This window comes from Flavobacterium sp. H122 (assembly GCF_004959765.1).
Classification (GTDB): domain Bacteria; phylum Bacteroidota; class Bacteroidia; order Flavobacteriales; family Flavobacteriaceae; genus Flavobacterium.
In genome coordinates this window covers 1-56,328 of the sequence record NZ_SJZD01000007.1, presented here as the reverse complement: position 1 = coordinate 56,328, position 56,328 = coordinate 1, and the positions used below count along the sequence as shown (strand labels likewise).

Genomic DNA, 56,328 nt, shown 5'->3' with positions numbered 1-56,328 from the left:
AAGGAATTGATTATTATATTGAAGACGGGAATTACGTTTTTAAACCGTGGCATCATTTAAAAAGAGGCTATTGCTGTGATAACGGATGCAGACATTGCCCTTATAAGTAGAGGAAAGAAGAAAGAACATAGAAAAAACACTAAGGAGCTTACTGCATAATGCATACAGCTTAAAGCAATAAAAAAATGATTTATCTGATAACAGGAGGTGAGCGCTCCGGAAAAAGCAGTTACGCTCAGGATTTGGCCATGGAGCTTTCACCAAATCCAATGTATGTAGCCACGGCAAGAAAATGGGACGGTGATTTCCAGAAAAGAATTGACCGTCATCAGGCTGAGAGAGACGAACGCTGGATTAATGTAGAAAAAGAAAAGCATCTTAGTGAAATAGATTTTTCAGGTAAGGTGGCCATTATAGATTGTGTGACGCTTTGGTTAACCAATTTTTTTGTGGATACCAAAAATGATTTGGAACTTTGTTTGGAACAGGCTAAAGCCGAATTCGATGCTTTGGTTAAACAGGAAAATGCAACGGTTATCATTATTACCAATGAAATAGGGATGGGCGTACATGCCGAAACACACATTGGAAGAAAATTCACCGAATTACAGGGCTGGATGAACCAATATCTGGCAAAAAATGCCGATGAGGTCGTATTAATGGTTTCTGGAATTCCGGTAAAAATAAAAGGATAAGATGAATTTTATGACTTCCTGGAGCGGTGGAAAAGATTCCTGCTATGCTATGATGAAGGCAATTTCTTTGGGTTTACAACCAAAGGTTTTACTGAATATGATGAATGAAAACGGCCAGGTTTCACGCTCTCATGGTTTGCCGTTAGCTATTTTAAAGCAACAGGCTGAAAAACTGAATGTACCTATTGTTACTGTTCCCGCGACTTGGAATGACTACGAAACTAAATTTATTGAAACACTACAGCTGTTGAAAGCAGAATTTGGATTGGACAGCGCAGTTTTCGGTGATATTGATTTACAGCCACACAGGGATTGGGAAGAAAAAGTTTGTAAAGCAGCCGGATTGGAAGCGGTTTTACCCTTATGGCAGCAGGATAGGATAAAATTAGTCAGAGAAATGATAGAAGGAGGTATTCAAACGATGATTGTATCCTGCAACACTCAAATGGGAGAAGATTATCTGGGTAAAATCATGACACTGGAACTGGCGGAAGAATTGGAAGCCAAAGGAATCGATCCCTGCGGTGAAAACGGAGAATTCCACACCATGGTAATCAATTGTCCGTTATTTTCTGAGCCGGTAACATTGCCAAAATATACTGCCAAAACCTATAATGACTACTGTTTTGTAGTCTGGGAATCCAATTAGAATAATTTATGAGTTATTTAGATGATATAATGAAATCCCGCCGTGATACGCGTCATTTTTTAGATGATGCAGTACCAGATTCGGTTGTGGAAAAAGCCCTGCAAGCAGGACATTGGGCTCCTTCTGTGGGTTTGACTAATGCGACTAAGTATTATATCATAAAATCCGTTGAAATTAAAAAAGCGATTAAAAGCCTATTCATGGAATATGATGAAAAGGCGGCTAATCAAACGGATAATGCTACTCAAAAAGAACAATACCAATCACTAAAGCTGGAGGCCATTGAGGAAGCGCCTCTTGGAATGGTGATTTGTTATGACCGTTCTGTGCTAAATAATTTTACCATTGGCACTGTTGGTAGTAATGAAGCAATAAAATTCAGTGCTGTATGTGCAGCACAAAACATTTGGTTATCCTTAACGGAACAAGGTTATTCCATGGGTTGGGTTTCGATACTGAATTATTATCAGTTTAAAAAAATATTGAATTTACCCGAACATATTGAACCATTAGGGTATTTCTGTATAGGAAAACCAGCCACTAATTACGATAACCAACCCATGTTGCAGCAATTGCATTGGAGGCAAAAAGAGGAACATCCCTTTGTTCAGGAAATAACTGAAATATATCAAGAAACAGTCGAAAAACATCATGAATCTTCTGTAGATACTCTCGATAGTAAAAAACTTCAAACGGAATTACAATATAAGATAGATAATAAAACCAAACCCACAGGCGCTTTGGGTATTTTAGAAACCTTAGCGCTACAAATTGGGACAGTTTTTCAGTCATTAACACCTGAAATCAAACAACCAAACATTGTTGTTTTTGCGGCCGATCACGGCATTGCAGCACACGGTGTGAGTGCCTATCCACAGGATGTTACCCGTCAGATGGTGACAAATTTCCTTGAAGGCGGAGCTGCTATAAATGTTTTTTGTGAACAGAATGCTATTGATTTATCAATCGTAAATGCAGGCGTTAATTATGATTTTCCGCCTAATGCAAAACTGATTGCAGCTTCAATTGCCAAAGGAACACAATCTTTCCTGCACGGACCGGCGATGACTAAAAGTCAGATGGAATTATGTTTTGAAAAAGGAAGCGAAATTGTAACACAAATTGCCCAAAAAGGTAGTAACTGTATTGGTTTTGGTGAAATGGGAATAGGTAATACTTCCACAGCTTCTGTCTTGATGAGTATCATTACAGGGATTTTAATTGAAGAATGTGTGGGAAAAGGAACGGGGGTGAATGATGAAAAGTTGAAATTTAAAAGCGAAATATTACGTAAAGCAATAGAATCTTATCAAGGAACAGAAGTTTTAGAAGATAAACTGGCCTATTTCGGAGGATTTGAAATTTTACAGATGGCCGGCGGAATGCTGGAAGCGTATCGAAACAATATGCTGATTTTGGTGGACGGTTTCATTTGCAGTGTGGCTTTCCTTATTGCCTATACAAAGCAGCCGGAAATTATTAAAAAAGCTGTATTCAGCCATCAATCTGCTGAACAGGCACATGCAAAATTGTTGGATTATATGAATGCAAAAGCTGTTTTGCAATTGGATCTGCGATTGGGAGAAGGAACAGGTTGTGCGGTTGTAATGCCTATCCTGCATTCGGCGACTGCCTTTTTAAATAAAATGGCAAGCTTTGAAAGTGCCGGAGTCAGTAATAAAGAAAGATTATAAGATGAAAAAAGAATTGGATATTTTTTTTACTGCCTTGATGTTTTATACCCGGATTCCCTGTCCGAAAAATATCAATCATGACCCTGATTATCTTAATAAAGCTTCCCGTTATTTTCCTTTAGTAGGGTGGATTGTGGGGACAGTTGCATTTGGAACGTTTTGTCTTTTTGATTATTTGATGGGTCCCGAAATTGGAGTGCTATTTTCAATGATAGCTTCAATTTTAGTTACTGGTGCTTTTCATGAAGATGGTTTTGCAGATGTATGTGATGGTTTTGGTGGTGGCTGGACAAAAGAAAAGATATTGCTAATTATGAAAGACAGTGCTATAGGTGCCTACGGAGCTATTGGCGTGGTTTTGCTTTTGTTGCTGAAATTGATGTCAACATATCTTCTTTTAAGTAAAGTAAATGTATCTTATGTGAATTCATACTTCTTATATTTTTTAATTTTTGTAAGCGCTCATGCATTAAGCAGATTAGCTGCTGTTTCTATAGTTTTTACCCATCAATATTCTCGTGAAGATGCTACGAGTAAAAGTAAACCAATTGCAAAAAGTTTTACATGGCGTGAAGTGGTAGGAGCCTTCTTTTTTGGGTTGTTACCATTATTAGTTATTTCCTATTTTCAGTGGCAATTTATTTTCATGTTGATTCCTGTTTTTTTGATGCGAGTGTATTTGGCTCGATATTTCCAAAAATGGATTGACGGTTACACAGGAGATTGTTTAGGAGCGACACAGCAAGTATGTGAAGTGGTGTTTTATTTATCGGTAATTGCGTTATGGAAATTTATTTAGTTCGCCATACAGAAACAGTTTGTGCCAAAGGGATTTGTTATGGTCAAGCAGATGTTGAAATAGCCGAACCATTTTTGGGTCAATTTGAGGAAATAGTAAAGCAATTGCCTGAAAATGCTGTTGTTTATTCCAGTCCGTTGCAACGCTGTATGCTTTTGGCTGATTATCTGGCGCCTTCGGCGTTTAAGACAGACAAAAGGTTGATGGAAATGGATTTCGGGGATTGGGAATTAAAAAATTGGGATGAAATTCCTTCTGAAGAGATTGATCCTTGGATGAAAGATTTCGTTAATGTAAAAGTTCCCGGAGGAGAATCGTTTGTGGAGTTGTACGACAGGGTTCTTTCTTTCATCGAGGAAAAAAGAAGCGATACTGCTTTTCCTTTAGTAATAGTTACCCACGCGGGAGTGATTAGAAGTTTTTTATGCAAACAGATGAACCTTGATTTGAAAGATGCTTTCTCTAATAAAGTTGATTTCGGACAGGTGATTAAAATTATACTTTAAATTATGAATACAGATTCAAGAGAATTTATGTACGCGGTTTATACGATTGTATTGATCCATGTTGTGGTTATTTCGGTTATACTTTATAAAAGATATAAAAAGAAGAAGAAATAAACTTTTTGGTTTAACATTTTCTAAAAAAATAATTAAAATTCAGATATAATTTGCATTATTCATAATCTGAATCCTATATTTGCACCCGTATTGAGGTTGTAGTTTTGCTTTTGTAAAACACATTAAAAAGGGAATCAGGTTCAAAACCTGAGCTGTACCCGCAACTGTAAGCTATTATGCTTGTTGTTATCTACATACCACTGTCCCGTTGCGAAACAACGAGACGGGAAGGTAAACAACAAGACGCAAGCCAGGAGACCTGCCTAGTACACAGAGTATCAAACTTTCGGGAAAAAAAGTTTGGGTATGGGTAAATTCTATACTTTTCTCCCATTTTAGTATTACAAATGTTTAATTGAAAATGAACAAAAAAATTGCATTGGTTAGTGCTTTTGTATTGGCCTCACTTGGCGTATTTGCCCAGGAAAATGATTCTACACTTAATCTGAATGAAGTGGTTATTTCAGATTCAAAATTTGATTTGTCTAAAGAAAAATCCGGAAAAGTTATTGCGAAAATTACCGCAGAAGATTTAAAGAAAAAAGCCGGACAATCAGTTGCAGCGGTTTTGAGTACTGTTGCCGGTGTTGAAATCAACGGTAATCAGAGTCGTAACGGTAAAGATTTAGGGATTTATCTGAGAGGAGGAAGAAATCATCAGGTTTTGATATTGATTGACGGAATTCCGGTAACAGACGCGTCAGGAATCAGTTTGTCATATGATTTACGATTGCTTTCTGTTGACCAGATTGAAAGTATTGAAATCATGAAAGGTGCTTCCAGTACCCTATACGGTTCCGGAGCGGCAACAGGTGTAATCAATATTACTTTGAAGAAAGCATCGAGTAAAGCTATTGCCGGAAACGCATACATGAATATAGGTACTCAGAATGTTTCAAGGCAAAATGATTTCAATCCTAAGGAATATAATCAAGGATTATCTGTTAACGGTAAACTAAAAGGGTTTAATTATTTTGCTTCATTGAACAGTACTGAAAGCAGTGGGATATCTGAAGCTAAACCATCAAACGATTATACAACTTTTGAAGATGATAATTTTTCAAGAGTAAATTCAATGATTAAATTAGGATTTACGCCTGGTAAAAAATTAACATTGGACTTCTTTGCTGATTATGACCGCATGAAGAATGAATTTGACTCGGGTTCATTTGCTGATAATTTGGAAAACTTCAGTCTTTCTGAGCAATACAGAGTAGGCTTTTCGCCTAAACTGAAATATAAAAAAGGAGAATTCGTAATCAATTCCGGTGCTAATGTAATCACCAGAGACTTTTTTAACTACGGATCATTTACTTATTTTAAATCAAGGAGTGTCAATACTGATGTTTACAATAAATATCAGGTGTTAGATAATTTATTTATTGTTACAGGAGCTCAATTTCAATTTCATGAGATGTCCAACGAAAGTCAATATGCATCAATTTCGAAAGAGACAGCTAAATTTAATATGATTGATCCTTATTTTACTGCTGTTTATAATTCTGAATCAGGTTTGAATATTAATGCAGGCGCCCGTTATAACATTCATAGTAAGTATGGTAATAATTTGGTTTACAACATTAATCCTTCATTTAGTTTTAAAGAATTGCCTTTGAAATTAATTGCATCTTATAGTACTGCTTTTATTTCTCCAAGTTTATATCAATTGTACTCATCTTACGGAGATCTTAAGCTAAATCCTGAGGAAGACGCAACAATTGAAGCGGGATTTGAAGCTGAGTTGTTATCAGAAAAAGTTAAAATTAACGCTGTTGCTTTTTACAGAGAAGAAGAAAATGCAATTGGTTTTGATTTAATGACCTATAAATATTATAATGTTGAAGGTAAAAATAACATAAGAGGAGTTGAAACAAATTTTGAATATGCTGTTAATGATAAAATAAAATTTAATGCCAATTATACATTTTCAGAACTTTCTAAACAGTCAAGAGTGTTAAATCCCAAGCAAAAAGTAAATGCTTCATTGGATTATCAGGCTACTTCTAAATTAGGTGTTAATGTATCATACCAATTTGTAGGTGACAGACCTTATGAGTACACCGTTTATTTACCGCCTACATGGGATCCGGTATTAATGAAAGAAACTCTTAAAGATTATCAATTGGTTAATGCAAACGTACGTTACCAGTTAGTTAAAGACAGAATGAATGTTTTTGGCAGTGTAGACAATATTTTGGATAGAGATTTTGTTGAAGTGAGAGGGTTCAGCACCAGAGGCAGAAACTTTAAAGTAGGTTTTAATTTCATGTTTTAATATAATATAAAGCAATTTGCAGTCCCGGTTTGTTTATTCGAACCGGGATTTTTGTTTCCATAATTTTGAAAGTATTTTTCGTACATTTGTTAGAAACCACATAAAGAATGAGTAAAAAAAGAAAAGATTTTATATTGATTTTTAGTTTGTTCGGTGTATTGTTGACCTGTGCTATGATTTTCTTTTATTTGAATGAGGGTAAGTCTGAAGTGACTGGAAATGAATTGGGTACGTGTAAAACCCCGGAAGAAGCCTTCAGGGAAACTCAAAAAGCATTGAATCTGTTATCTTTAAAAATAAATTCTGGCATAAAAAATGCAGAAGAAATAAAAGAATACGAATTGACTAAAAACAAAATATTCAAAAATGAAAAATAATATGAAAAAACTGGTTTTTTTATTCGCCATAATTTTATTGCCTTTTTATTCAAATGCACAGATTCCGTTTGAAAAATATGAAAATCAGGAAAATGTAACATCTGTAATTGTAAATAAAAAGATGTTTGAACTGATGAGTAAAGTAAAAATGGAAAGTAAAGAAGATCAGGTATATTTAAACCTGATTAAGAAGCTGGAAAACTTAAAAGTTTATAAAACCGGCAGTGCTAAAGTTACAGCCGATATGCGTGGAAACGTTGATAAATACAGCTCAGGTTTGGAAGAATTGATGCGTGTTAATGAAAACGGCAAAAGTTCCAAGATTTATGTCAAATCAATAGCGGGTTCAAGTAATGTAAGCGAATTGCTGATGTTTATTGAAGGAACCGGAATAAAAGGAAGCGAAACCGTATTAATGTCATTGACCGGGGATTTTAATATCAATGATATTTCATTACTGACAAAAAGAATGAACCTTCCGGGTGGAGATGAATTGAATAAAGCTTCAAAGAAATAACAAAAGTCCTCAGTCGAGGACTTTTTCATTTTGCATTTTTAAAATATTTCCAGGGTACTATTAACATTCCAAAACATTCTCCTTCTTCTTTTCCTATATGTTTATGATGCATTTTATGAGCTCTTCGGACTGCTTTTGCATACCTGTTATCAGCATTTCTAAAAAGCTTAAAACGTTGATGTATAAAAATATCATGAACCATAAAATAAGCTAATCCATAAACGAAAATGCCAATGCCGATCGCCAGTCCTATACTGAGGATATCGTATTTCCATAAAAGGAAAAACCCGATACTCACCAGTGCATAGAAAATAAAAAAAGCATCGTTTCTTTCAAACCACGAATCATGGTCTTTTTTGTGATGATCCGCATGCAAATACCATAAAATGCCATGCATAATGTATTTGTGGCTAAACCAAGCCATGAATTCCATAAAACAGAATGTTGCAGCAAATACTATAATGTGAATTATCATCTTATAATAGATTTAATCGGTATTTTACATAACAGTTGGCAAGTAAACTTACTTTTTGATAATCCGGTACACGTATGCGTGTGTGTTTTATTTCGGTTGACGGTGTTTTTTTTAGTTTGGTTAAAAGTGTTCTGTAGTAAATATACGCAGTATAAACGCCAAATTTAGCTTCTAACGGTAAGTTTTTGATTCCTTCAAATCCTTCGGCAAAATCTTGTTCAATATCCTGAATAATATCCTGTTTGGATTTTTCGTTGAGGTTGTTCAAATCGGCATTTGGAAAATAAGTTCTGTCCAAATCTTCAAAATCAGCTTTCAAATCCCTTAAAAAATTGACTTTTTGAAATGCTGAGCCCAGCTTCATTGCTGCATGTTTGAGTTTTTCGTACACCTCATTATTTCCTTTGACAAAGACTTTTAAACACATTAAACCCACAACATCCGCACTGCCGTAAATGTATTGGTGATAATCTTCTTTAGTTGTGTATACTTTTTTAAATAAATCCAGCCGCATACTATTCATGAAGGCGTCAATAAGTTCGTCAGGGATATTGTATTTGTTAGCCGTATGCTGGAAAGCATTTAATATAGGGTTTAAACTGATTTTATTCTTTAAGGCATTTTTCAAATCGGTTTCAAACATCGTAAAAAGTGCTTCTTTATCGTAATCATGAAAAGAATCCACTATTTCATCAGCAAACCTCACAAACCCATATATGTTGTAAATATCCTGACGGATACCCGGAGCCAGCATTTTTACTGCCGTGGAAAATGAAGTACTGTAAGTTTGGGTAACAATCTTACTGCAGTCATTTGAGATTTTGTCGAATAGTGCTTTCATAATTTCCTTTTAAGAATATTTTTCGATTAGTTGCGCTGCCAGTTTTCCTGAAATTAATGCAGGCGGGACACCCGGACCAGGAACTGTTAGTTGTCCTGTGAAGTATAAATCCTTTACTTTTTTACTTCTTAATTTAGGGCGGAGAAAAGCTGTTTGTAAAAGGGTATTTGCCATTCCGTAGGCATTGCCTTTGTACGAGTTGTATTCTTTTATGAAATCATTCACACAGAATGATTCTTTAAATAGTATACTGGATTTTAATTCTTGCTGCGTCAGTTTTTCCAGTCTTGTCATGATTTTATCGAAATAAACTTTTCTTAAAGCGGGCGTATCTTCCAGTCCGGGAGCAAGTGGAATTAAGAAAATACCTGCTTCTTTTCCTTCCGGTGCCGAATTGCTGTCGGTTTTTGATGGAAAACTTGCATAAAACAAAGGTTCTTCAGGCCATTTTGGATTATCATATATGTCTTGAGCATGAATATCAAAATCGGTGTCAAAAAACAGCGAATGATGTTCTACGTTGTTTATTTTTTTGTCAAAACCAACATAAAAAAGTAGCGATGACGGTGCAAATGTTTTCTGATTCCAATACTTTTCAGAATATGCTCTGTGTTTTGTTTCCAATAAAGTTTCCGAGTGATGATAATCGGCGCCTGATAAAACAATGTCAGTTTCAACGATGTTTCCATTTACTATTATTGCTGCTGCTTTTCCGTTTTCAACTTCAATTTTTTCAACATTGGCTTTTGTCTTTATTTTTACACCGAGTTCTTTTGCTAAGGTTTCCATAGCCAGAATAACACTGTACATACCGTTTTTTGGATGGAAAGTGCCAAGACCAAAATCGGCATAATTCATAAAACTGTAAAAGGAGGGGGTGTTTGATGGTTTTGCTCCTAAAAAAAGCACAGGGAATTCTAAAATCTGAATCAGTCGTTTGTTTTTAAATTTCTTTCTGACATCTTTTGAAATAGTACTGAAAAACTGAGTTGCTTTTTTGGCCGTTTCAAAGGTTATTAATTCCAGAGGAGATTCTCCGGGACGATAAACTAATTCTTTGATGGCGATGTCGTAATTGCTTTTAGCTTCTTTAATGAAATTTTCCAGTTTTTCACCGCTTCCGGTCTCTATTGTTTCAAAAGTTTGTTTAATGCCGTCTAGATTGTCTCCAATAGTTATGTAGTCGTTTATGTCAAAATAAACCTGATAGGCAGGAGAAAGTTTTATCAGTTCGTAATAGTCAGATGGGTTTTTGTCAAAGTCATTAAAAAAGCGTTCAAAAACATCAGGCATCCAGTACCAGGTGGGACCAATGTCAAAGGTAAATCCGTCTTTTTTTAATTGTCTGGCTCTGCCTCCTATGGTATCATTTTTTTCATAAACGGTTACTTCATTGCCCGCCTTTGCTAAATAACAAGCGGCAGCCAATGAAGAAAATCCTGATCCTATTATTGAAATGTTTTTTTTCATATTTTGTTCAACAAATTTACTCAAAAGTTAAACAAAATGAATTTGAACAATTCTTAAATTTCTGTTAACACCTCAAAAAGGGAATTGAATACTTTAATGGATGAATTCAATAACGGCTCTTCAATATAGTTTGTCAGTCTGCCGCATATCCATAATTTGCTGTTGGTTGCTGATAATATGTCTTGATCGAATTCTTTTATGTAATCGTTTATTTTGTCCTTATCGGGTTCAACTGTCATGTAGGTTAGAAAACATATTGAATCAAAATAATTCGTCATGTCTTTTAAATTGTCCATAGGGATACTTTCAGATAGATATATTGTTTTATAACCTTGTCTGATTATTACGTAGTTTAAATAGAGTAGTCCTAATTCGTGAATTTCGTTTGACGGCAGGAAAAGAACAAAAACTGTATCTTCATGAATAGGTGTTGTGCTTTGAATGGCTTCTGTATTGACAAGAATTTTTTGTTTAACCAGATGGCTTATAAAATGTTCGTGTGCGGGCGTAATTGTTTCTGTTTGCCATAACAGGCCTATTTCCTCCATTAAGGGAATAAATACTTCCGAAAAAACGTCTTTAAAAGTTTTTTTAGACAGAAGCTCATTGTAAGTCGTTGTGAAAAGTGTCTGGTCAAAATTCATCATTGCCATTTTAAAAGCGCTTACAGCATGATTTTTTGCACTTTTTTCGTTGATAATCTCTTTGGCTAATTCTGAAATTTTAGAAGCGTTATAATTCGATATCTTGGAAATTTTATACCCGTGATTGTGGAGTAAGGTAATGTTTAAAAGTTTTTGAAGACTCAAAGAATCATACATTCTTATATTCGTGCCGGTACGCATAGGTTCGAGAATGTTATATCTTTTTTCCCAGATACGGATTGTGTGTGCTTTAATCCCTGAAAGATTTTCTAAGTCTTTGATGCTGAAAACTGATTTTATATTGTTCATCGTTCTGATAAATAAGTTAAACAAAATTAAAAAATAAATGGTCAGGAATGTTTATTTTTGTTAAAAATCATTTCTAATGAAGTATGATTATGTTTTTTCGGGCTTGGGACTGGCTGCTATGATGGCATTGCTTAAAATGGCAGAAAATGGTTTGCTGTTAAATAAGTCTGTGCTTCTTTTAGAGCCGGATGAAAAAGATAAAAATGACAGAACCTGGTGTTTTTGGGAAGCTGAAAATGGTAAATGGGATGATTTGACAACCCGCAAGTGGCAAAAAGCACTTTTTATTTGTAAAGAAATTAAAAAAGATGTTTTAAATGGTTTTTTCTATAAAATGATAGAATCCGAAAAATTCTATAACTATTATAAAAAACAGATGGGAGTCCATAATGTAAAATGTATAAAAGAGAAGGTTGTTTCGTATAATGAGACTGCAGATGGAGTTGTGGTAAAAACAAATGAAGGTCAGTATTCATGCGATTTTTTGTTCAACTCTGTTTTAAACTTTGATGATTTACAAAGGCAAAAAAAATATCCGGTTTTAAAGCAGCATTTCTTAGGATGGTTTATAGAAGTGGAAAATGATGCTTTTGATGAGAATACGGCCTTATTTATGGATTTTTCAGTCCCTCAAAAGGGAAATACCCGATTTATGTATGTTTTGCCTTTAAATCAAAGAAAAGCTTTGGTTGAATATACTCTGTTTTCGGCTGAATTGTTAAAATTGCAGGAATATGAAGAAGAGATTCAGAACTACCTTATAAATTCTGGTGTTAAAAATTTTAAGATTACAGCAAAAGAGCAGGGGAGTATCCCTATGACGGCTTTTCCTTTTTGGAAAAAAAATACAAAAAGAGTTTTGAATATTGGAACGGCCGGAGGCTGGACAAAGGCAAGTACAGGTTTTACATTTAAAAATGCAGATAAGGAAACTGATAGATTGATTGAGCTTTTAAAAAAGAAAGAGTTGGATTTCGGCCAATTTAAAAAAGCAAACCGGTTTACCTTTTACGATGATTTGTTTGTTGATGTGCTTTACCGAAATAACGAATTAGGAGAAGAGGTTTTTTCTGCTATGTTTGCCAGATGTAATCCGGGTGTAATTTTGAAGTTTTTAGATGAAGAAACAACGTTTCTTGAAGATCTAAAAGTTATATGGAGTTGTCCTAAGCTTCCTTTCCTGAAATCTTTTTTCAGAAGGATTTTAAAATAGAAAAATCCGCATGAGCGGATTTCGTGACCACGATCAGATTCGAACTGACACGTCTTGCGACACCACCCCCTCAAGATGGCGAGTCTACCAATTTCTCCACGTGGCCTTAAACAAAAAAAGTCAAACTTTCGTTTGACTTTTGTGACCCCGCTGGGGCTCGAACCCAGGACCCCATCATTAAAAGTGATGTGCTCTACCAACTGAGCTACGGAGTCAATGCTTTCGTGAAAATGTTTTGAGTCTTACTTTGTGACCCCGCTGGGGCTCGAACCCAGGACCCCATCATTAAAAGTGATGTGCTCTACCAACTGAGCTACGGAGTCAATGCTTTCGTGAAAATGTTTTGAGTCTTACTTTGTGACCCCGCTGGGGCTCGAACCCAGGACCCCATCATTAAAAGTGATGTGCTCTACCAACTGAGCTACGGAGTCAATGCTTTCGTGAAAATGTTTTGAGTCTTACTTTGTGACCCCGCTGGGGCTCGAACCCAGGACCCCATCATTAAAAGTGATGTGCTCTACCAACTGAGCTACGGAGTCAATGCTTTCGTGAAAATGTTTTGAGTCTTACTTTGTGACCCCGCTGGGGCTCGAACCCAGGACCCCATCATTAAAAGTGATGTGCTCTACCAACTGAGCTACGGAGTCAAAATCATTTCCTGATTGCGGGTGCAAATATAATACCTTATTTTTAACATTTCAAAGTAAAATGATAATAAATTTGTCTTTTTTTTTAAATGATTTTCAAAGTCTTTATTTATAGGTATTTATGAATGTAAAAAAAATTGTGTTAGTGGGCTACATGGGCTCAGGGAAAACAAAAATTGGCCAGCTTCTGGCGGAAAAACTGAATTTATCCTTCCTGGATTTGGATTTTTTAATCGAAAATGAGCTGAAAAAATCGGTAAAAGATATATTTTCTGAAAAAGGTGAGGTCTTTTTTAGGAAAAAAGAGCATGAAATTTTTAAAAAAATGATTCAAAGTGACTCGTCTTACGTATTAAGTACTGGCGGAGGTACTCCCTGTTATGCAGATAATCATGTTTTTCTTCAAAATGAAGACGTTTTTTCAGTGTACTTGAAAGCAAGTATTCCGGTTTTAGTAAGCAGGCTTAAAAACGAAACGGCAAACCGTCCTTTATTGCATAATTTAAATGAAGAGGAAACCGAAGAGTATATAGCCAAACATCTTTTTGACAGAAGCTATTATTATAATCAGTGTAAATATATTGTTTTGGTTGATGATAAGTCTCCTGAAGAAATTGTAGAAGAAATTACACGCCTATTCTAAATAGGCGTGGTTGTTGTTTTCTTCAAAAACTACCTGAACATGCTCAAGAATAGATGTTGATAAGGAAAGTCCTTTAAAATCGGCTTTAATAGGGTATTTTTTGTGGTTCCTGTCGACTAGTACCGCAGTTTTAAATTTGCTTAGCGGAACATCTAAAAAATGTCTAACACCATAGATCAGAGTTGTGCCTGTGCTTAAAACGTCGTCTATTAGAATAAGTCCTTTGTTGTGGTACTCTTCTTTTGGAAGTGAAACCTCAATTGAAGCTTCTGGGTTTTTCTTGTCTATTTTAACTTCGCAGAAATGAATTTTAAGAGGAGATATCTTTTGTAATTCATTGATTATCTTCTCAGCAAAAATACTTCCGTTACCTATAATTCCTGCAATTACAATTTCATTTTCGTCTATGAACGTTTCGTAAATCTGATACGCAATCCGTTTAATTTTGAATTCAATTTCCTGATGGGTTAAAATTATATTTTTAGTCATTGTGTTGTTGTTTTTTGGTAAAGATAAAAAAGAGTTCGTTTTCTTGTCTTGGTTTTATGGAGTTATATGCTGTTTCTAATGTCTGAATATTGAAATAGTCAGTAAATAAATTTGAGTATTCCTCTTTTGAACCACCAAAAGGTGGGCCGACTTCAGTTAGAGGGAATTGAAATAGTAAACCAACAAGTTTTCCATTCTCTTTTAATAAAGAATGTGTTTTTTCGACATATTTCTTTCTTAATTCTGGATTTAAGGCGCAAAAGAAAGTCTGTTCAATGATTAGGTCGTATTTTTGATTGTGTTCAAAAAAATCCTGATGAATTATATTTTTATGAAATTCAGCAGGGACTTTCTTTTTTAAATTTTCAATCGGACTTTCAGCGTAATCCAAAACATAAGCATTTGTAAATCCTTTTTGAATTAAGTATTCAAATTCATAAGAATTTCCACAGCCTGGAATTAAGATTTTAATTGATCTGTCGGTAATTTGATCAATGTATTCTTTAATAGGTTTTGTTATTGTGCCAACATCCCAGCCGGTTTCATTGTTTAGGTATCTGTTCTCCCAATATTCGCTATTCAGTTTCATCTTCCTGTTCTTCATTAGTGTCAAACTCAAAATCGTCTAAATCCCTGCGGTCTTTTTTTGTTGGTCGTCCTTCGCCAAATTTTCTGTAATGTGCTTTAGAAAGTTTTAACATCTCAAGATGAGCAAAAGATTCTTCAGGAGTTTCGTCTCTTCTGTAAATGTCTGCCAGCTTTGCGCCCACCCGGTTGGGGGGGATGTCCAGTACAGTAATTATATAGGTAATCTGGTCTTTACGAAAAGTGACTTTGTCGCCGGGAAAGACTTCTTTAGAAGGTTTGGCGGTTATTCCGTTGACAGTAACGTGGTTTTTTTTACAGACTTCGGTAACCATATTTCTTGTCTTATAATAGCGTACACACCATAAGTATTTGTCAATTCGCATAGATAAATGAAAAAACTACGTTAAAATATAAAACAAAAATAAATCAAAATTGTATCTTGCGCACTCAAAAAATAAAATAAAATGCAAATTTTAAGAAGTCTATTAGTATTATTTTTAAGTGTAATTGTTTTGTCTTGTAATAAGGATGATGAAGCAAAATCAACTCCTAAAAAACCTTATGCGGAGCAAGCGCCTATTGATGATTTAGCAATTAACAAATTTCTGGATGAGTACAACATGGAAGTGAGTACTGATCTTGATAATGTATCTTTTACTAAAATTACAACTGAAAATAATTTACCGTCTATCAGAAGTGAATTTAATATACAAACAAAAATTGTTAAAGTAGATGATTACGATCATAAGATGTACTACATAAAATTTGCTGATGGTAATGGTTTACAGCCTACGGCAGTAGATTCAATTTTTGCAAACTATAAAGGAGAGTATATTTATACTAAAAAAGAAGAAGTGACACCTTCGACTGATCCTAAAACATATATTGAATATATTGCGAGTAGTAAATTTGAAGCTGTTACGCAGCCTGCTTGGATGAGTCAGGCTGGTTATATTAAAGGCTGGACAGAATTTGTGTCGTTGCTTAAAACAGGGGATTCCAGTGTGGATTCAAATGGAAGTGCTGTGTTTGAAAATTTTGGAGCCGGAGTGGTTTTTATGCCGTCTGCATTAGGTTATTATAATAGTGGGACTGGCAATATTCCTAAATATGCTCCGTTGATTTTTAATATTTCGTTAAAGAAAATGAATTATATAGATCATGACAGGGATGGTTTGGATTCTGTAATTGAAGAGTTTGTCTATGATACGGCACAGGGAATGTATGTTGCTAAGAAAAACGATACTGATGCTAATGGGGTTTTGGATATGTATGATACTGATGATGACGCTGATTATTATCTGACCAAGACGGAAATAGCAAATTCAAAAAAACATTTTCCTTCAAATGGTCTTGATTCTGATTTAGACGGCAAGAAAGATTACTTAGATACAGATGATGATAATGACGGTATTTTATCAAAAAATGAAAAACTAAAAGATTGTGATAATGATGGTATTCCAAGTTACCTTGATTATGATGATGGATGTGATTAATACTATAAAAAAATAACCGGGCATTGCCCGGTTATTTTTTTATAGTGATGAATATAAAAGAATGTTATTTTCTCTTCATTACTTTTTCAACAGCGTCGATAATAGCTGGTGCGTTTAATTTGTATTTTTCCATTAACTGCTCAGGAGTTCCTGATTCACCAAAACTGTCATTAACAGCTACAAATTCCTGAGGAGTAGGGTTGTTTAATGCTAGTAATCTTGAAACACTTTCTCCTAGTCCTCCTAGAATATTGTGTTCTTCTGCGGTAACTACACATCCTGTTTTGGCAGCCGATTTTAAAATTGCCTCGTCATCAAGAGGTTTGATGGTGTGAATATTGATTACTTCGGCAGAGATACCTTTTGCTTCCAGTGCTTCGGCAGCAACTAAAGCTTCCCATACTAAGTGTCCTGTAGCGACGATAGTCACATCAGTTCCTTCATTTAACATAACTGCTTTTCCAATAACAAAAGGCTCGTCAGCAGAGGTGAAATTAGGCACTACGGGACGGCCAAAACGTAAATAAGCAGGACCGTGATGGTCAGCCAGTGCAATTGTTGCGGCTTTAGTCTGATTGTAATCACATGTGTTGATTACAGTCATTCCCGGCAGCATTTTCATTAAACCGATATCTTCCAGGATTTGGTGAGTTGCGCCGTCTTCCCCTAAAGTTAAACCTGCGTGCGAAGCACAGATTTTAACGTTTTTATCTGAATAAGCTACAGATTGACGTATTTGGTCATAAACACGACCAGTTGAAAAGTTGGCAAATGTTCCTGTGAAAGGAATTTTACCGCCTATTGTTAAACCAGCTGCAATACCAATCATGTTTGCTTCAGCGATTCCAATTTGAAAGAAACGCTCAGGATGGTTTTTTTTGAATTCGTCAAATTTTAATGAACCAATTAAGTCAGCACAAAGTGCCACTACATTTTCATTCTTCTGACCAAGTTCGGTCATTCCGGCTCCAAAACCAGAACGAGTGTCTTTACTTCCTTGATTTGTATATTTTTTCATTGTTTTTATAAGCTGTTGCTATAGGCTTAAGGCATATTGCTTAAAGCATAAAGCTTTTTTAATAATCGATTTCGTCTTCTAAATGGTTTTGCACCAATGCTTTTTCCAATTGCTCGTCATTAGGTGCTTTCCCGTGCCAGGCATGTGTGTACATCATGAAATCCACACCGTGTCCCATTTCTGTGTGCAATAAAACGCAAACCGGTTTTCCTTTTCCTGATAACGATTTTGCATGAGTCATACCTGCAATAATAGCTTCTATATCGTTTCCTTCTTTGATTTCAACAACATCCCAGTCAAAAGCTTCAAATTTTGCTTTTACATTACCCATTGACAAAACTTCATCAGTAGTTCCGTCGATTTGTTTACCATTTAAATCAATAGTAGCAATTAGATTGTCCACTCCTTTAGCAGAAGCATACATGATTGCTTCCCAGTTCTGGCCTTCCTGTAATTCGCCGTCACCGCATAAAGCATATACTAAATGTTTGTCTTTGTTCAATTTCTTCGCTTGTGCTGCGCCAATAGCGACAGATAATCCCTGACCTAAAGATCCGGATGCCATTCTTACCCCGGGTAAACCTTCATGGGTAGTTGGGTGACCTTGCAATCTTGAATTTAACTTACGGAATGTAGCCAGTTCTTTCACAGGGAAATAACCGCTGCGTGCTAAAACTGAATAAAATACCGGCGATATGTGACCGTTTGATAAGAAGAAGATGTCTTCTCCAATACCGTCCATATCAAATCCAGGCTTTCTGTCCATTAAGTGTTGGTAAAGTACAGTGAAAAATTCGGCGCAACCCAAAGAGCCTCCCGGGTGACCAGAATTTACAGCATGCACCATTCGAAGAATGTCTCTTCTTACTTGTGTTGTAAATTTTGTTAGTTGTTGAATGTCAGACATTTTTAATAGCTTTTTATTAACGAGGCCAAAATTACTTCTTATTTTACCGACTGCCAAATCAAAATGCCAATTCGTTAAAGAAATTAAAAATCTAATTTCTAATTTCAAATTTCTGAATTCAATAGGCTATCTTTGCCGTTCGAAATATTTGGAAGAAAAGTCATTATGAAGTTTGAATTATTACACACAGACCCTCAGTCACAGGCCAGAGCAGGGAAAATAACTACAGATCACGGCGTAATTGAAACGCCAATTTTTATGCCTGTAGGGACAGTTGCTTCTGTTAAGGGGGTGCACCAGCGTGAATTGAAAAACGATATAAACCCTGATATCATTTTAGGGAACACCTATCATTTATATTTAAGGCCACAGACAAAAATTCTTGAGCAGGCTGGGGGATTGCATAAATTCATGAATTGGGACCGTAATATTTTAACAGATTCAGGCGGGTACCAGGTATATTCTCTTTCTTCAAACAGAAAAATTAAAGAAGAAGGAGTTAAATTTAAATCTCACATTGATGGCTCATATCATTTCTTTTCTCCGGAAAGTGTGATGGAAATTCAGAGAACTATCGGAGCTGATATTATTATGGCGTTTGATGAGTGTACTCCATATCCTTGTGATTACCGTTATGCCAAGCGCTCAATGCATATGACACACCGTTGGTTGGATCGTTGTATTGCGCATTTGGATAAAACACCACTTAAATACGATTACAATCAGGCTTTCTTTCCAATTGTTCAGGGAAGCACTTATAAAGATTTACGTCAGCAGTCAGCTGAATATATTGCGAATGCAGGTGCAGTAGGAAACGCGATAGGCGGACTTTCTGTTGGTGAGCCGGCAGAGGAAATGTATGCAATGACTGAAGTTGTGACGGCAATTCTTCCTAAAGAAAAACCCAGATATCTTATGGGAGTCGGGACTCCGGTTAATATTTTGGAAAACATAGCGTTAGGTATTGATATGTTTGATTGTGTGATGCCTACACGTAATGCCCGTAACGGAATGCTGTTTACTGCAAACGGGGTAATTAATATTAAGAATAAAAAATGGGCAGATGATTTTTCGCCTATTGATGAAATGGGACACACCTTTGTAGATATTGAATATACTAAGGCTTATTTGCGTCATTTATTTGCTGCAGATGAATATTTAGGGAAACAAATTGCAACAATTCATAACTTAGGTTTTTATATGTGGTTGGTTCGTGAAGCAAGAAAACATATCTTAGCGGGAGATTTCCGTGAGTGGAAAGATAAAATGGTAAAACAAATGAGCCAGCGATTATAATGTTAAAACAACTGTTTTCGAAGTTAACTCTGATTGATAGATACATACTGAAAAGGTATTTGATGACTTTTTCTGCTATGTTGCTGTTGTTTATTCCTATAGGAATAACAGTGGATGTTTCTGAAAAAATTAATAAAATACTGGAAAATAATGTTCCTTTTGGTAAGGTGGCAGCTTATTATCTGGATTTCATTGTCTATTTTGCAAACTTATTGTTTCCAATTTTTCTTTTCCTGTCAATTATCTGGTTTACTTCAAAATTAGCCAATAATACCGAAATTGTTGCGATACTTAGTTCCGGAATTTCGTTCCAGCGTTTTTTAAGACCTTATATTATAGGAGCAACAATGGTCTCTTTGTTTGCTTTGTTGATGGGTTTTTTTTTAGTTCCTAAAGCCAGCGAGGGGTTTAAAACTTTCCGTTACATGTACTTGAAAGGAGGAGGGCGTCAGGAAATGAGGCAGACTAATGATGTTTTCAGGCAAATCAGTGAAAATGAATACGTTTATGCCAGTAATTTGAATGTAGAATCAAAAACGGCATATAATTTTGTTCTGGAAAAGTTTGATAAAAATAAACTGCTTTACAAAATAACGGCTTCCTCAATTATGTATAATCCTAAAACAAAGGATTATTCTTTGATGAGTTATACAAAAAGAACGGTAGGTGAGCTGGATGATAAAATTGAATCTGAATCTAATAAAAAGATGAAATTCAATTTTGAAATTGAGGATCTGACACCGGTAGTGTATATTGCGGAAACGTTGATGCCTAACGAATTAAATGAATTTATTGAAAAAGAAAAAAAGAGAGGTTCATCCAATATCAATACCTATCTGGTTGTGAAATACAGAAAGTACAGTATACCGGTTTCTGCGTTTATTTTAACGATAATTGCTGTTGCGGTTTCTTCTATGAAAAGAAGAGGTGGGATGGGAGTAAATCTTGCGATAGGTATTGCGGTGGCTTTTACTTATGTATTTTTGGATAAGATTTTCGGAACCATGGCAGAGCAGTCTTCTTTTCCGCCGCTTGTGGCTGTCTGGATACCTAATATTGTTTTTGGTGTTTTAGCTTATTATCTATTAAAAAATGCAAAACGATAAAACTTTAAAAAGTTATCTTCATCTCCATCTGATAGTTTTTATCTGGGGATTTACCGCTGTTTTAGGAGCGCTTATTTCTATAGGTGCATTGCCTTTAGTATGGTACAGAATGCTTTTTGCATCTGTTTTTATTTTGGGATTTATTCAATTCAGAAAAATCGATTTAAAGATTTCAACTCCGTTGCTGCTGCGGTTTCTGGGGGCAGGCTTTGTAATAGCGATGCATTGGTACACTTTTTTTGAAGCCATCAAAGTTTCGAATATTTCGGTTACTTTGGCCTGTTTGTCCACCGGAGCTTTTTTTACATCACTTTTAGAGCCCATTTTCTTTAAAAGAAAAGTCATTCCCTATGAAGTAATTCTGGGTTTAATTGTTATCGCAGGACTTTATTTGATTTTTAAAGTTGAATCAAGATATGTTTACGGAATTATTCTGGCTTTAACTTCTGCATTTTTATCAGCTTCCTTTTCTATAATCAATGGAAAATTCGCAAAAGAATACAATCCTACCGTAATTTCATTTTACGAGCTTTTAGGGGGTGTTTTTTTCTTTTCGCTTTTTATATTGTATAAAGGAGAGTTTTCGGCAGATTTCTTTCATTTAACATGGGAAGACTTCATGTGGCTGTTGGTTTTGAGTTCTGTTTGTACAGCCTATGCTTTTATTGCTTCAGTGGGAGTGATGAAATACTTAAGTCCTTATACCGTAATGCTTACCATAAATCTGGAGCCTATTTACGGAATTATTTTAGCCTTATTGGTTTTTGGTGACAAGGAAAAGATGGATAGCCAGTTTTACATTGGTGCTTTGGTGATATTGTCGACTGTTATTTTGAATGCAATTTTGAAGAACCGTCAAAAAAACAGCTAGTTAAGTTTTTGATTTTTAGAAAAATAGAGCCGAAAGGCAACTTTAGATTAAATATTACTTTAAAACTCCATTGAAAATTTTATCTTTGTTGACACAATCCTAATAGAAAAATAAAAATCTTATGGAATATTTAGATTTTGAATTGCCTATCAAAGAACTTGAAGAACAATTGGAAAAATGCCAGCAGATTGGCGAAGATTCTCAAGTTGATGTTACTTCAACCTGCGAAAACATTACTCAGAAATTAGAAGAAACCAAAAAAAATATATACGCTAATTTAACTGCGTGGCAACGTGTACAAATGTCACGTCATCCTAACCGTCCTTATACTTTAGAGCATATTGCGAGTCTTACCGACAATACTTTCCTTGAATTGTTTGGTGACAGAGGAGTAAAAGACGATAAAGCCATGGTAGGTGGATTAGGTAAAATCGATGGCCAGTCTTTCATGATTATAGGGCAGCAAAAAGGGATCAATACAAAAATGCGTCAGTTGCGTAATTTTGGTATGGCAAACCCTGAAGGTTACCGTAAAGCATTACGCTTAATGAAAATGGCTGAAAAATTCAATATCCCTGTATTGACTCTTATTGATACTCCGGGTGCTTATCCGGGACTTGAAGCAGAAGAAAGAGGTCAAGGTGAGGCTATTGCAAGAAATATTTTAGAAATGTGCCGACTTAAAGTGCCTATTATTTGTGCTATCATAGGTGAAGGTGCTTCGGGTGGTGCTTTAGGAATTGGTGTAGGGGATAGAGTATATATGATGGAAAATTCATGGTATTCTGTTATATCGCCAGAAAACTGTTCTTCAATTTTATGGAGAAGCTGGGCTCACAAAGAACAAGCTGCTGAAGCATTAAAACTGACTTCCAAAGACATGTCTGAGCACAAATTGGTTGATGGTGTAATTCCTGAACCATTAGGAGGAATTCATAGAGACAAAGAAACCGGCTTTAAAGCTGTTAAAGAATATATCTTAAAAGGATTCAACGAGATAAAAGACTTATCAACAGAAGATTTAGTAGCGCAACGTATGGACAAATACAGTAAAATGGGGCACTACCAAGAATAATATCTTATAATCAAGATTTGGAATCCGAAGCCCTGTGGTTTCGGATTTTTTTTGTGTTCTTAACAAAAAAAAAGACTTATTAACATAAGTTTTCAACAGAGTAAGGATTGTTTTTTCTTCTCTTTTTGCTGATTTAAAACTAGTTTTGCAATATGGAAAACCTAAAAAACATTAACCCTCATAAAGTAGATAAAACCACTATCATAAACCTTGAGAAAGGGAAATTGCCTCCACAGGCGCTTGATTTGGAAGAAGCGGTTTTAGGAGCAATGATGATTGATAAAAAGGGGGTAGATGAGGTTATTGATATCTTACAGCCTGATGCCTTTTATAAAGAGGCGCACAAGTATATTTTTGAAGCGATTGTTACTCTTTTTAACGATTCGCAGCCAATAGACTTATTAACGGTTTCTTCGCAGTTGAAAAAGATGGGGAAACTGGATTTAGCGGGTGGAGACTTTTATTTAATCCAGCTGACGCAAAAAATATCGTCATCTGCGCATATTGAATTTCACTCCAGAATTATTCTTCAAAAGTTTATTCAACGAAGTCTGATAAAAATTTCTTCAGAAATTATTGAAGAATCTTATGATGAAAGTACAGACGTTTTTGATTTGCTTGATAAAGCCGAATCAAAGCTTTACGAAGTAACGCAGGGAAATATTAAAAGAAGTTCAGAAACGGCTCAGAGTTTGGTAATTCAGGCAAAAAAGCGTATTGAACAGATTGCAGGTAAAGAAGGACTTAGTGGAACTCCTACCGGTTTCCATGCACTTGATAAAGTTACCTCAGGATGGCAACCTTCCGATTTGATTATTATTGCAGCCCGTCCCGGTATGGGTAAAACGGCATTTGTCTTGTCTATGGCGCGTAATATGGCAATTCAGTTTAATAATGGTGTAGCGCTTTTTTCGTTAGAGATGTCATCAGTACAGTTAATTACACGTTTAATTTCTTCTGAAACTGGTTTGTCTTCAGAAAAATTAAGAACGGGTAAACTTGAAAAACACGAATGGGAGCAGCTTTCTGTTAAAGTCCGTGACTTGGAAAAAGCACCTTTGTATATTGATGATACACCATCGCTTTCTATTTTTGATTTACGTGCAAAAGCACGCCGTTTAAAATCGCAATACGATATTAAAATTATTGTAGTCGATTATTTACAGTTGATGACAGCCGGAGGAAATTCTAAAGGCGGAGGAAACCGTGAACAGGAAATTTCGACTATTTCCCGAAACTTAAAAGCTCTGGCAAAAGAATTGGATATTCCTGTAATTGCGCTTTCACAGTTATCGCGTGCGGTGGAAACACGTGGTTCCAGCAAGCGTCCGTTACTTTCTGACCTTCGTGAATCCGGTGCTATTGAGCAGGATGCCGATATCGTGTCGTTTATCTACCGTCCGGAATATTATAAAATTGATGAATGGGATGATGATGAGCGTTCACCAACTCAAGGTCAGGGAGAATTTATTATTGCAAAACACCGTAACGGTAGTTTGGAAAACATCCGTTTAAAATTCTTAGGACATTTAGGTAAGTTTGATAACCTGGATGAATTTGGGACTGTTTTTGACGATTTGCCGTCTAAAATGAATTTAGATGATCAGGCCAATCCGTTTATTACTCCTAATCTTCCTACACCAAATGAAGCCTTTGGCAGTAATATGAATAATTATGATGATGATAGTGACGTACCGTTTTAAAAATTAAAGATTACAAATTTACTCTGCCCCAAAATGAACTGACTTTTTGGGGCATTGTCTTATATAGCTGAAGATTTTAATATTTTGCAGAAAACTCTTTGGATACATAAAAAAATGAAAAATTTGAATAAGATAATCCCTGTTTTGCTATTTGTCTTTCAATTATCGTTTATTGTCAGACTTTGGAATGTACATCAATACGGAAGTTCAAAAATTCCTTCTGATTTCATAGAATTCGTTATTTTTTCAATAATCAATCTAGTTATATTAATTGTTGGATATTTCTATGGATATAATTCTAAAGGAAAAAAAATTCTTTGGTGGCTTCCTTTGGGTATTGCGGTCATCACAATTCTGATTTTGATAATTATGTTTGCTATCATACTCTTCAATAAATATCAATAGATTAAGAGCTGTCTAATTAATAATCTTTTCTGTTTTATTTCTTTCATCAGATGTATAGTGACTTTTCGATGAAACAGTAACGAAATGCATTTAAAATGCAAACTGACCTATAGCAGAACGGTCTGGAAAGTTTATGGAAGCATTTTTTACTGTTATAAATTGTAGAAATATTCCTATAATATTGCTTTTAGTCGTTTAAGTTGGCATCACAACTTGATTCTTTCACTTTTACAGTATTTATGATTAATTTTAATAGTGTTGAAGAAGAAATAATTATGGACACTTTTTTTAAATCAAAAGAAGATGTAATCAAAGTTGCTGATTTTTTACCATACCCATTTATCATTACCGAAATAGAAACGTTTGATTCAAGCTTCGAGAGTTTGTTTTTTAATGAGAATCTTATTCAGGAATTTGGTTATACCACAAAAGAAATTCCTGATGTAGATACTTGGTATGAATTATTGTATCCTGATGAAAATTACCGCAATGAAATAAGAGAGACATGGAATGGGAAACTGCTTGAAGCTATTTCAAAAAACGAACAGGTTATCAAGATAAAAGCCCGTTTAAAACCAAAAGACAAAGACGAAAAATGGTATGAAATCAAGACTTTCTTTTTCGATAATTTTTTTGTTTTGGCTTTTGTTGATATAAACAATGAAGTCATTCTGCAGCAGAAACTCTCGCAAATCAACTTAAACAACGAAAGAATGCTTTCTATTTTGGGGCATGATTTGAGAAACCCGATAGCCAATTTAACAGCCATATCCTCCCTGGCTGCCGAAAATGATATCAGCAATGAAGAATTTAAGGAAATGGTTAAAATAATCCATCAGGAATCCAATTTGCTTCTTGAAATGATTGAAACTATTTTGAACTGGACAAAACTGAATTTTAATACGGTTACAGTTACTCCGGTAACTATTGATTATAATAAACTTGTCAATGGAATAATTGATTTTTACAGCAGTATGATTCAAAATAAGCATATTGCAGTAAATGTTGATTTGGATAATTTTCATTCGAAGGAATGTGATCCTGAAATCATGACCGTTATTATCAGAAATTTGCTTTCCAACGCAATTAAATTTACGCCTGAATATGGCAGCATATCTTTTTACAATCAGAATAATGTCTTGATAGTCGAAGATTCAGGTGTGGGTATGTCTGCCGAAAAAATAAACAGTATTAATGCAGATGAATATGTTTCGACGTACGGTACGGAAAATGAAAAGGGAATTGGTATTGGACTGCAATTGGTGAAACGTTTTGCAGCTATGGTGGACTGTAAAATTGATTTTGAAAGTATTCCTGAAAAAGGGACTAAAGTGAAGATTTTATTCTAAAAGTAAAAACCCTTCGAAAGTAAAACTGTCAAAGGGCTTTAAGTAACCAAACATATTAACCAACTAAAAATTCGTACAGCTTTCAATTAATCTGACCAATTCAGCTTTGTAGCCTTCAACATCATTATCAATTCCTTTTCTGGCTAACGAAGCAATATCAGTTGTTCCTTTTTCTTTGATCAATTTAGAGTCTCTTAATTTTAAACCAAACCATGCCACAGCCGTCACAAATTTGAAATCGTTTGAACTGTTTTCAATAGTTTTTGAATTATTTGCAATGACTTCTGCCATTTCAATGCTTTTGTCTCCATCTGGTTTTTTGTATCTGAATTTTATTGTCGCCAATTCATCGGAATAATTATTTACATTAGTTTCCGGTTTTGAATATTTCAAGTCGGATGGAATATCAAAGAATTTACTTTTTACGCCCACAGGAACAATTTCGTACAATGCTGTTACGGTATGTCCGCTGCCCAATTCGCCTGCATCAATGGCATCATTTGTAAAATCTTCGGCTCTTAATTTTCTGTTTTCGTAGCCAATTAACCGATAAGCTTGAACATGATTAGGATTGAATTCTATCTGGATTTTAACATCTTTGGCAATTGTAAACATGGAACCTTTAAATTCTTTGCTCAAAAATCGTTTTGCTTCCTGGATATTATCGATATATGCATAATTTCCGTTGCCTTTATTGGCTAAGGTTTCCATTTTGCTGTCTTTGTAATTACCCATTCCATAACCTAAACAAGTTAGAAAAACACCTGATTTTCTTTTTTCTTCAATCAAACGCTGCATATCATTATCCGATGAAGCTCCAACGTTAAAATCACCGTCAGTAGCTAAAATCACTCTGTTGTTTCCGTTTTTGATAAAGTTTTCTTCGGCAATTTTATAAGCCAGTTTAATTCCCTCTCCACCTGCAGTGCTTCCACCTGCCTGTAATTTTTCCAGTGCGTCAATAATGGTTTCTTTTTTGTTTCCCGGAGTAGGAGGTAAAACCAGTCCCGCAGCTCCTGCATATACTACGATGGAAACCTTATCTTCAGTACGGAGTTCGTGGACTAAAATTTTCATTGACTGAATCAGTAATGGTAATTTGTTTTCTGAACTCATTGAACCCGAAACATCAATTAAAAAAACCATATTTGAATTGGGTAAATTGTCTGTTGGGATGTTTTTGCCCTGTAAAGCAATACGAACCAATTTGTTTTCAGCATTCCATGGACAATCACTGTATTCTGTATTCATTGCAAAAGGATGTTCTTCTTTAGGCTGCGAATAATTGTATTTGAAAAAATTAATCATTTCCTCTACGCGCACAGCATCAGTTGGTACTTTTTGACCGTTATTGATAAAACGGCGGACATTTGTGTATGAAGCATTGTCAACATCAATAGAAAAGGTGGAAAGTGGTGACCGTTTTGGGCTTTCAAAATCATTTTCGATTAAAACTCCGTAATCTTCATTGCCATTGGAAATTGGTTTTTTATCATTATTTTTATTTCCTTTTATAACAATTCTACTGTCTTTTTCATATTTAACGGCAAGTCCTGAGACCATTGGAGCCGGTTTTTTTTCGGCTTTGGATTTTTTTGTTCTCCTTGGAGCAGCATAATATCCATCTTCGCTTGAAACTCCATATGCTGTAACTACGACTTCAGATAATTTTTTCGAATCATCCTGCATTACTACGTTAATAATGTTTGATGTTCCAACAGTTCTGATAATTTCTTTCATTCCCATAAAACTGAAAACCAGTTTTTCTCCCTCAGAAGCTTTTATGGAATACATTCCGTCAAAACCTGTTTGTACTCCTCTAGTGGTTCCTTTTACAACGACATTCACACCCGGTATAGGTCCTGATGCATCAGAAACTACTCCTGTAATTGTTTTCTCTTGCGCTAAGCTTAAGAAACTTATAAGCAAAGCAATGGCTAATGAAATTAGTTTTACACTTTTCATAATTGTAAGTTTTAATATGTTAGTACTGTTTATTTTATTGCGTAAGAGTTTTGTTTCGGTCTTTTTTATAAGTCTCCTGAGTTTGTGTCTGCTCAATTTTGAAGTGATTATAATCAATCCGTTCCCGCCTTTGTCACCATACATTGCTTTTGCTTTTTCAGCTTTTAAAAGTTCAACAGATTTGATGTCATTTGGATTAATTTTTCCGACTAATCTATTGTCAGCGAAATATCCATCGATAACAAATATTGCTTGATTTTTATTGTTTGGAGGACATAAACGGATTTGCTTATTTATGTTTTTTATTTGTATTGAATCTTTTTTTTCCTGTCCAAAAATGAGGATAGAAAAAAGCATAGCTATGGCTGATGAAATAAGTTTTACACTTTTCATAATCGTAATTTTTAATATGTCAACGCTTGATTTTTTTGGCTATTTCTTTAAAACAGCGGGTTTTCCGTATTTGGTTTTAATTACTACGACTCCTTTGCTTCCTTTTTCTCCATAAAGCTCTATAGCTTCTTCATCCTGATAAATCAAAATCGATTCAATTTCTTGTTTGTTTAATGGGTAATAAGGTGATGTGGGATTAGGACCAAAAAGCTCCTTTTCAGTATATTCTTTCCCGTTAATGATATATAAAGGTTCTTTGAGTTCAACTATATTTTCAAAATCATCAGAATTTTTAACTTCCGAAACTTTTTTATCGGTTGCTTTGCCGTCAATCACAACTAAAGGCGGTGCTTTTCGGGCAACTGAAGCTGATTTAGCAGTTTCTTCTTTGGCTCTGTAATCGCTTTCTACTGCTCTGGATTTTTTTTCCGATGTATTTTCTAAATAGCCGGAATTAAAACCTGCCTTTTCTTCTGCGATTACCGGAGCAGCCATTGATCGTACCTGAATAGAATCTCTGGCAATAGATTCGGTTTTTGTAACCGCAACATGATTTACACTTTGTATTTGCTGGTGCAGTATTTTTTCGTTTTGCTTGTTGTCAATTACAGGTTCTTCAGTTATTGCAATAGCGGTGGAATCACTATCAATAACCGGATTTATTTCTTCTTTAGCAGATTCTACAACCGAATTCTGAATAGGTTCTTTTGCTGATTCAAATTGTTTTAACAGCTGAAAAGCAAACACGCTTCCGACAACGATTGAAGCTGCCACCGCGAATTTTTTCCAATTTGTATTGGTTTTCTTTTGTGCTTTAAAAACCTGCGTATCCAGTTTAGCATCTACACGCGACCAGACTTTTTCCATTCCAGGAAAATCCTGCGCGTCCTGATTTTCGGCAGCTTTTTTAAATTGTTCAAATATTTTATCTTGATCTTCCATTACTTATTTTGCGTTTTGATAGTAGAAATTGTTGACTAAATCTTTCAATTTGGTTTTGGCTGCATTCAATTGTGATTTTGAAGTGCCTTCTGAAATTTTAAGCATTGCCGCAATTTCTTTATGTGAGTAGCCTTCAATGACAAATAAATTAAAAACTGTTCTGCATCCTTCCGGAATATAATTCAATAGTTTTAATACATCCTGTTCTTCCAAACTGTCGTCCTGGGATGCTTGAGGCTGAATTTTCAAAGAAGTTTCTTCAAGATATAAATTGAAGTTTACATTCTTTTTTAATAAATGCAGACACTCATTAACCGCTATTCGTTTTGCCCAGCTGTAAAAAGCTGCGTTTTCTTTTAATTGGTCAATTTTTGTAAAAACGATTACAAAAGCATCGGCAAGAACTTCTTCTATTTCCTCTTCTTTTTTCAGGTAACGCTTGCATACCTGATAAAGCTTAGGTGCCATCAACTCATACATCTTACGCTGTGCGTCCCGATGCATTTTCCGGCAGGCTTGTATTAATTGTTCGTCTATCACAATAAAGGTCTTTATAGGTAAAGAGGATGTTTTTTATCAAAAGGTTGGGAAGCGTTTTAATTTTTTTTAAAAATAAAATTTCAGATTTTCCGGATATCAGGTTTTAGATTTACAAATCGTACTTCTCAGATCAAAAATCTTTAATCGGCAATCTTTAATGTAAGCTTATAAATAGTGGCGTTCAAATCTTCGGTATCGTTGTCTTCACAAAGTAAAAAAGTGAGTTGGTTTTCTTGTTTTTCAAAAAGTGTTAAACCTTCGAGTTTGTGTGTTGGCGATAATTGAATGTATTTTAGTACTTCATGTGTTTCGGGATTCATTATGCCCATTATAGTTCCTAATACTTCACCGTCTTCATAAGTTGAAATCGTATCCTCTGCCGCGGCTAAGAAATAAATTTTATCCTCAATTAAAATGGCATCAGTAAAACTGGTTTCAACATGTTCTATTTTTGGTAGTTGGAGGTGTTTGAAAGCGATGTCTTTATTAGTAATAGTAAAGACTCCATTTTTAGCTGTAAGTCCGTTTCCTCTTTGAAAAAGATAAAGTTTTTCCGAATAGTATAAAGCGCCTTCAATATTTAGATCATCATCAGAAAACTGGAACTGACTTTTGATTTTCTGATAAATTTCCGAATAGTCTACTTCTGTAATTTCTTCCGTATCAATATTAAAAATCACTTTTTTATTTCTGTTGATAGTCGAACCGGAACCAAATACATGAAGTTCGTTTTCTCTTAATGTTATGGCTTCAAAATCAGGTTTGCGTTTTTTTTCAATATTGACAGAAGCATCTGCAATGAGAAGGTGTCTGTTCATTTGATTCTGAATTAAATCATATTCAAACAAATAACCCGAATTATCACTGATTAGGAATAATGCATTATTGTAATGAACAATTCCTGATGCGGCACCTATACCTTCTATTTCCAAAAAAGGCGAAAGTTTAATTTTTTCCATAAATTTACTTCTAAACAAACAAATATACTTTAAAACTATGACAGCTTTTAATTCTGAAGACTTTAAAATTACTAAGTCCTTTAAGCTATCTGATTTTCCAACAGAGATAGAGACTCCTTTAAAAGATAAGGAAAAGGAGAAGATGCTTGACGAGGTTCAAAAACCATTAAGTGAGCTGCAGGATGTAATGTATGCCCACAATCGTTACGGAGTTTTGATTTGTCTGCAGGGAATGGATACTTCAGGAAAAGACAGTTTGATTCGTGAGGTTTTTAAAGAATTTAACCCTCGCGGAGTCGTAGTGCATAGTTTTAAAACACCTAATTCAACCGAATTAGAGCACGATTATTTATGGCGTCATTATCTGGCTCTGCCCGAAAAAGGAAAGTTTGCAGTTTTTAATCGTACCCATTATGAAAATGTTTTGGTTACCAGAGTGCACCCCGAATATATTTTGAATGAGAATCTGCCCGGTATTGAAAAAGTGGAGGATATTACCCCTGAATTTTGGGAAAACCGTTTTGAGCAGATTAATAATTTTGAAAAGCATATTTCACAAAACGGTACGATTGTTTTAAAGTTCTTTTTCTATATGAGTAAAGAAGAGCAGCGCAAGCGTTTATTGAGACGTTTGGAAGAGGAGGATCACCATTGGAAATTTTCACCCGGCGATATAAAGGAGCGCGAACGCTGGGATGATTATATGAATTACTACGAGGATGCTATAAATAAAACTTCCAAACCACATGCTCCATGGTATATCATCCCTTCAGATGATAAAGAAATGGCGCGTTATATGGTTGGAAGAATTATTTGGGAAGAAATGCAAAAATATACTGATATTAAAGAGCCTGCGCTTGATGAAAAAGTAAAAGCAAATTTTGCAGATTATAAAAAACAGCTCGAATAAACGTTACAGTTTATATCCATAAGCAAGCCTTAAAGCAATTATAGAGGTGTTGAATTTATTTAGGATTTCATGGCGAAGGCTTATGTCAATATATTTTGATGCTACGCCTATGCCGGGATTCCAGACAAAGGATACACCTTCTCCGGTAGTGCTGAAGGCGGCACCGGCTTCGCCTAAAATGTAAACCTGTTCAGCCAGATGCCATTTTATACCGGCTTTCAAAGGAGCATAAGCCAGATCAGGCATCTCATTGCTGAAACAATGGGTGTAACCGGTTGTTGCAATAAGTGCCATTTTCAGACTGAAATCATATTGAAAGCGTCCGTCAACCCCTAAAGAGGTATAATAATCAGTTAAAGAAATCCCTCCGCTAGCCCCGTATCCTAACCGCATATCGCCGACTTTTTTTTGAGCGGATACAAATAAGAAACAAAACAGAAAGAATGGGACAAAATAATTTTTTTTAGAAAAATTCATAGGTATTTATTGTAGATTTGGTACTACTGTAAACTCTGATTCCATATTTATTATTGTATTTTTGTCAAAATTTTTTTGATGAAACTGTCTGTTTATACCCGGGAATTTAAAGAAAATATTAAACTGGCCTATCCTATAATTTTAGGAATGCTGGGGCATACTTTAGTGGGAATTGTTGATAATGTGATGGTTGGCAGATTGGGTGCGGCAGAACTGGCTGCAGCTTCATTAGCGAATAGTTTTGTGTTTGTAGGAATGTCTTTAGGAATAGGTTTTTCTACAGCAATTACACCACTCGTAGCTGAGGCTGATGGTGAGAACAGTCTGGTAAAAGGACGCAGTGTTTTTCATCACGGTTTGGTTTTGTGTACTATTTTAGGATTTTCTCTTTTTGGGCTGATTTATCTGGCAAAGCCTTTAATCTACTTTATGGGGCAGCCTCGTGAAGTTGTTGATTTAGCAAAGCCTTTTTTGGATTTGGTTGCTTTTTCATTGGTTCCATTAATAATTTTTCAGGGATACAAACAGTTTGCTGACGGGAAAAGCGAGACCAAATATGCGATGTGGGCTAATTTATTGTGTAATGTGGTTCATTTGTTTTTGAATATAGTTTTGATTTACGGCGTTTGGATTTTTCCTAAAATGGGAATGCTGGGAGCGGCAGTAGGGACAGTAATTTCAAGAATTGTGATGGTTGTATATATGCATTTTGCATTAAAATCAAAGGCTAAGTTTCAGCCTTATTTTGAAGGTTTCAGTCTAAAAGCTATAGGTAAAGCCATGTCTGTGAAAATTATTAATCTGGGTCTGCCGTCAGCAATGCAAATGTTTTTTGAGGTGGCTTTATTTACAGGTGCGATTTGGTTGTGCGGTACTATAGGAAAAACAAGTCAGGCTGCAAATCAGATAGCATTGAGTCTGGCTACTTTTACGTTCATGTTTGTTTCAGGTTTAAGTGTTGCAGGTATGGTGCGTATAGGTAATCAAAAGGGAATGGGGGATTTTATAAAACTACGTATTGTTGCAAGATCAATATTTTTGCTGGCTATTATCGTTCAAGGGTCATTTGCTTTAATGTTTGTTTTACTGCATACGGTTTTGCCTCATTTTTTTATTAATTCAGATAATTTGAAGGTACTGCAGGAAAACAGCGAGGTAGTAAAAATAGCATCAAATTTGATATTGATTGCGGCTGTATTTCAACTGTCTGATGGTATTCAGGTAGTTGTTTTAGGTGCGTTGAGAGGATTGCAGGATGTGAAAATACCTATGTATATCACCTTTGCCGCCTATTGGATTATCGGTTTTCCAATCTCAATATATTTAGGGTTGTTTACCTCATTAAAAGCAGTTGGTGTCTGGATAGGTCTGCTTTCGGGATTAACAGCAGCGGCTGTATTTTTGTATATTCGTTTTAACAACCTTTCAAAGAAATTAATAATTCATAATTTATAAAATTTTTAAAACATGGAATTGCCAAAATTTGTATTAGCAGATAACTCTGATTTTCCGGATGATATATTCATTATTCATTTAGAATATCCACGTTTTTTAATTAATTTAAAAGATGATTCTGTTGAATTTATCGAAGAACTTGATGATGAAGACGAACAGGAGCTGGAATCAGAAATGGAACATTTGATTACTCTTGCCGGTGAATTTTACGATCGTGAGATGGAACGTTACGAAGAATAAGCAGCATCAGCAAATAAAAATTTTATTTTTAATAGCATATATTACAAGCCCAATTCTGTTTTTAACATCCAATTTGACAAACAGGTTATCACGATAGCCGTCAATTGTTTTGGGACTTAAATTCATCTTGCCTGCTATTTCTTTATAAGTCATTTCAGTACACAGAAGTTTTAAAAATTCTATTTCAGTATCTTTTAAAACTTCTTTTGTATTGGATTTTCCGGTGACAGAATTAACTAATACATCAACAACATTATTGGAATGAAAAAAACCATTTTCTATTGTTTTCTGCAGTGCTGTTTCTAAAGTTTTTTTATCAACATCTTTTAAAAGATAACCTTTAGCTCCTGCCCGGATCATTTTCAGGATTGTATCTTCGTCTTCTTCAACAGTTAAAGCGAGTACATATATTTCAGGATGATTTTCACTGAGCCATTTAGTGGTTTCAATGCCGTTCATGATAGGCATATTAATGTCCATTAAGACTATTTTGGGATGTGTATTTGTTTTTAGTTTTTCAATTAGATCTGAGCCGTTTTTGGATAGAAATGCTACTTCAAAATCCTTGAATTTTTCTACAACCTCAGCAATGGCTTCTGATAATAAAGTATGATCTTCAACAATAGCAACCGAATGTTTTTCCATAATTATTTTTGTTGGTAAATGATAGATAGTTGTGTTCCTGCGTTTAGTTCTGATTCAATATTTACTTCTGCATCGATTAAAAGTCCTCTTTTTTTCATATTGGTTAAACCAATTCCGTTTTCATTCTGATCACTTTGGATGAATCCTTTTCCATTGTCTTTCGCCAATATGGAAATTGTTTTTTGATCATCATGATAATTAATCCGGACATCTAATTTTGAAGCCTTTGAATGTTTAATTGTGTTAGAGAAAAATTCCTGAAGAATCCTGAAAATTATTGTTTCAGATTTTGGATTGACACTGAATGAATCCCCTTGAATAGTTAATGCTGACTTGATATAGTTTAACCGGTTAAAACGGTCTGTTTCTAATTTAAGAGCATCTTCCAGACTTATTTTGTTTACATAATCAGGATTGGTTACTTTGGATATGGCTCTTACCTCGTTTAATATAAAAGTCAGATTGTCATTAAGTTCTTTTGTGTCCTGATCCTTTATTTTTTGAAGCTGCAGTTTGGCTAAAGTGAGTAACTGACCTATGTTATCGTGTAATTCCCAACTGATGTAGCGCAGTGTCTGTTCTCTGATTTCTATTTGAGACTCTACTAATTCAACTTCAAATTGTTTCTGAGTTTCAGTTTGTTTTGCAATGAGCTTGTTTTTTTTCTTTTGAAAAAAGATAAATAAAAGAATAATGACGAAACATAAACCGGCAAGACCTAAAATGGCAAATATTACTCCTTCGTTTCTGGCTTGCTCCATATAAAACCTATGATGTGGATTAAATAATAAGCTAAAAGTAAGAAATAATTCACAATAAATATGTAAGGAATAGTACTGGAATCAGCATAATATTTTCGAACTATATAAAAAGGTATGTTTGGTATAAAATAGATTAGATAGGCTGAGCTTATCCAAAAAATCAATGATTCAGTTATATAAAGAATTTTGTCAGATTTTAAAATTTCAAACATATACAGCAAAACAGAAATAGCTATGAATGTTGCGCCTATTATAAATGTGTTTAGGAAATAATTATCAAAAAAACCTTCAATAAATAAATTAATTACAACAGAGAGACAGTAAGTGAAGATGAAAAAGGTTATTACTTTTTTGTAAAATTTATGATCAACATAAATTTTATAAACATAGAGTATAACGTTAAATCGTATTATCTGATAAATATTATAAATAAAATAATTGTTTGAAACATTATTGAAATTCTGGTATAATAAGCCAATGACATCATTTATGCTGGTGTACCAAAGTAGAATTAAAAAATATTTTAAAACTGTTTTTTTAAACTTATAATAATAGAATGTACCAATAATTGCACTAATGAATTGTAATAAGATTATTAAGTACTTAAAGTCTTCTGCTGTAATGTTTTTTAAAGGCATATATTGTGTGCAGTTTTTTTATTGTTTAGGAGGAGGAAACATAGCAACTTCATTAAGCAGTAAGCTGGTTTCAGTTTCTTCGATTAAATTTTGTTTTTGTTGTCCGGTGTTTTTTTGTTCATAATTACCCAATAGACCAGTTATTACTTCAAAGTTTCCTTTAAGTTTGTTCTCTCCGGTGTTTTTGATGCTGAAAGGTACATTTTCCAGAATTGGGTATTTTTTTGTTGTTTCATCTCCTGCGATACCCATTGTAGGTGCGAAGAAAATAGTTTCCCTGCCTGGAATAAGTTTTTCAATCTGGTCTTTACTGTAATTTCCTTTTTCCGGATATTGAGAAAAATAAATACGTAACCCTGTAATTTTTTTATTGTTTACTTGTGAGACTTTATCTAATAAAGCAATGTAGTTTTTTAGAGAATCTAAATCAATCCATGCGAATTCAGTTCCCTGATAAGCTCCATTTTCTTTATTTTTTTCAATAAATTTTTGAGATCCGTTTTTGTAGTTTTCTTTCATCATTATCCCTTTTTGTACCGGTATAATGTTATGTGGCAGTTTTACTTCAGTTTCTCCCAGCAGACTTTGTGCTTTTTGTTCTTTTTGTGATTCACAGGTTGCTGATGTAAAAACCAGCAGCATCATTGCTGCTGAAAGTGTAATAATTGTTTTTGTTTTCATAGTTGTTTATAATAAAATCTTCTGCAAAATTAAAAGTGTGGTGTAATAAACATATAGGAAAAACACCCAGTTTTTTTAGGCTGTTTTCTATAAAATGACTTAGCTGTTTTTCTCCGAAAAAATCGGGCGGTTTTCTTCAGAAAAAAGGATGTATTCACTCTGGATTTTTCAAAGCCGTGCAGCAATCTTTGCTTTGTCAAACGATGCATCTTTTGTCACACAAATAAACAAACAGGGAAACCGAAAACTGTATAGAGTAGGAAAAAATAGTAAAGTTTAGAAATTATGAGTTTGTATAATCAAGTTTATCAGGGAGAATCTTTTACAGAAGCGGATTATTTTGAAGCTGTGCGTTATGTATTAGGTCCTGAGTATGGTCATTTAGGGGAGAGCGAATTAGAGGACATTTTGCTTTCAAGAGTTAACCAAATGTCAGAAAGTGAAGCTGAGAGCTTTTGGTCAAGTTTAGGCAATGTAGCCAGAAGTGTAGGTTCAGGATTATTAAAAGGAGTTTCAGCTGTAGCTCCTATTGCAGGGACAGCGGTAGGAACTTTCTTCGGCGCGCCGCAAATTGGTGGTGCAATTGGAGGATTGGTTGGAAATTTAGCAGGGTCAGCAAGTTCAGCATTGGGCAGTTCAGGTCAGGCACCAAGAGCACCGCAAAGATATGCACCGCGTCCGCAGCAGCCACGTCCGGCACAACAATATGCTCCAAGACCGCAAAATCCAGCTAACCAGCAGTTAAGACAAACCTGGAATAATACTAAAAGCTATATCGCTAATGCAGGGAGAGCTGTTTTGCCCGCAATTCAGCAATACGTTCAGGACAATCCTGTGCAGTTAAACCAACAGGCACAACAAGGGGTGAGTGCAATTCAGGGATTGTACAGCCAGCTGGGAGGTATTATTAATAATCCGCAGTTTCAAGCCGGTCAGGCACAGCAGTCTTTAGGTGTTGCCAGTCCTAACGCTCCCATCGAAAGCCATTCTTTTGCAGAATTAATCGAGTCCATCAATTTTCTGACAGAGAATATTTTGTATGAGTATTACAATAATGGGGTTATTCCAACCGAAGATTACTTCGTAAATGATTACGGACAGTTTGTAGGTGCAAATACGCCAAATCGAATCAACAGATTACAAAATGTTATAGCAACAGTTTAAAATCAAATAATATGGAAGCTTACATACAAATGTTAAAAGAACAGAACCCTGAGATGGCTAAATATTTCGAATTGATGCAGCCTATGATGCAGAAAAACGATTCGGAGGAAAGTCAGGATTCTGAGATAATGCTGGAATTAGAAGAAAAAATAAAAAAACTGAAAGGAGTTAATCAAAAATTATTCACCATTGTCGAAGGATTACAATCTCAGCTGAAATTTGAAATAAGCCAAAATGATAATCTGGCAAAAGCTATTGGAGCCTGTACTGAATGTTTTGGGGAAAATAAAAACTGCCCTGAATGTTTTGGAAACGGTAAACCAGGTTCTAATGTTCCAGATTTCATACTGTTCAACAAGTATGTAAGTCCCGCAATTCAAAAATATAACAAACATTTTTTTAACAAAAATTAATACTAACAATTTAAAATTTACAATTATGTACACATTCGAAAATTATATAGGTGAAGATTTATTAAATGAAGATTTACTAAACGAAGATTTACTAAACGAGGATTTATTAGAAAACTTTGATGAGAGTTTTGATGAATCAAGAAGACTTGGAAGAAGAACTTTTGCACCTATAAGACCGGGAGTTAGACCACGTGTTGCACAGCAATCAAATTTTGGAAAGGTATTGAGCGGTAATGCTGCTGATTACGCAACAAAAAGTGATCTTAAAAAAGCATTGGATTCGATTTCAAATGATGTTAATGAGCTTAAGAAAACAACTATTGCAACTACTAAATCGATTAAAGCTTTAGATGCAAAGCATACTGAATTAGCTAAAATTGATGCGCGCAAAAATGAAAATCATAAAGCAGTTCTTAAGAACATGCAAATGATGAACATGATGGGTTCGTTGTTAAATCAGCCAAAACTGAAAACTGAAAATTTGGAAATCTATACTGAAAATGAGACTCAAAAAATCAGACAGGTTGATGGAAAAAGCGCAATTGAAGTGGATCAAACAATGTCATTATTATTGCCTATGATGACTACAATGGGTGAATCCGGTTCAGGGAAATCTGATAATTCAAACATGATGCTGCCGTTAGTTTTAATTGCCACTCAAAATAAAGACAACAGCAATAGCAATAACATGCTGCCACTTGTTTTAATGATGACAATGATGAACAAATAATAAAAAAAGGACAGTAAATCCTTTACTGTCCTTTTTTCTAATTTTAAAACTACAGATTATGAATCCAATGAATTTAATGTTCAGCTTTTTTTTCGCAAAAAGCAGTGCTGAAAAATATAATGTGGCTGATACTCAAAAACTTCAAAATATGGCTCTTATGTCAGGGATGGTTTCATCTAATCCTGTGTTGAGTTATTTGATTATAGAGAATGAAGCTAAAAATCTTGGAACTACTGCAATTACCGGCGGAAGCACTTCAACACCTACACCGCCTGCAGGTACATTGACATGTAAATATGACGCATCTGCACTTGAAAAAAAGATTGAAGGAATTGTAGTTAAGGCTATTAAAGAAAATGTATCGGTTAATTGTCAGACTGAAAAAGATACTGAAATAATCAGATTAACAGAAGAAATCAATAATGATGTGTTTCCAATTTATATAGAGAAGCAAATTGAAAATCTTGCGAGTGTAAAAAGTGATTTTCAGATTATTTTGAATAGTAAAGTGTTGAATCAATTAAAAGAAGAAGACGTTAAAACGTTTGAATACTTGGAAAAATTGATTGAAACCGAAAAATTATTGGACAATTGTATTGATTTGTTGAATAAGTCTAAATCAATAAGCCAATTAAATACATATTTACTGGTCAATGTTGTATTAGGTATTGAATCTAAAGTTTCATATTTAAAACATGAGCTCGAAAGGATTGAAAGAGAATTAGTTTCAACAACAGAAACGCCGGCAGTAACAACGCCGGAATCTTTAATTGAAACAGATCCCAAAACTATTACCAAAACAACTCCTAAAAAATAGTTTATGGATCCCAGACTTAAAATAATATTGCAGGGAAACCCAAAGGAAGAGCTTTCATTGTTGATACGATTGACCAATGAAAAAAAATATCCCAAAAACTGTAAAGTGGTTTCACAGTTTGGAGATATTATTAGCTGTAGGGTTTTGAGGGAAAATTTAGGGTCGGTTTACGCCAGTCTTGAAGTTAAAAGTGTAAAAGCTCCCAGAGTTATTCCTGCTGATGATTTCGAACAGGAAAACCAGGCTTATTATGTGGAAACCCGGCATAGTGTATCCAATAAACAACCGTCAAATGTTGTTTTTGGATTGATTGATTTCGGATTTGATTTTACCCACCAGGATTTTATTGATAACGGTAAAACCAGATTTGAAAAAATATGGACGCAGTCAGGAAGGTTTGACGGGAATAAGTACGGTTATGGGAAAATGATATCGGGTTCTCAAATAAATGACGTATTACAGGAACAATTTCCGTTTAGAAAATTAGGATACCATCCTGGTCAGTCTGATTTATTTGGAATAGGCACTCATGGTACACATGTGCTTGGTATAGCCTGCAGCAACGGTAAAGTGTCCGAAAAAGGTTTTGCCTCAAACAGTCCTGTAATTGCTGTGGATATGGGGAGTAATTTAGTTAACGGTTCCAATTTGTCACTTGGTGATTCAGTAAAATTAGTTGAAGGACTTGATTTTATTTTAAGGGAGGCAGGTAATAGACCTGTTGTAATTAATATGAGTCTGGGCGGGCACGGAGATGCACATACCGGACAAACATTAGTTGAGCAGGCTATAGATGCAATCCTGACCCGCAGGAAAGGGACAGCAATTGTGCAAAGTACCGGGAATTATTTTCAGGCCAAGGCTCATACTTTTGGAGATATAAAACAAAATGAGACAATAGATATTCCCTGGTTTTTTAAAAAAAATGATTTCACTCCAAATGAATTGGAAATCTGGTATGACGGGAATGATATTATGAGTGTTACGGTTATTGATGAAAATAAAAATGTTTTGCTGAAATCAATTCCTTTTAAAGATGAAATGATTGTCAAGAATAATGAAGAGGTTGGAATTTGCCTTCATCGTAAAAATGAACCTAATACAGGGAAAAACCATATCAATATTCTTATAAACGGAAAACAGAATTCTAAATTCTGGATTGTGCAGCTGCACGGAGTGAAAACAGCAAACGGACGTTTTCACTGCTATATCGAAAGGGATGACAAAGGACAGTCTATTTTTCTTCCGAAAATGGTAAAAACCACACATACAACCAATTCTATTTGTAATTCAAAATACAGTATTGTTGTAGGGGCTTACAATCAAACAGAAAAAGAAAGAAGTATTTTGTCATTCAGCAGTTCAGGCCCTACAATAGACGGAAGGATGAAACCGGAGGTCATAGCGCCGGGTTATAAAATAAAATCTTCCTGTTCTTCGTCAAGTAGAGACGTCAGAGCGGCGGATAAGCTTTGTTCTAAAAGCGGCAGCAGTATGGCTGCGCCTTACGTGGCTTCATTAATTGTTAAAATCCTCGAAAAGAATCCGGATTTTAATATAAAGCAGATACGTAAAAAATTGTTTGAAACCTGCGAGCCTTTTTCTCTTAAAAACGATCATTTGGAAGTTTTCAGAGCAGGTAACGGTTATGTGAATCCGGGGAAAATTATTACATAAAAAAGTGATTAGGGAAAAACATTGCCATAAGTAAGAGAAATTATATCAATAATTTCCATTTCAGTTTTAGGAAATTATTTATTCATTTGATGAGTCTTTTTAGTATCAAAATTCAACTCTTATAACGATAAGCAGAGAATCTGGCTTAAAGAAAGTTGGATTAACGGAGCTAGCTGGTTGCTATTGATTGTCAGGTGTTTTGAAATCTGACTATTGGAGTGATGAAATACATCCTGGCACTTCCGGTGCAACCCGGTCATCTAAAGGGTTAATTTTTAGAGTTGTTTCTAATATTAAGCGGATGCAAAATTGATTTTAATTTTGATCCGCTTTTTTATTAATTATGTGTAACAAAAAAAACATAACATATACATATATCAAAAAACTTAACTATGAAAATTTTAAAAATTGTGGCAGTGGCCTTATTAGGGACATTTGCTGCTTATGCACAATCTGCAGACGAGGTAATTAATAACTACGTTAAAACAGTTGGGGGAACTGAAAAATTAAATTCACTTAAAGGGCTTAGAATGGAAATGGTTGCTAATTATGGAGGGATGGAAATTCCTGTCAATGTAGTAACTTTAAAAGGAGGGAAAATGTATGTTGTGGTTAATGTACAGGGAAAAGAAATTAAGCAGATGGCATCTGATGGAATTCAAATGTGGTCTACAAACATGATGACACAAAAAGCAGAAAAATTAGATGCAGAAGCTAATGAAAATGCAAAACTAAGCAATCAGGATTTTCCAGATGCATTATTGGATTATAAATCAAAAGGGTATAAAGTTGAGTTTCTTGGAAAAGAAACTAAAGAGGGAACAGAATGTTTTAAGATTAAATTATCAAAAAAACCTATTAAAATTGGTGGTGTTTCAACAGCTGATGAGACTTTCTACTACTTTGATACAGAAAACTTTTTACCTATCGTTACTGAAACAGAAATAAAACAAGGCCCAATGAAAGGACAGAAGTCTGTTTCTAAAATGAGTGACTATCAAGAGGTTGAGGGGTTGTATTTTCCTTTCTCAATCAATCAGTTTGGTTCTGATATGAAAGTTAAAAAAATTACGTTAAATCCTGTTGTTGAAGATAAAGAATTTGCTTTTCCAGTAAATTAACTAATTAACTAATTTTAAAATCCTCACTATATGAGGATTTTTTATATAAGGAAACTTGAAAAATGGAAACAGTAAAAAGATTTTATATAATATCAATCCTTTTTTTATCGCTAAGCATTAATGCGCAGGATAAAATTGTTTTAAAAGGAAAAGAAATGTTTGGAGACATGAAAGCCAGACATATAGGGCCTGCTCTTATGAGCGGACGTATAACTGACTTGCAGACACATCCAACAAATAATAAAGTTGTTTATACCGGTACAGCTGGAGGAGGTGTTTGGAAAAGTATGGATGGAGGGGCCACGTTTAAATCTATTTTTGATGAACATATACAGTCTATTGGTTGTGTAACTTTAGATCCAAATAACCCAGATCAGGTAATTTGGGTTGGAACAGGAGAAACATGGACGAGAAACAGTGTATCCATGGGAGACGGAATCTACAAATCTGTTGATGGAGGTCAGAATTGGAAAAATATGGGTTTGCCTAAATCTGACAGAATCAGTTCTATTGTTGTTAATCCTAAAAATAGTAATGAAGTATGGGTTGGAGTTTTAGGTGCGTTATGGGGTGATAGCGATGAGAGAGGGGTTTACAGGACAACTGATGGAGGCGTAACCTGGGAAAAGATGTTTTATATAGATGCTAAAACGGGTTGTTCGGATTTAATTTTAGATCCGAATAATGAAAACATCATGTACGCTTCTTTTTGGGAGTTCAGACGCTCTGGATGGTCTTTTAGTTCCGGAGGAACACAATCAGCTTTGTATAAATCTGCTGATAGAGGGAAAACATGGAGTAAAATTCATAATGGATTTCCGCAAGGGAAATTAGGACGAATTGCAATTGCTGTTGCCCCATCTAATTCAAATATTTTATATTCAGTTTTAGAAACAGAAAAGCCTGAGCTTAACGGATTATATCGTTCAGATGATGCGGGTAATTCTTGGAAGCATCTCAATGCGGATTTTGGTCTTGTTGTGCGTCCTTTTTATTTTTCAAGAATTGTGGTTCATCCTAAAAACCCTGATGTGGTTGTTAAAGGGGGACTGACTGGTTCTATAAGCCGTGACGGTGGTAAAACTTTTAAAAGTCTGGGATATATGCATGCTGATATTCATGACATTGTTTTTGATATCCAGGATAACGACAGAATATATTGTGGAACTGATGGAGGCGTTTACCGCAGCTGGGATTTAGGAGAAACAATGGAAATGGTCAGTAATATACCTGTCTCTCAATTTTATCATGTTAGCATTGATGAAAAGGTTCCATACAATGTATATGGCGGATTACAGGATAATGGTTCTTGGTATGGACCAGTCAGCAGTCCGGGTGGAGTGGAAGCAAGAGATTGGACAAGAATTGGGCAGGGAGATGGTTTTAGAGTTTTAAAGCACCCAACTAAAAATATAATTTACAGCGAAATGCAGGGAGCCGAAAATGTTTGGCGGTATAATGTTGATTCACAAGAGCTGATGACTATACAGCCTTTACCTGTAAAAGGAGATCCGAAATTAAGGTTTAACTGGAATGCTCCTATGGCTGTTAGTAAAAAACAACCGGACAGATTCTATATGGGAAGTCAGTTTGTTCATAAATCTGAAGATATGGGGCGAACTTGGGTTAAAATCTCACCTGACTTAACTACAAATGATAAACTAAAACAAAATCAGGAAAATTCAGGTGGACTATCCAAAGACAATTCAGGAGCAGAAAATCACTGTACTATTTTTACTATAGCTGAATCACCTTTAAATGAAAAAGTGATTTGGGCTGGTACTGATGACGGAAATGTACAAGTAACCCGCGATGGTGGTAAAACCTGGAAAAATACAGTTGCCAATATAAAAGGATTGCCTCAAAATACATGGTGCTACCATATAGAATCAAGTGTTTTTAATGAAGGTACTGCTTATGCTGTTTTTGAAGGACACGCAAAAAACGATTACACCTCATATACTTATAAAACAACTGATTTTGGACAAACATGGAAGTCTGTCATATCTAAAGATGTAGATGGGATTGTGCGAAATATTCAAGAAGATTATAAAAATGAAAATTTATTATTCTTGGGTACAGAAAAAGGTTTGTATATTACAATTGACGGAGGTGAAAATTGGTCAAAATTTACAAACAACATGCCGTCAGTTGCTGTTCATTATATGGATTTGCATCCAATAACCAATGATTTAGTAATGGGGACACATGGTCGCGGAATTATAATTTTAGATGATATTTCAGTTTTAAGGCAAATAAAACAAGAGGTATTGGAGAAAAATGTTCATTTTTTTGAAACCAAACCAGGGATAATGAAAGAAAAATCAAGCTTTGGAACAACTGCTACAGAACTTGAGTTTGTTGGTGATAATCCTTCTTCAGATGCACAGATTGTTTATTATCTGAATAAAAGACATACATTAGGTAAGATGGAGCTTGAAATTCAAGATGAACAAGGAAATAAAGTGACTTCTTTAACTCCCGGTAAACAAAAAGGAATAAATATTGTAACATGGAATTATTTGACTAAATTCCCTAAAATAGCAAAAGGAAAGACCTTTTCATTTGGAGGATTTAGTTCGCCAAGAGCTAAAGCAGGTAATTATAAAGTTGTGCTGACGAAAGGTAAAGATATTTTTACCCATTCGATAAAAATTGAAAATGATGCTTCAAGTCCAATTTCTTTAGCTGATAGAGATAAATATCAATTTACTTCGAAGGAATTATTTGATATGAACGAGAAATTGGCTTATTCAGTTTATCAGATTGACGAGAATATAAGTATCATTGAAAAAATCATTGAAAAAGATAAAACTTTTTCTAAAGAAGGATCAAAAATAAAAGATGCTTTCCAAAAATTGAAAGAAAAAATGGTTGTAACTACTGGTGATAATTATGTTGGAGCAGCTGAACCACAATTAAGAGAAAAGTTAACCGAGTTATATGCTGCCATTGCTGGTGGATTTAATGCTCCCTCTTCCTCACAATTGGAAAATTTAGAAAGTATTAAGGTGTTGTTTAAAGGAACACAAGATGATTTTTTAATGTTGCAGTCTAAATATTATCAAAATTTAAAAGCTAAAGCTGAAAAAAATCAGATTACTTTTAATGTAAAATCTTTTGATGAATTTTTAAAAGCCTGATTTTTTTAAAAATGTTATTTTAAACAGCTGTGAAGTTCTTGTACTTTGCAGCTGTTTTTTTTTGTTTTGCTTTTATACCAATTGGTATTTTTTATATATTTGCATCAAAATGAGTCAGTTACTATGTCAAAAGCAGATAGAACAAAACAATATATAATAGAAAAAACCGCCCCTTTGTTTAATGCAAAAGGGTATGCAGGTACATCTATTAACGATTTGATTGTGGCAACAGGCTTGACAAAGGGAAGTATTTATGGAAATTTTGAAAATAAAGATGAGGTAGCTTTGGCAGCTTTTGACTATAATTTCGAAAGACTTGTGTCTTATATCAGAGGCAAAATGGAAGTAAGGGAATCAGTGATTGAAAAACTCTTGGTTTATCCTGAAACCTACCGTAATTTTTTAACTAACCCTATTTTGATTTCCGGATGTCCTGTAACAAATACATCAACCGAGGCTGACGATACTCATCCTGAACTGAGAGCCAGGGTTGAAGAAGCGTATAATTTTTGGAGAGGAACTTTGGAAAATCATCTGTATAATGGAATACAAAAAGGAGAAGTAAAATCGGATATCAACATTAATGAGTTTGTGTCTGTTTTTATTTCAATAATGCAGGGAGGAATTATACAGGCAAAAGTGACCAGAAAAATGGCTTCGATGAATCTGTCAATGGATTATTTGGAACGTTTTATTTTATCAGTAAAAAATTAAAATTGTAAAAAAATTTTTACAAAAATATACCGAATGGTATATTTTGAAAATGAATATGCCCCAATTTAAAAATTAATTAAACAAAAAAGTAATGAAAAAAATGACGAAAATTTGCACAGTTTTAATCACTTTGTTAGGATTTACTGTAGTTAATGCTCAGGATTTTAAAAAAGTACAAGGGTTTAACCATATTGAAAGTGTGGTTAGTGATGGTGAATTTCTTTATGTGGCTGATATTGGATTGACATTAAAACCTTTTGATAAGGATGGTGATGGAAAAATAATACAGTTGGATAAAGATGGTAAAGTGGTGAATCCTTATTTTATCAGAGAAACGCTTAATGCTCCTAAAGGTCTGGCGATAGAGGAGAATACTTTGTTTGTTAATGATATCGATAAATTGCTGGCTTTTGATTTGAAAACAGGTAATAAGCTGTATGAAATTGATTTTAGTGCTCAGACTTATTTTTTAAATGATATTGCAATATGGGATAAAAATACATTGTATGTTTCAGCTACAGATACAAACAAAATCTATAAAGTAAATCTGACAACAAAAACGTTTGAACCCTACACGATAGACAAAGAGATTCCGGGGACTAATGGTTTGTATGTTGATAAATCTGCTTCCAGGTTATATGTAAACGGATTTGGTACAAATGGTAATTCTAACGGTTTAGTGGGATATGTTGATTTGAAGACTAATAAGTTCAATCAAATAACTCCAATAGAGGGTTATTATGATGGCATTTATGTTTATGACGGGATGCTGTATTTTACCAACTGGATGGATTTTGAGAAAAAAGGTATAGTGGCAACAATGTCATTGTCTGATAATAAATTGTCAGTTGTTAAAATTCCTGAACTTATCAGTGGTCCGGCTGATTTCACTGTATTTAGAAATAGATTGGTGATTCCAGGAATGATGGACGGTACTTTGAATTTCATCACTCTGAAAAAGGAAACTCTATATATCCACTAAATAAAATTGATTATTTAAAATAATTTTTCAGTAATATTTGAGCCGCTGCAAAAGGTGAAATTTCATTTTTTTGCACGGCTTTTTTGTTGATTTCCAATTGCTTTTGTATTTCAGGGTTGTTGTAGAAATGGTTTTTTAATTGATCATTAATGGTTTCCAGCAGCCAGTATTGGTTTTGATCAGCTCTTTTGATATCAAAATAACCATTTTCTCTAGTTAGTGAAAAATAATCCTGAATAGTATTCCACACATTGTCAATGCCATCCTTTTCAATTGCGCTGCATGTAGTTACTTTTGGATTCCATCCCGAATTTTTTTCTGGAAATAAATGTAAAGCTCTGTTGTATTCGGTTTTTGCTAATCTGGCTTTGGTGATATTATCGCCGTCTGCTTTGTTGATAACAAGTAAATCGGCCATTTCCATGATACCGCGTTTAATTCCCTGAAGTTCATCGCCCGCTCCGGCCAGATTTAATAAAAGAAAGAAGTCAACCATACTGTGAACTGCAGTTTCACTTTGACCTACACCAACAGTTTCAATCAGGATAGTATCAAAACCACATGCTTCACAAAGCATAATACTTTCGCGGGTTTTTCTGGCAACCCCGCCTAAGCTTTCTCCGGATGCACTGGGGCGGATGTAAGCATTTTCATCTTTGACGAGTTCTTCCATACGGGTTTTGTCGCCTAAAATACTTCCGTGTGAAATTGAGCTGCTTGGATCGACAGCAAGAACAGCAACTTTTTTACCCAAAGTAGTTAAGTATTTGCCAAAGGCTTCAATAAACGTGCTTTTTCCTACACCAGGGACACCTGTGATACCTATACGAACCGATTTATTCGCATAGGGTAAACAGCCCTGAATAACCTGGTTGCCTTTTTCAATATGATCAGGATTAGTGCTTTCAATTAATGTAATGGCGCGGCTTAAGGCAATTTTATCACCTTTAAGAATAGAAGCAGTTAATTCTTCGGAGGTTGGCTGTTTTCTCCTGAAAGACTGAATTTGGGATATAACTTTTGCACTGATGATTTCGGGTTGTTCGATACCATCTTTTTCTTCTAATGCTGATTTGTTCAGTTTCTTTGCCAATTTGATTGAAATGATGAAACAAATTTATAAAATTCATTTCCAATATAAATAGAAAGAGGCAGTATTTGCTGCCTCAATCACTCAAAAAATAGTACAATTAATACTTAATAAGTAAATTTCGCTCATAGGCCTTTTCTGGTTTGAGATTCTTTAATTGGGGTTTGTCTTTGGTAAAATTAACAAACCATGCTGCTAATTCATCAATTTCTGATGCAATAAGCATTTTTATTGACTGATTTAATTCTCTTTTAAATAAATCAGGATTAAGACTAGCTTTTTCTAGTCTTCTCTGGATGTAGATAGACATACTACTCATAGGTTAAAATGTTAAATTTGGTTACCTGAAAGTAATAAAACATTTTTAAATACGCAATAAAAAAGTTAAAAAAATAATTATTTATCCGAGTTTAAAAGATTTTAATGAATTAAATGCTATGATTTTTGCTTTGATGTAAATAATTGATATAAAGTTGTTTAGTGTGTAATAAGTCTTAATTTTACTTAAAAATTCAGTCATGAAAATAAATTCGGAATTATATATAAAACTTCAGAAAATAGTAGGAGAAAACTATGTTTTTATTGATGAGGCGACACTTAAAAACTATGGTCATGATGAAACAGAAGACTTGAGTTTTCCTCCATCGGTGGTTGTGAAACCCGCCAATGCAACTGAAATTTCGCAAATAATGAAGCTGGCAAATGAATATTATACTGCTGTAGTGCCTATAGGAGGGAAAACAGGATTGAGCGGCGGTGCTTTGTGTATATTGGAAGGAATAGGATTGTCTACTGAGCGTTTGAATAAAGTTATTGAGATTGATGAAAAAAACCTTCAAGTGATAACAGAACCAGGGGTTATAACCCAAGTACTTCGTGAAGCTGTCGCAGAAAAAGGTCTTTTTTATCCGGTTGATCCAAGCAGTATGGGAAGTTGTTTTATTGGTGGAAATATTGCCGAAAATGCGGGTGGAGCAAGAGCTTTAAAATATGGTGTGACAAAAGATTATGTTCTGAATTTAGAAGTAGTTTTACCAAATGGTGAAATTATCTGGACAGGTGCTAATACTTTAAAAAATTCTACGGGATACAACCTGACCCAATTGATGGTTGGCAGTGAAGGAACTTTAGGAGTTGTTACCAAGGCTGTTTTAAAATTATGGCCCAAAGTCAGTAATAATGTATTAATGCTGGTTCCTTTTTATAAAGCGGAACAAGCCTGTGAGGCTGTTTCTGCAATTTTTAGAGCAGGAGTAGTGCCAAGTGCATTGGAGTTTATGGAGCGTGATGCGATAGACTGGAGCATGAAATATGTTGATGGTATTTCGGTTGAGGTAAAACCGGAACATCAGGCGCATTTGTTAATTGAAGTAGATGGAAATTATCCTGATGTTTTGATGCTCGAAGCTGAAAAAATCATGAATGTGCTGGAACAGTTCGAAATTGATGAAATCCTTTTTGCCGATACTGAAGATCAGAAAAATGCTTTATGGAAAATGCGCAGGGGAGTAGCTGAAGCTGTGAAAGCAAATTCGGTTTACAAGGAAGAAGATACAGTGGTACCCCGTTATGAATTGCCTGCTTTATTGAAAGGAATAAAAGATATTGGTGATAAATATGGCTTTAAGTCAGTTTGTTATGGACATGCGGGAGATGGAAACCTGCACGTGAATATTGTGAAAGGTGAAATGACAGATGAGAACTGGAAAACGGAAGTGCCTAAAGGAATCAGAGAGATTTTTGAATTGACAACTTCTCTGAAAGGAACACTTTCAGGGGAACACGGAATAGGATTGGTTCAAAAAAACTATATGGATATTGCTTTTTCAAAAGCGCATTTGGAATTAATGGAACAAATCAAATATATTTTCGATCCTAATAATATTATGAATCCTGGAAAAATTTTACCGGATAAGTTTTAATTTTTCTTAGAGAAGTAATCCAATAAATTTGGATCTGCATTTTTAAAAGTTGGTGGCTGCTCAGTAATAGTAGCCACTCTTTTTTTATTCAATTTCATGGTTATGTCAGCTTCAGTGGTGAATAGTAAAACCGACATGAAGGGATTGTTGATGTAAGGGATTAATTCTGCTTCAGCTTCTTCAATAGTTATTGTTTTTTCAATTTCCTGAAGCCCTTCTTTATAAATTTTAAAAGTAACTAATAATTTCAATTCGCCGTTTTCGTTAAAAGTTCTAACGTAAATATTCTGCAATTCAGGCTTGCCTATGGTTTTGGCAAAAGTCAATTTTGCAAAAGTTTTACTTTCTATACTTTCTTTAAATGTATTGAAAAATTCCTGATAGGTAATTGTATTTAGCATCTTTAAAATTTTAGCAAATGTACATCTTATTTAGTAAACACAATCAGTCTGTTTTCTATAAGTACGTCAGTAAAACCAAAAGTTGATTTTATGTATTGCATGGTTTCTTTTTGATACATGAAAACATGAGTTGTGTCATTCTTGTAATACCAATTTTCAAAATCTATAGCCGAATCGTATAAATGCGTCATTATATACAATTTTCCATCAGGAAACAGCAGTTTTTTTAATAACTCAAACTCTTTATCGGGATGATGAAAATGCTCCACAACTTCACAGCAGGCAATATAGTTGTATTGATTTTCTAAAAGATTGGGGTGATTATGGAAATAAGGATCGTATTGACTGATTTGGTATTGATTATCGGTTAAGACTTTTGAAATTGCAGAACCGGTTCCAGCACCAAAGTCCAGTCCTTTATCTTTTGGGGTATAGTCTTTTAAAATGGAACTGGTTATGGGAGAAACAAAATTTTGATAACCTTTGTCGTTTACATCGTTATTGTGGTGTGAATAATGCTTTTTCTCATTGTCAAAACTCATGTATTGAGAGGAATCCATGAAAATTCCTTTACAATTTGGACATTCGTAATACAATCTGAATTTATAATTTTGAAAAAGAGAACTTTCGGTTTGGCAAAGAGGACAAATACTGTTTTGCATTTTTTGAGTATTTACTTCAGAACTTTTTTGGAATTGAGAGGTGGAATTATGAAATAAAAATCCGGGCTGTTGTACCCGGATTTTATAGTATTTATTTTTGATGAGCAGGAGCACCTGGCATTTTGTCTAACAATTCCAGTTCGAAAACTAAATTTGTATTAGGAGGGATAACTCCTCCGGCACCCTGAGCGCCATAACCAAGATTTGAAGGTATATATAATACGGCTTTATCTCCAATGTTCATTTTTTCCAATCCTTCTAAGAATCCAGGGATTAATCCTTCTTTTTTTCCTGCCTGGAAAGGAAAAGGTTTGTACCCATTTTGTGCGGCACGGTTGGCGTCCCATTTTCCATAAGCTTTACTTACATCCTCGTAGCTCGAATCAAATAAAGTACCATCTTCAAAGAAGCCTGCATAGTGAACATAAATTGTTGAGCCTGCAGCTGGTTTTTGTCCGGAGCCTTTAGATACTATTGTGTAAATTAAACCAGTGTCTGATTTTGTTCCTGTTGCTTTGTTTTGTGCAAAATATGCTACTTTATCAGCTTTTGCTTTAAGCATTTTGGCTTCCAATTCCTTTTGCTCTTTAACTTGATTTTCAACGCTTTGTTTGAAAACTTTCGCAGCATCAAACTTTTTAGCTTTAGCACCTTTTCTGATAATTGTAATTTTTACAATTTTATCATTCTGAGCTATTTTGTTGACAATTTCCATTCCGGTTACTACATGGCCGAAAACAGTGTGACGATTATCTAAATGTGGTTGTGCAGCATGCGTAATGAAAAATTGACTGCCGTTAGTATTTGGGCCTGCATTTGCCATAGATAAAATACCAGGGCCGGTGTGCTTTAAAGAAGGATTGAATTCATCTTTAAATTTGTAGCCGGGTCCGCCACTTCCGTTTCCGTCAGGATCCCCGCCCTGAATCATGAAATCAGCAATAACTCGGTGGAATTTTAGTCCGTTGTAAAAAGGCTTTCCAGAGTATTTTGCACTTACCATAGTGTTTTTGCCTTCTGCTAATGATACGAAGTTGGCAACAGTAATAGGTGTTTTTTCAAACTCTAATTGTACAAGGATTTTTCCTTTGTTAGTTTCTATTTCAGCAAATAAACCTTCACCAACTTTGTCAGCACTGGTTGAATTACAAGATGAAAATAATAATGAAAAAAAACTCAAAAATAAACTTAACATTCTATTCATTTTAGTTAATAATTGTTTTTAGTTACTCTTTTTTGCATCTCTGGATGCAGGGTTAATAGATTCTTTTTTTATGTCGTTTAAGGTAACAATACACATCAATGGTTTGTTGGTACCTATTTTATTGTTGTCACCATGATAGCCAAAAGCCAGATGGGAAGGAAATAAGAAAGTTACCTTTTCTCCTTTCTGCATTAATTTGATACCATCTTGAATTCCCATCATAAAATCCTGTTTGTCAACCAGATAATTCTGTGGTTTTAATTCGGCCTGGTTGTATATGATTTTTCCAGCTAGATCTTTTATTTCATAATCAAAAAAGGCAACATCACCTTTAGCAGGTTTAGGTTGTACCACTGTATTTTTCTTGTTGTAAAAATACCAATATCCTTTAGTAGAAGCAAAGTAATCGTTTGCGGTGTCTTTTTTTATTATCGCTGCAATCAGCAGTTCTTCGCTTTGATTTAATTTTTTGTTACGCTCTATAGATTCTTTCATAAACTCACCTGATTTATGAGAAATTGGTCTGCGTGCCTCTTGCTTCTGACTGCAACAAGTAACCAAATTCATGCCAAGAAGGGCAAAACTTAAAAGTTTTATAATTTTCATTTTCTGATTTCTTTTACAATTGAAACGAATTTATTTACAGTTTCGTCTAATGACTCTGTTGATTTTCCTCCGGCAGCATTGATATGACCGCCTCCGCTGAAATAATTTCTGGCAAACTTATTCACATCAAAACCATTTTGTGAACGGAACGAAATTTTGATGATTCCTTCTTCTTTATTTTCGATAAAGATAGCAGTAAAATCTATACCGTCAATAGATAAACCATAATTTACAAAACCTTCTGTGTCTCCTTTTTGATGGTTAAAAGCATTTAATTCATCCTGAGAAAGCGTAATATAAGATGTTTTGTAATCCTGCATCAGCTTCATGTTCTGCAATGCTTTTCCAAGAAGCTGCAATCTGTTGTAAGAGCTTGTGTCAAATAGATTGTTGTGAATCAAAGCATTGTTGATTCCTCTTTTTATTAAATCAGAAGCTACTTCATGAGTGGTGCTTGTGGTAGAAGAAAATCTAAAAGATCCGGTATCAGTAACCAATCCTGTATAAATACAGGTGGCAACTGTTTTGTTGATTAATTCGGGTTTGCCCAGCTTTTGAATAAAATGATATACCATTTCACAGGTTGAGCTCATCAAAGTATCTGAATACGTGTATTTTGCATACGAATCAGGCAATTGATGATGGTCTATCATTATGAAAGTTTTGTCTAAAGTAGCCAAGAAACTTCCCATTAAATCGCCTGTTCTGTGTAAAGCATTAAAATCCAGTGTAAAAATAAGTTCAGCGGCTTCAAGTTTCTGTTGGCAGATTTGAGTGTTTTTTTCGTAAATTAAAATCTGATCAGATGCCGGGAGCCAGGCTAAAAAATCAGGGAATTCATTAGGAGAAATTACCACGCAGTCATGTCCTGACTGCATTAAAAAATGATAGAGGCCCAAAGTAGAGCCCATAGCATCACCATCCGGGTTTCGATGCGGTATTATAACAATTTTTTTGGGTGAAGCCAATAAATTTTTTATTTCTCCTATTTCATTTTCATTAATCATGCTTGTTGAAAGATATTGTATGTGTTATTATATTATAAAGGATCAGCTGTAATTCTGAATTTCATGTTTGCTTTAAAATCAACTTTTTGCATTAAAGTTTCCTTTGTAGTTATTTGTGTTCTTAATTTGTAACTACTTGCTTTAATGTATTTATCCAGTTTTGCCGAAGTGCAAATTAAATACAGTGTATTTGCAGTGGTATTAATATTAGTTAGATAAGCCAATTCAATTTCATCTGTATCATCAGTTGATATATAAATATGGATTTCCTTTAAAAAACTGAATGTTTTATCAGCAGGACTGGTTATGGCTAGTTGCAGCTCTTTTAACTTTACATCTTTAACCAGATTGGCATTGGTATTGTTGTTTTCAAATTCAGCAGTCGAATTGGTCGTTACATCCGGTGTAGGAGCATCAAACGGAGAATTGACAGGCAGTCCGCTGTTGACAGAAAAAGATGCCTCATCTGAAATGTAAAAAGTAAATAAATTGTCAACTACATCACATGATGTAAATAACAGGCTCAATAATAGACTGATTGATAAGATTTTAGTTTTCATATTCATGGATAGATTTGGATTCCAAAAATATGATTTTCTATTTAATAATCTGCATATAAAATTCGGTTAAAATATAATCTTGTATTATGTTTTTAAAAGTTGCAGTGAGCCAAATAAATAAATTTCTCCAAACGAAGTGCCCTTAAAAAGAAGGGTAATATTAAATTTAAGAAAAATATTATAAAAGTATTTTATATTTGAAATAAAATTCTTACAATTGTAATGTATTTTTATTACTCGGTATATTATTTATTTAACCTTAATTTTTAGACTATGATTTTTGAATTCATTTTTTTTGAAGTGTACAGTACTTGATTTTTAATCGGTATTTCTTCTTAGCTGTACCATTGCGGATTTGTCCGTGTAAATTCCATGATTTTTTTTATTTTTTAATGCGGATGCTGAAAAGAGTGTCACGCACAAGGATAATACTGTCTCTATTTTTATTAATCTTTTAAATATTTTATTATGTCATTTAAAGCAAAATTAAACGTTGGCGGAAAAGAGTTCAATGTATTGAGTGTAAACTATGGTTTGTTTCAGGAAACTGATGCAACAGGACGTCCTTCTACCGTAACAAGAGGAGGTAAAATTGATGTAACTGTTGAAGGAACTGGTTCTACTGAATTATTTGAGTGGATGACCAACAGTTTTGAGCGCAAAGACGGAAGCGTTAAATTCTTCAAAAGAGACAGCGATGCTACGTTGAAAGAATTAAAATTCACTGAAGGCTATTTGGTTAAACACAAAGAAAACTTCGATTCTACAGGTAGAAACCCGTTGACAGAAACGTTCACTATTTCAGCAAGAAAGATTGAGATGGGAACTGGAGTTTACGAAAACGAGTGGGTATAATCTTTATAGTATAATTACTTATTTGTGCAGCTGTGATGATGGGAGTAATACCTCAAATTACTCCCTTGTTGCAGTTAATAAGCAAACAATCTTTAAAACCTTAATAACATGTCTTTTTTAGCGAAATTAGAATTAGATGGGGAAACCTATAATGTATTGGAATTTGATTTACACATCCATCAGGAAGTAGATCACAATGGTAAACCCCAGACAATTGCTCAGGGAGGTAATATCAGACTTGTTATCGAATCGACCAAGAGTGTCGATTTTATGAAGTGGATGATCAGCAGTACCCAAACCAAGAACGGGAAGATTACGTTTTTCCGCAGGGACGCTATGTCAAAAATGAAGGAATTAAAATTCGATAAAGCGTTCTGCATCGATTTTCACGAGAGCTTCCGTGCCGCAAACGAAGTGCCTATGCAGGTAGCTTTGGTAATATCAGCCAAGGATATTGATTTCAGCGGAGCGGTTTTAGGAAAA

General features: G+C 34.6%; 58 protein-coding genes, 6 tRNA genes and 1 riboswitch (1 of these 65 only partly in view). Of the genes, 33 read left to right on the top strand and 31 right to left on the bottom strand.

Annotated elements, in window-relative coordinates; all coding sequences use genetic code 11:
* The 9 genes from EZM65_RS11360 to EZM65_RS11320 form a co-directional block, all read left to right on the top strand.
* Positions 1–110: the end of a DUF5522 domain-containing protein gene (locus EZM65_RS11360; protein WP_136668681.1), read on the top strand. Its footprint begins 256 nt before the window's first position; 110 of the gene's 366 nt are visible here — the last part of the coding sequence; the start codon falls outside the window, past its left edge; its stop codon occupies positions 108–110.
* A 75-nt stretch (positions 111–185) separates the two neighbouring features.
* Positions 186–695, top strand: coding sequence for a bifunctional adenosylcobinamide kinase/adenosylcobinamide-phosphate guanylyltransferase (gene cobU / locus EZM65_RS11355; RefSeq protein ID WP_136668680.1), 510 nt, complete (start codon positions 186–188; stop codon positions 693–695).
* A 1-nt stretch (position 696) separates the two neighbouring features.
* Entirely contained in the window at positions 697–1,344 is a 648-nt protein-coding gene (locus EZM65_RS11350) for a diphthine--ammonia ligase (protein WP_136668679.1), read from the top strand.
* Positions 1,345–1,352: 8 nt separating this feature from the next.
* The gene (gene cobT, locus EZM65_RS11345; protein ID WP_136668678.1) at positions 1,353–3,038 is read left to right on the top strand and encodes a nicotinate-nucleotide--dimethylbenzimidazole phosphoribosyltransferase; all 1,686 of its coding nucleotides are present in this window, start codon (positions 1,353–1,355) and stop codon (positions 3,036–3,038) included.
* A 1-nt stretch (position 3,039) separates the two neighbouring features.
* On the top strand, positions 3,040–3,837 hold the full coding sequence (locus EZM65_RS11340) for an adenosylcobinamide-GDP ribazoletransferase (protein ID WP_136668677.1): 798 nt from the start codon (positions 3,040–3,042) through the stop codon (positions 3,835–3,837).
* The gene (gene cobC, locus EZM65_RS11335; RefSeq protein ID WP_136668676.1) at positions 3,822–4,343 is read left to right on the top strand and encodes an alpha-ribazole phosphatase; all 522 of its coding nucleotides are present in this window, start codon (positions 3,822–3,824) and stop codon (positions 4,341–4,343) included. The genes EZM65_RS11340 and cobC overlap by 16 nt, the downstream gene beginning before the upstream one ends.
* 190 nt (positions 4,344–4,533) lie before the next feature.
* A riboswitch (cobalamin riboswitch) is annotated at positions 4,534–4,739 on the top strand.
* A 79-nt stretch (positions 4,740–4,818) separates the two neighbouring features.
* Positions 4,819–6,732, top strand: coding sequence for a TonB-dependent siderophore receptor (locus EZM65_RS11330; RefSeq protein WP_136668675.1), 1,914 nt, complete (start codon positions 4,819–4,821; stop codon positions 6,730–6,732).
* Between the two features lie 107 nt (positions 6,733–6,839).
* Positions 6,840–7,109: a hypothetical protein gene (locus EZM65_RS11325; RefSeq protein WP_136668674.1), complete on the top strand. Its 270-nt coding sequence runs from the start codon at positions 6,840–6,842 to the stop codon at positions 7,107–7,109.
* Position 7,110: 1 nt separating this feature from the next.
* Positions 7,111–7,626: a DUF4252 domain-containing protein gene (locus EZM65_RS11320; protein ID WP_136668673.1), complete on the top strand. Its 516-nt coding sequence runs from the start codon at positions 7,111–7,113 to the stop codon at positions 7,624–7,626.
* A 25-nt stretch (positions 7,627–7,651) separates the two neighbouring features.
* Here the strand turns inward: EZM65_RS11320 and EZM65_RS11315 are convergent, their stop codons facing one another.
* From EZM65_RS11315 to EZM65_RS11300, 4 genes are read right to left on the bottom strand one after another with little or no spacing between them, the layout of a single operon-like run.
* Entirely contained in the window at positions 7,652–8,101 is a 450-nt protein-coding gene (locus tag EZM65_RS11315) for a sterol desaturase family protein (protein WP_136668672.1), read from the bottom strand.
* A 1-nt stretch (position 8,102) separates the two neighbouring features.
* Positions 8,103–8,942 carry a phytoene/squalene synthase family protein gene (locus EZM65_RS11310; RefSeq protein ID WP_136668671.1) on the bottom strand — a complete coding sequence of 280 codons (840 nt, stop codon included), beginning with the start codon at positions 8,940–8,942 and terminating at the stop codon, positions 8,103–8,105.
* Positions 8,943–8,951: 9 nt separating this feature from the next.
* Positions 8,952–10,412, bottom strand: coding sequence for an NAD(P)/FAD-dependent oxidoreductase (locus EZM65_RS11305; protein WP_136668670.1), 1,461 nt, complete (start codon positions 10,410–10,412; stop codon positions 8,952–8,954).
* Positions 10,413–10,465: 53 nt separating this feature from the next.
* The gene (locus tag EZM65_RS11300; protein WP_136668669.1) at positions 10,466–11,365 is read right to left on the bottom strand and encodes a MerR family transcriptional regulator; all 900 of its coding nucleotides are present in this window, start codon (positions 11,363–11,365) and stop codon (positions 10,466–10,468) included.
* 76 nt (positions 11,366–11,441) lie between these two features.
* On the opposite strand from EZM65_RS11300, the gene EZM65_RS11295 reads away from it, so the two are divergent.
* A complete protein-coding gene (locus EZM65_RS11295) occupies positions 11,442–12,578 on the top strand; it encodes a lycopene cyclase family protein (RefSeq protein ID WP_136668668.1) in 1,137 nt (378 codons plus the stop codon).
* A 24-nt stretch (positions 12,579–12,602) separates the two neighbouring features.
* Here EZM65_RS11295 and EZM65_RS11290 read toward each other — a convergent pair.
* From EZM65_RS11290 to EZM65_RS11265, 6 genes are all read right to left on the bottom strand, one after another.
* Positions 12,603–12,684 (bottom strand) — tRNA-Leu (locus EZM65_RS11290).
* A 36-nt stretch (positions 12,685–12,720) separates the two neighbouring features.
* A tRNA-Lys gene (locus EZM65_RS11285) sits at positions 12,721–12,793 on the bottom strand.
* A 35-nt stretch (positions 12,794–12,828) separates the two neighbouring features.
* Positions 12,829–12,901: transfer RNA gene (locus tag EZM65_RS11280), tRNA-Lys, on the bottom strand.
* A 35-nt stretch (positions 12,902–12,936) separates the two neighbouring features.
* Positions 12,937–13,009: transfer RNA gene (locus EZM65_RS11275), tRNA-Lys, on the bottom strand.
* A 35-nt stretch (positions 13,010–13,044) separates the two neighbouring features.
* Positions 13,045–13,117 (bottom strand) — tRNA-Lys (locus EZM65_RS11270).
* Between the two features lie 35 nt (positions 13,118–13,152).
* Positions 13,153–13,225, bottom strand: a tRNA-Lys gene (locus EZM65_RS11265).
* Between the two features lie 121 nt (positions 13,226–13,346).
* Between EZM65_RS11265 and EZM65_RS11260 the strand changes: the two genes are divergently transcribed.
* Positions 13,347–13,868, top strand: coding sequence for a shikimate kinase (locus EZM65_RS11260; protein WP_136668667.1), 522 nt, complete (start codon positions 13,347–13,349; stop codon positions 13,866–13,868).
* Here the strand turns inward: EZM65_RS11260 and EZM65_RS11255 are convergent.
* The 3 genes from EZM65_RS11255 to EZM65_RS11245 are packed head-to-tail and all read right to left on the bottom strand — an operon-like array spanning position 13,860 to position 15,328.
* The gene (locus EZM65_RS11255; RefSeq protein WP_136668666.1) at positions 13,860–14,357 is read right to left on the bottom strand and encodes a phosphoribosyltransferase domain-containing protein; all 498 of its coding nucleotides are present in this window, start codon (positions 14,355–14,357) and stop codon (positions 13,860–13,862) included. The two genes, EZM65_RS11260 and EZM65_RS11255, sit on opposite strands and share 9 nt — an antisense overlap.
* Positions 14,350–14,946 carry a methyltransferase domain-containing protein gene (locus EZM65_RS11250; RefSeq protein ID WP_136668665.1) on the bottom strand — a complete coding sequence of 199 codons (597 nt, stop codon included), beginning with the start codon at positions 14,944–14,946 and terminating at the stop codon, positions 14,350–14,352. Before EZM65_RS11250 ends, EZM65_RS11255 begins: the two co-directional genes overlap by 8 nt.
* A complete protein-coding gene (locus EZM65_RS11245; RefSeq protein WP_136668664.1) occupies positions 14,933–15,328 on the bottom strand; it encodes an RNA-binding S4 domain-containing protein in 396 nt (131 codons plus the stop codon). Before EZM65_RS11245 ends, EZM65_RS11250 begins: the two co-directional genes overlap by 14 nt.
* A gap of 81 nt (positions 15,329–15,409) precedes the next feature.
* Here EZM65_RS11245 and EZM65_RS11240 point away from each other — a divergent pair, with 81 nt between their 5' ends.
* Entirely contained in the window at positions 15,410–16,441 is a 1,032-nt protein-coding gene (locus tag EZM65_RS11240) for an FKBP-type peptidyl-prolyl cis-trans isomerase (protein ID WP_136668663.1), read from the top strand.
* 64 nt (positions 16,442–16,505) lie between these two features.
* On the opposite strand, the gene EZM65_RS11235 is transcribed toward EZM65_RS11240, so the two are convergent.
* Both EZM65_RS11235 and EZM65_RS11230 read right to left on the bottom strand, forming a co-directional pair.
* Positions 16,506–17,459: a transketolase family protein gene (locus EZM65_RS11235; protein ID WP_136668662.1), complete on the bottom strand. Its 954-nt coding sequence runs from the start codon at positions 17,457–17,459 to the stop codon at positions 16,506–16,508.
* Between the two features lie 58 nt (positions 17,460–17,517).
* Complete coding sequence (locus EZM65_RS11230) at positions 17,518–18,366, bottom strand: transketolase (protein WP_136668661.1); 849 nt, start codon at positions 18,364–18,366, stop codon at positions 17,518–17,520.
* Between the two features lie 165 nt (positions 18,367–18,531).
* Here EZM65_RS11230 and tgt point away from each other — a divergent pair, with 165 nt between their 5' ends.
* The 6 genes from tgt (at position 18,532) to EZM65_RS11195 (ending at position 26,171) form a co-directional block, all read left to right on the top strand.
* Positions 18,532–19,662, top strand: coding sequence for a tRNA guanosine(34) transglycosylase Tgt (gene tgt, locus EZM65_RS11225; protein ID WP_136668660.1), 1,131 nt, complete (start codon positions 18,532–18,534; stop codon positions 19,660–19,662).
* Positions 19,662–20,768: an LptF/LptG family permease gene (locus tag EZM65_RS11220; protein WP_136668659.1), complete on the top strand. Its 1,107-nt coding sequence runs from the start codon at positions 19,662–19,664 to the stop codon at positions 20,766–20,768. The genes tgt and EZM65_RS11220 overlap by 1 nt, the downstream gene beginning before the upstream one ends.
* Positions 20,755–21,639: a DMT family transporter gene (locus EZM65_RS11215; protein WP_136668658.1), complete on the top strand. Its 885-nt coding sequence runs from the start codon at positions 20,755–20,757 to the stop codon at positions 21,637–21,639. Before EZM65_RS11220 ends, EZM65_RS11215 begins: the two co-directional genes overlap by 14 nt.
* 121 nt (positions 21,640–21,760) lie before the next feature.
* Positions 21,761–22,714 (top strand): acetyl-CoA carboxylase carboxyltransferase subunit alpha, encoded by a 954-nt coding sequence (locus EZM65_RS11210; RefSeq protein WP_136668657.1) that lies wholly within the window; start codon positions 21,761–21,763, stop codon positions 22,712–22,714.
* A gap of 152 nt (positions 22,715–22,866) precedes the next feature.
* Entirely contained in the window at positions 22,867–24,417 is a 1,551-nt protein-coding gene (gene dnaB, locus EZM65_RS11205) for a replicative DNA helicase (protein ID WP_136668656.1), read from the top strand.
* A gap of 644 nt (positions 24,418–25,061) precedes the next feature.
* A complete protein-coding gene (locus EZM65_RS11195; RefSeq protein WP_136668654.1) occupies positions 25,062–26,171 on the top strand; it encodes a sensor histidine kinase KdpD in 1,110 nt (369 codons plus the stop codon).
* Between the two features lie 63 nt (positions 26,172–26,234).
* Here EZM65_RS11195 and EZM65_RS11190 read toward each other — a convergent pair whose 3' ends face one another.
* From EZM65_RS11190 to EZM65_RS11175, 4 genes are all read right to left on the bottom strand, one after another.
* On the bottom strand, positions 26,235–28,136 hold the full coding sequence (locus EZM65_RS11190; RefSeq protein ID WP_136668823.1) for a VWA domain-containing protein: 1,902 nt from the start codon (positions 28,134–28,136) through the stop codon (positions 26,235–26,237).
* 432 nt (positions 28,137–28,568) lie between these two features.
* On the bottom strand, positions 28,569–29,471 hold the full coding sequence (locus tag EZM65_RS11185; protein ID WP_136668653.1) for a hypothetical protein: 903 nt from the start codon (positions 29,469–29,471) through the stop codon (positions 28,569–28,571).
* Between the two features lie 3 nt (positions 29,472–29,474).
* Positions 29,475–29,975, bottom strand: coding sequence for an RNA polymerase sigma factor (locus EZM65_RS11180; protein WP_136668822.1), 501 nt, complete (start codon positions 29,973–29,975; stop codon positions 29,475–29,477).
* Positions 29,976–30,151: 176 nt separating this feature from the next.
* Positions 30,152–30,970 (bottom strand): hypothetical protein, encoded by an 819-nt coding sequence (locus EZM65_RS11175; RefSeq protein ID WP_136668652.1) that lies wholly within the window; start codon positions 30,968–30,970, stop codon positions 30,152–30,154.
* A 37-nt stretch (positions 30,971–31,007) separates the two neighbouring features.
* Here EZM65_RS11175 and EZM65_RS11170 point away from each other — a divergent pair, with 37 nt between their 5' ends.
* Positions 31,008–31,880, top strand: a complete 873-nt coding sequence (locus tag EZM65_RS11170; protein ID WP_136668651.1) for a PPK2 family polyphosphate kinase — start codon at positions 31,008–31,010, stop codon at positions 31,878–31,880.
* Between the two features lie 3 nt (positions 31,881–31,883).
* On the opposite strand, the gene EZM65_RS11165 is transcribed toward EZM65_RS11170, so the two are convergent.
* Positions 31,884–32,357: a hypothetical protein gene (locus EZM65_RS11165; protein ID WP_136668650.1), complete on the bottom strand. Its 474-nt coding sequence runs from the start codon at positions 32,355–32,357 to the stop codon at positions 31,884–31,886.
* Between the two features lie 78 nt (positions 32,358–32,435).
* On the opposite strand from EZM65_RS11165, the gene EZM65_RS11160 reads away from it, so the two are divergent.
* Complete coding sequence (locus EZM65_RS11160; RefSeq protein ID WP_136668649.1) at positions 32,436–33,812, top strand: MATE family efflux transporter; 1,377 nt, start codon at positions 32,436–32,438, stop codon at positions 33,810–33,812.
* 12 nt (positions 33,813–33,824) lie between these two features.
* Entirely contained in the window at positions 33,825–34,052 is a 228-nt protein-coding gene (locus EZM65_RS11155) for a hypothetical protein (RefSeq protein WP_136668648.1), read from the top strand.
* Positions 34,053–34,058: 6 nt separating this feature from the next.
* Here EZM65_RS11155 and EZM65_RS11150 read toward each other — a convergent pair whose 3' ends face one another.
* From EZM65_RS11150 to EZM65_RS11140, 3 genes are all read right to left on the bottom strand, one after another.
* Positions 34,059–34,697: a response regulator transcription factor gene (locus EZM65_RS11150; protein ID WP_136668647.1), complete on the bottom strand. Its 639-nt coding sequence runs from the start codon at positions 34,695–34,697 to the stop codon at positions 34,059–34,061.
* Positions 34,698–34,699: 2 nt separating this feature from the next.
* Positions 34,700–35,458, bottom strand: a complete 759-nt coding sequence (locus tag EZM65_RS11145) for a sensor histidine kinase (protein ID WP_136668646.1) — start codon at positions 35,456–35,458, stop codon at positions 34,700–34,702.
* Between the two features lie 656 nt (positions 35,459–36,114).
* Entirely contained in the window at positions 36,115–36,777 is a 663-nt protein-coding gene (locus EZM65_RS11140; protein ID WP_136668645.1) for a hypothetical protein, read from the bottom strand.
* Between the two features lie 285 nt (positions 36,778–37,062).
* Between EZM65_RS11140 and EZM65_RS11135 the strand changes: the two genes are divergently transcribed.
* The 9 genes from EZM65_RS11135 to EZM65_RS11095 all read left to right on the top strand — a co-directional run bounded on the left by EZM65_RS11135 (position 37,063) and on the right by EZM65_RS11095 (position 47,538).
* Positions 37,063–37,941 carry a hypothetical protein gene (locus EZM65_RS11135; RefSeq protein WP_136668644.1) on the top strand — a complete coding sequence of 293 codons (879 nt, stop codon included), beginning with the start codon at positions 37,063–37,065 and terminating at the stop codon, positions 37,939–37,941.
* An 11-nt stretch (positions 37,942–37,952) separates the two neighbouring features.
* The gene (locus EZM65_RS11130; protein WP_136668643.1) at positions 37,953–38,354 is read left to right on the top strand and encodes a hypothetical protein; all 402 of its coding nucleotides are present in this window, start codon (positions 37,953–37,955) and stop codon (positions 38,352–38,354) included.
* Positions 38,355–38,379: 25 nt separating this feature from the next.
* Positions 38,380–39,084, top strand: a complete 705-nt coding sequence (locus tag EZM65_RS11125; RefSeq protein WP_136668642.1) for a hypothetical protein — start codon at positions 38,380–38,382, stop codon at positions 39,082–39,084.
* Positions 39,085–39,142: 58 nt separating this feature from the next.
* Positions 39,143–39,901, top strand: coding sequence for a hypothetical protein (locus tag EZM65_RS11120; protein ID WP_136668641.1), 759 nt, complete (start codon positions 39,143–39,145; stop codon positions 39,899–39,901).
* Positions 39,902–39,904: 3 nt separating this feature from the next.
* Entirely contained in the window at positions 39,905–41,578 is a 1,674-nt protein-coding gene (locus EZM65_RS11115) for a S8 family serine peptidase (RefSeq protein WP_136668640.1), read from the top strand.
* Positions 41,579–41,970: 392 nt separating this feature from the next.
* Positions 41,971–42,699: an outer membrane lipoprotein-sorting protein gene (locus EZM65_RS11110; protein WP_136668639.1), complete on the top strand. Its 729-nt coding sequence runs from the start codon at positions 41,971–41,973 to the stop codon at positions 42,697–42,699.
* 62 nt (positions 42,700–42,761) lie between these two features.
* Positions 42,762–45,842: a hypothetical protein gene (locus tag EZM65_RS11105; protein ID WP_136668638.1), complete on the top strand. Its 3,081-nt coding sequence runs from the start codon at positions 42,762–42,764 to the stop codon at positions 45,840–45,842.
* A 123-nt stretch (positions 45,843–45,965) separates the two neighbouring features.
* Positions 45,966–46,556 (top strand): TetR/AcrR family transcriptional regulator, encoded by a 591-nt coding sequence (locus EZM65_RS11100; protein ID WP_136668637.1) that lies wholly within the window; start codon positions 45,966–45,968, stop codon positions 46,554–46,556.
* A gap of 100 nt (positions 46,557–46,656) precedes the next feature.
* Positions 46,657–47,538 (top strand): hypothetical protein, encoded by an 882-nt coding sequence (locus EZM65_RS11095; protein WP_169051705.1) that lies wholly within the window; start codon positions 46,657–46,659, stop codon positions 47,536–47,538.
* Positions 47,539–47,548: 10 nt separating this feature from the next.
* Here the strand turns inward: EZM65_RS11095 and meaB are convergent, their stop codons facing one another.
* Complete coding sequence (gene meaB, locus EZM65_RS11090; protein WP_136668635.1) at positions 47,549–48,637, bottom strand: methylmalonyl Co-A mutase-associated GTPase MeaB; 1,089 nt, start codon at positions 48,635–48,637, stop codon at positions 47,549–47,551.
* 91 nt (positions 48,638–48,728) lie between these two features.
* Positions 48,729–48,938, bottom strand: a complete 210-nt coding sequence (locus EZM65_RS11085; RefSeq protein ID WP_248574857.1) for a hypothetical protein — start codon at positions 48,936–48,938, stop codon at positions 48,729–48,731.
* Positions 48,939–49,146: 208 nt separating this feature from the next.
* Between EZM65_RS11085 and EZM65_RS11080 the strand changes: the two genes are divergently transcribed.
* Positions 49,147–50,550, top strand: a complete 1,404-nt coding sequence (locus tag EZM65_RS11080; protein WP_136668633.1) for an FAD-binding oxidoreductase — start codon at positions 49,147–49,149, stop codon at positions 50,548–50,550.
* On the opposite strand, the gene EZM65_RS11075 is transcribed toward EZM65_RS11080, so the two are convergent.
* The 6 genes from EZM65_RS11075 to EZM65_RS11050 form a co-directional block, all read right to left on the bottom strand.
* On the bottom strand, positions 50,547–50,951 hold the full coding sequence (locus tag EZM65_RS11075) for a hypothetical protein (protein WP_136668632.1): 405 nt from the start codon (positions 50,949–50,951) through the stop codon (positions 50,547–50,549). The two genes, EZM65_RS11080 and EZM65_RS11075, sit on opposite strands and share 4 nt — an antisense overlap.
* 26 nt (positions 50,952–50,977) lie before the next feature.
* Positions 50,978–51,613 carry a methyltransferase domain-containing protein gene (locus tag EZM65_RS11070; RefSeq protein ID WP_136668631.1) on the bottom strand — a complete coding sequence of 212 codons (636 nt, stop codon included), beginning with the start codon at positions 51,611–51,613 and terminating at the stop codon, positions 50,978–50,980.
* 91 nt (positions 51,614–51,704) lie between these two features.
* A complete protein-coding gene (locus EZM65_RS11065; RefSeq protein WP_136668630.1) occupies positions 51,705–52,817 on the bottom strand; it encodes a peptidylprolyl isomerase in 1,113 nt (370 codons plus the stop codon).
* 18 nt (positions 52,818–52,835) lie between these two features.
* Positions 52,836–53,423 (bottom strand): gliding motility-associated peptidyl-prolyl isomerase GldI, encoded by a 588-nt coding sequence (gene gldI / locus EZM65_RS11060; RefSeq protein WP_136668629.1) that lies wholly within the window; start codon positions 53,421–53,423, stop codon positions 52,836–52,838.
* On the bottom strand, positions 53,420–54,430 hold the full coding sequence (locus tag EZM65_RS11055) for a bifunctional oligoribonuclease/PAP phosphatase NrnA (protein WP_136668628.1): 1,011 nt from the start codon (positions 54,428–54,430) through the stop codon (positions 53,420–53,422). The genes gldI and EZM65_RS11055 overlap by 4 nt, the downstream gene beginning before the upstream one ends.
* Before the next feature lie 32 nt (positions 54,431–54,462).
* Positions 54,463–54,990 (bottom strand): hypothetical protein, encoded by a 528-nt coding sequence (locus tag EZM65_RS11050; protein WP_136668627.1) that lies wholly within the window; start codon positions 54,988–54,990, stop codon positions 54,463–54,465.
* A 468-nt stretch (positions 54,991–55,458) separates the two neighbouring features.
* Between EZM65_RS11050 and tssD (EZM65_RS11045) the strand changes: the two genes are divergently transcribed.
* Positions 55,459–55,845, top strand: coding sequence for a type VI secretion system tube protein TssD (gene tssD, locus EZM65_RS11045; RefSeq protein ID WP_136668626.1), 387 nt, complete (start codon positions 55,459–55,461; stop codon positions 55,843–55,845).
* A 108-nt stretch (positions 55,846–55,953) separates the two neighbouring features.
* Positions 55,954–56,328: type VI secretion system tube protein TssD (tssD, locus tag EZM65_RS11040; RefSeq protein WP_136668625.1), on the top strand; the 375-nt coding region annotated here is incomplete at its 3' end.

Excerpts from the sequence above, each read along its gene's own strand:
- cobU (WP_136668680.1), top strand. The coding sequence starts at position 186 with ATGATTTATCTGATAACAGGAGGTGAGCGCTCCGGAAAAAGCAGTTAC.
- EZM65_RS11350 (WP_136668679.1), top strand. The coding sequence starts at position 697 with ATGAATTTTATGACTTCCTGGAGCGGTGGAAAAGATTCCTGCTATGCT.
- cobT (WP_136668678.1), top strand. The coding sequence starts at position 1,353 with ATGAGTTATTTAGATGATATAATGAAATCCCGCCGTGATACGCGTCAT.
- EZM65_RS11340 (WP_136668677.1), top strand. The coding sequence starts at position 3,040 with ATGAAAAAAGAATTGGATATTTTTTTTACTGCCTTGATGTTTTATACC.
- cobC (WP_136668676.1), top strand. The coding sequence starts at position 3,822 with ATGGAAATTTATTTAGTTCGCCATACAGAAACAGTTTGTGCCAAAGGG.
- EZM65_RS11330 (WP_136668675.1), top strand. The coding sequence starts at position 4,819 with ATGAACAAAAAAATTGCATTGGTTAGTGCTTTTGTATTGGCCTCACTT.
- EZM65_RS11325 (WP_136668674.1), top strand. The coding sequence starts at position 6,840 with ATGAGTAAAAAAAGAAAAGATTTTATATTGATTTTTAGTTTGTTCGGT.
- EZM65_RS11320 (WP_136668673.1), top strand. The coding sequence starts at position 7,111 with ATGAAAAAACTGGTTTTTTTATTCGCCATAATTTTATTGCCTTTTTAT.
- EZM65_RS11315 (WP_136668672.1), bottom strand. The coding sequence starts at position 8,101 with ATGATAATTCACATTATAGTATTTGCTGCAACATTCTGTTTTATGGAA.
- EZM65_RS11310 (WP_136668671.1), bottom strand. The coding sequence starts at position 8,942 with ATGAAAGCACTATTCGACAAAATCTCAAATGACTGCAGTAAGATTGTT.
- EZM65_RS11305 (WP_136668670.1), bottom strand. The coding sequence starts at position 10,412 with ATGAAAAAAAACATTTCAATAATAGGATCAGGATTTTCTTCATTGGCT.
- EZM65_RS11300 (WP_136668669.1), bottom strand. The coding sequence starts at position 11,365 with ATGAACAATATAAAATCAGTTTTCAGCATCAAAGACTTAGAAAATCTT.
- EZM65_RS11295 (WP_136668668.1), top strand. The coding sequence starts at position 11,442 with ATGAAGTATGATTATGTTTTTTCGGGCTTGGGACTGGCTGCTATGATG.
- EZM65_RS11260 (WP_136668667.1), top strand. The coding sequence starts at position 13,347 with ATGAATGTAAAAAAAATTGTGTTAGTGGGCTACATGGGCTCAGGGAAA.
- EZM65_RS11255 (WP_136668666.1), bottom strand. The coding sequence starts at position 14,357 with ATGACTAAAAATATAATTTTAACCCATCAGGAAATTGAATTCAAAATT.
- EZM65_RS11250 (WP_136668665.1), bottom strand. The coding sequence starts at position 14,946 with ATGAAACTGAATAGCGAATATTGGGAGAACAGATACCTAAACAATGAA.
- EZM65_RS11245 (WP_136668664.1), bottom strand. The coding sequence starts at position 15,328 with ATGCGAATTGACAAATACTTATGGTGTGTACGCTATTATAAGACAAGA.
- EZM65_RS11240 (WP_136668663.1), top strand. The coding sequence starts at position 15,410 with ATGCAAATTTTAAGAAGTCTATTAGTATTATTTTTAAGTGTAATTGTT.
- EZM65_RS11235 (WP_136668662.1), bottom strand. The coding sequence starts at position 17,459 with ATGAAAAAATATACAAATCAAGGAAGTAAAGACACTCGTTCTGGTTTT.
- EZM65_RS11230 (WP_136668661.1), bottom strand. The coding sequence starts at position 18,366 with ATGTCTGACATTCAACAACTAACAAAATTTACAACACAAGTAAGAAGA.
- tgt (WP_136668660.1), top strand. The coding sequence starts at position 18,532 with ATGAAGTTTGAATTATTACACACAGACCCTCAGTCACAGGCCAGAGCA.
- EZM65_RS11220 (WP_136668659.1), top strand. The coding sequence starts at position 19,662 with ATGTTAAAACAACTGTTTTCGAAGTTAACTCTGATTGATAGATACATA.
- EZM65_RS11215 (WP_136668658.1), top strand. The coding sequence starts at position 20,755 with ATGCAAAACGATAAAACTTTAAAAAGTTATCTTCATCTCCATCTGATA.
- EZM65_RS11210 (WP_136668657.1), top strand. The coding sequence starts at position 21,761 with ATGGAATATTTAGATTTTGAATTGCCTATCAAAGAACTTGAAGAACAA.
- dnaB (WP_136668656.1), top strand. The coding sequence starts at position 22,867 with ATGGAAAACCTAAAAAACATTAACCCTCATAAAGTAGATAAAACCACT.
- EZM65_RS11195 (WP_136668654.1), top strand. The coding sequence starts at position 25,062 with ATGATTAATTTTAATAGTGTTGAAGAAGAAATAATTATGGACACTTTT.
- EZM65_RS11190 (WP_136668823.1), bottom strand. The coding sequence starts at position 28,136 with ATGAAAAGTGTAAAACTAATTTCATTAGCCATTGCTTTGCTTATAAGT.
- EZM65_RS11185 (WP_136668653.1), bottom strand. The coding sequence starts at position 29,471 with ATGGAAGATCAAGATAAAATATTTGAACAATTTAAAAAAGCTGCCGAA.
- EZM65_RS11180 (WP_136668822.1), bottom strand. The coding sequence starts at position 29,975 with ATGCATCGGGACGCACAGCGTAAGATGTATGAGTTGATGGCACCTAAG.
- EZM65_RS11175 (WP_136668652.1), bottom strand. The coding sequence starts at position 30,970 with ATGGAAAAAATTAAACTTTCGCCTTTTTTGGAAATAGAAGGTATAGGT.
- EZM65_RS11170 (WP_136668651.1), top strand. The coding sequence starts at position 31,008 with ATGACAGCTTTTAATTCTGAAGACTTTAAAATTACTAAGTCCTTTAAG.
- EZM65_RS11165 (WP_136668650.1), bottom strand. The coding sequence starts at position 32,357 with ATGAATTTTTCTAAAAAAAATTATTTTGTCCCATTCTTTCTGTTTTGT.
- EZM65_RS11160 (WP_136668649.1), top strand. The coding sequence starts at position 32,436 with ATGAAACTGTCTGTTTATACCCGGGAATTTAAAGAAAATATTAAACTG.
- EZM65_RS11155 (WP_136668648.1), top strand. The coding sequence starts at position 33,825 with ATGGAATTGCCAAAATTTGTATTAGCAGATAACTCTGATTTTCCGGAT.
- EZM65_RS11150 (WP_136668647.1), bottom strand. The coding sequence starts at position 34,697 with ATGGAAAAACATTCGGTTGCTATTGTTGAAGATCATACTTTATTATCA.
- EZM65_RS11145 (WP_136668646.1), bottom strand. The coding sequence starts at position 35,458 with ATGGAGCAAGCCAGAAACGAAGGAGTAATATTTGCCATTTTAGGTCTT.
- EZM65_RS11140 (WP_136668645.1), bottom strand. The coding sequence starts at position 36,777 with ATGAAAACAAAAACAATTATTACACTTTCAGCAGCAATGATGCTGCTG.
- EZM65_RS11135 (WP_136668644.1), top strand. The coding sequence starts at position 37,063 with ATGAGTTTGTATAATCAAGTTTATCAGGGAGAATCTTTTACAGAAGCG.
- EZM65_RS11130 (WP_136668643.1), top strand. The coding sequence starts at position 37,953 with ATGGAAGCTTACATACAAATGTTAAAAGAACAGAACCCTGAGATGGCT.
- EZM65_RS11125 (WP_136668642.1), top strand. The coding sequence starts at position 38,380 with ATGTACACATTCGAAAATTATATAGGTGAAGATTTATTAAATGAAGAT.
- EZM65_RS11120 (WP_136668641.1), top strand. The coding sequence starts at position 39,143 with ATGAATCCAATGAATTTAATGTTCAGCTTTTTTTTCGCAAAAAGCAGT.
- EZM65_RS11115 (WP_136668640.1), top strand. The coding sequence starts at position 39,905 with ATGGATCCCAGACTTAAAATAATATTGCAGGGAAACCCAAAGGAAGAG.
- EZM65_RS11110 (WP_136668639.1), top strand. The coding sequence starts at position 41,971 with ATGAAAATTTTAAAAATTGTGGCAGTGGCCTTATTAGGGACATTTGCT.
- EZM65_RS11105 (WP_136668638.1), top strand. The coding sequence starts at position 42,762 with ATGGAAACAGTAAAAAGATTTTATATAATATCAATCCTTTTTTTATCG.
- EZM65_RS11100 (WP_136668637.1), top strand. The coding sequence starts at position 45,966 with ATGTCAAAAGCAGATAGAACAAAACAATATATAATAGAAAAAACCGCC.
- EZM65_RS11095 (WP_169051705.1), top strand. The coding sequence starts at position 46,657 with ATGACGAAAATTTGCACAGTTTTAATCACTTTGTTAGGATTTACTGTA.
- EZM65_RS11085 (WP_248574857.1), bottom strand. The coding sequence starts at position 48,938 with ATGTCTATCTACATCCAGAGAAGACTAGAAAAAGCTAGTCTTAATCCT.
- EZM65_RS11080 (WP_136668633.1), top strand. The coding sequence starts at position 49,147 with ATGAAAATAAATTCGGAATTATATATAAAACTTCAGAAAATAGTAGGA.
- EZM65_RS11075 (WP_136668632.1), bottom strand. The coding sequence starts at position 50,951 with ATGCTAAATACAATTACCTATCAGGAATTTTTCAATACATTTAAAGAA.
- EZM65_RS11070 (WP_136668631.1), bottom strand. The coding sequence starts at position 51,613 with ATGCAAAACAGTATTTGTCCTCTTTGCCAAACCGAAAGTTCTCTTTTT.
- EZM65_RS11065 (WP_136668630.1), bottom strand. The coding sequence starts at position 52,817 with ATGAATAGAATGTTAAGTTTATTTTTGAGTTTTTTTTCATTATTATTT.
- gldI (WP_136668629.1), bottom strand. The coding sequence starts at position 53,423 with ATGAAAATTATAAAACTTTTAAGTTTTGCCCTTCTTGGCATGAATTTG.
- EZM65_RS11055 (WP_136668628.1), bottom strand. The coding sequence starts at position 54,430 with ATGATTAATGAAAATGAAATAGGAGAAATAAAAAATTTATTGGCTTCA.
- EZM65_RS11050 (WP_136668627.1), bottom strand. The coding sequence starts at position 54,990 with ATGAAAACTAAAATCTTATCAATCAGTCTATTATTGAGCCTGTTATTT.
- tssD (WP_136668626.1), top strand. The coding sequence starts at position 55,459 with ATGTCATTTAAAGCAAAATTAAACGTTGGCGGAAAAGAGTTCAATGTA.